58 protein-coding genes and 1 tRNA gene (2 of these 59 running past the window's edge) are annotated in these 54,922 nt (G+C 61.8%); 15 read left to right on the top strand and 44 right to left on the bottom strand.

Going from position 1 to position 54,922, the window contains the following annotated elements; translation table 11 throughout:
• The 7 genes from CR103_RS10305 to CR103_RS10335 all read right to left on the bottom strand — a co-directional run.
• A protein-coding gene (locus CR103_RS10305) for an MgtC/SapB family protein (protein ID WP_099915902.1) crosses the window boundary here: on the bottom strand, positions 1 to 104 show its start. Its footprint begins 643 nt before the window's first position; the window shows 104 of its 747 coding nt (coding positions 1-104); its start codon is at positions 102 to 104; its stop codon lies off the left edge, out of view.
• Positions 105 to 138: 34 nt separating this feature from the next.
• Positions 139 to 402 (bottom strand): hypothetical protein, encoded by a 264-nt coding sequence (locus CR103_RS10310; protein WP_099915903.1) that lies wholly within the window; start codon positions 400 to 402, stop codon positions 139 to 141.
• Positions 402 to 2,219, bottom strand: a complete 1,818-nt coding sequence (locus tag CR103_RS10315; protein WP_099915904.1) for an aminopeptidase P family protein — start codon at positions 2,217 to 2,219, stop codon at positions 402 to 404. The genes CR103_RS10310 and CR103_RS10315 overlap by 1 nt, the downstream gene beginning before the upstream one ends.
• Positions 2,220 to 2,779: 560 nt before the next feature.
• On the bottom strand, positions 2,780 to 3,733 hold the full coding sequence (locus CR103_RS10320; protein WP_099915905.1) for an NAD(P)H-dependent flavin oxidoreductase: 954 nt from the start codon (positions 3,731 to 3,733) through the stop codon (positions 2,780 to 2,782).
• Positions 3,734 to 3,857: 124 nt separating this feature from the next.
• Positions 3,858 to 4,784 (bottom strand): MBL fold metallo-hydrolase, encoded by a 927-nt coding sequence (locus CR103_RS10325; protein WP_229442991.1) that lies wholly within the window; start codon positions 4,782 to 4,784, stop codon positions 3,858 to 3,860.
• Positions 4,781 to 5,224, bottom strand: a complete 444-nt coding sequence (locus tag CR103_RS10330; protein ID WP_099915906.1) for a hypothetical protein — start codon at positions 5,222 to 5,224, stop codon at positions 4,781 to 4,783. Before CR103_RS10330 ends, CR103_RS10325 begins: the two co-directional genes overlap by 4 nt.
• Entirely contained in the window at positions 5,225 to 5,425 is a 201-nt protein-coding gene (locus CR103_RS10335; protein ID WP_099915907.1) for a DUF1289 domain-containing protein, read from the bottom strand.
• 111 nt (positions 5,426 to 5,536) lie between these two features.
• Here CR103_RS10335 and CR103_RS10340 point away from each other — a divergent pair, with 111 nt between their 5' ends.
• Both CR103_RS10340 and CR103_RS10345 read left to right on the top strand, forming a co-directional pair.
• The gene (locus tag CR103_RS10340; protein ID WP_099915908.1) at positions 5,537 to 5,950 is read left to right on the top strand and encodes a ribbon-helix-helix domain-containing protein; all 414 of its coding nucleotides are present in this window, start codon (positions 5,537 to 5,539) and stop codon (positions 5,948 to 5,950) included.
• Positions 5,951 to 5,978: 28 nt separating this feature from the next.
• Positions 5,979 to 7,193, top strand: coding sequence for an extracellular catalytic domain type 1 short-chain-length polyhydroxyalkanoate depolymerase (locus tag CR103_RS10345; protein ID WP_099915909.1), 1,215 nt, complete (start codon positions 5,979 to 5,981; stop codon positions 7,191 to 7,193).
• 9 nt (positions 7,194 to 7,202) lie between these two features.
• Here CR103_RS10345 and CR103_RS10350 read toward each other — a convergent pair whose 3' ends face one another.
• Positions 7,203 to 7,421, bottom strand: a complete 219-nt coding sequence (locus CR103_RS10350; RefSeq protein WP_099915910.1) for a cysteine-rich CWC family protein — start codon at positions 7,419 to 7,421, stop codon at positions 7,203 to 7,205.
• A gap of 187 nt (positions 7,422 to 7,608) precedes the next feature.
• Between CR103_RS10350 and argB the strand changes: the two genes are divergently transcribed.
• Together argB and CR103_RS10360 are read left to right on the top strand one after the other, a co-directional pair.
• Positions 7,609 to 8,535: an acetylglutamate kinase gene (gene argB / locus CR103_RS10355; RefSeq protein ID WP_099915911.1), complete on the top strand. Its 927-nt coding sequence runs from the start codon at positions 7,609 to 7,611 to the stop codon at positions 8,533 to 8,535.
• A 40-nt stretch (positions 8,536 to 8,575) separates the two neighbouring features.
• Positions 8,576 to 8,650: transfer RNA gene (locus CR103_RS10360), tRNA-Thr, on the top strand.
• Positions 8,651 to 8,875: 225 nt separating this feature from the next.
• Here the strand turns inward: CR103_RS10360 and CR103_RS10365 are convergent.
• Positions 8,876 to 9,754, bottom strand: a complete 879-nt coding sequence (locus CR103_RS10365) for a TraB/GumN family protein (protein WP_099915912.1) — start codon at positions 9,752 to 9,754, stop codon at positions 8,876 to 8,878.
• A gap of 61 nt (positions 9,755 to 9,815) precedes the next feature.
• On the opposite strand from CR103_RS10365, the gene CR103_RS10370 reads away from it, so the two are divergent.
• The 3 genes from CR103_RS10370 to CR103_RS10380 all read left to right on the top strand — a co-directional run bounded on the left by CR103_RS10370 (position 9,816) and on the right by CR103_RS10380 (position 13,095).
• Positions 9,816 to 10,559 carry a pyrimidine 5'-nucleotidase gene (locus CR103_RS10370; protein WP_229442997.1) on the top strand — a complete coding sequence of 248 codons (744 nt, stop codon included), beginning with the start codon at positions 9,816 to 9,818 and terminating at the stop codon, positions 10,557 to 10,559.
• 71 nt (positions 10,560 to 10,630) lie between these two features.
• Positions 10,631 to 11,209 (top strand): nucleoid occlusion factor SlmA, encoded by a 579-nt coding sequence (gene slmA, locus CR103_RS10375; RefSeq protein WP_099915913.1) that lies wholly within the window; start codon positions 10,631 to 10,633, stop codon positions 11,207 to 11,209.
• 23 nt (positions 11,210 to 11,232) lie between these two features.
• Positions 11,233 to 13,095, top strand: coding sequence for a chorismate-binding protein (locus CR103_RS10380; protein WP_099915914.1), 1,863 nt, complete (start codon positions 11,233 to 11,235; stop codon positions 13,093 to 13,095).
• Positions 13,096 to 13,119: 24 nt separating this feature from the next.
• Here CR103_RS10380 and CR103_RS10385 read toward each other — a convergent pair whose 3' ends face one another.
• Positions 13,120 to 13,725, bottom strand: a complete 606-nt coding sequence (locus CR103_RS10385) for a glutathione peroxidase (protein ID WP_099915968.1) — start codon at positions 13,723 to 13,725, stop codon at positions 13,120 to 13,122.
• Positions 13,726 to 13,793: 68 nt separating this feature from the next.
• Here CR103_RS10385 and CR103_RS22035 point away from each other — a divergent pair, with 68 nt between their 5' ends.
• A complete protein-coding gene (locus CR103_RS22035) occupies positions 13,794 to 14,063 on the top strand; it encodes a hypothetical protein (RefSeq protein WP_143752571.1) in 270 nt (89 codons plus the stop codon).
• Here CR103_RS22035 and CR103_RS10390 read toward each other — a convergent pair.
• The 14 genes from CR103_RS10390 to mnmG all read right to left on the bottom strand — a co-directional run bounded on the left by CR103_RS10390 (position 14,018) and on the right by mnmG (position 26,994).
• The gene (locus CR103_RS10390; protein ID WP_099915915.1) at positions 14,018 to 14,848 is read right to left on the bottom strand and encodes a PPK2 family polyphosphate kinase; all 831 of its coding nucleotides are present in this window, start codon (positions 14,846 to 14,848) and stop codon (positions 14,018 to 14,020) included. The genes CR103_RS22035 and CR103_RS10390 overlap by 46 nt on opposite strands.
• A gap of 408 nt (positions 14,849 to 15,256) precedes the next feature.
• Positions 15,257 to 15,679: a F0F1 ATP synthase subunit epsilon gene (locus CR103_RS10395; RefSeq protein WP_099915916.1), complete on the bottom strand. Its 423-nt coding sequence runs from the start codon at positions 15,677 to 15,679 to the stop codon at positions 15,257 to 15,259.
• Positions 15,680 to 15,709: 30 nt separating this feature from the next.
• A complete protein-coding gene (atpD, locus tag CR103_RS10400; protein ID WP_099915917.1) occupies positions 15,710 to 17,110 on the bottom strand; it encodes a F0F1 ATP synthase subunit beta in 1,401 nt (466 codons plus the stop codon).
• Positions 17,111 to 17,142: 32 nt separating this feature from the next.
• The gene (atpG, locus tag CR103_RS10405; RefSeq protein ID WP_099915918.1) at positions 17,143 to 18,018 is read right to left on the bottom strand and encodes a F0F1 ATP synthase subunit gamma; all 876 of its coding nucleotides are present in this window, start codon (positions 18,016 to 18,018) and stop codon (positions 17,143 to 17,145) included.
• A 69-nt stretch (positions 18,019 to 18,087) separates the two neighbouring features.
• Positions 18,088 to 19,629 (bottom strand): F0F1 ATP synthase subunit alpha, encoded by a 1,542-nt coding sequence (gene atpA / locus CR103_RS10410; RefSeq protein WP_099915919.1) that lies wholly within the window; start codon positions 19,627 to 19,629, stop codon positions 18,088 to 18,090.
• A 68-nt stretch (positions 19,630 to 19,697) separates the two neighbouring features.
• On the bottom strand, positions 19,698 to 20,231 hold the full coding sequence (locus tag CR103_RS10415; RefSeq protein ID WP_099915920.1) for a F0F1 ATP synthase subunit delta: 534 nt from the start codon (positions 20,229 to 20,231) through the stop codon (positions 19,698 to 19,700).
• A gap of 2 nt (positions 20,232 to 20,233) precedes the next feature.
• Positions 20,234 to 20,704 carry a F0F1 ATP synthase subunit B gene (locus tag CR103_RS10420; protein ID WP_099915921.1) on the bottom strand — a complete coding sequence of 157 codons (471 nt, stop codon included), beginning with the start codon at positions 20,702 to 20,704 and terminating at the stop codon, positions 20,234 to 20,236.
• Positions 20,705 to 20,776: 72 nt separating this feature from the next.
• Entirely contained in the window at positions 20,777 to 21,022 is a 246-nt protein-coding gene (gene atpE / locus CR103_RS10425; protein ID WP_038494309.1) for a F0F1 ATP synthase subunit C, read from the bottom strand.
• 100 nt (positions 21,023 to 21,122) lie between these two features.
• Positions 21,123 to 21,962: a F0F1 ATP synthase subunit A gene (gene atpB / locus CR103_RS10430; protein ID WP_099915922.1), complete on the bottom strand. Its 840-nt coding sequence runs from the start codon at positions 21,960 to 21,962 to the stop codon at positions 21,123 to 21,125.
• A 1-nt stretch (position 21,963) separates the two neighbouring features.
• Entirely contained in the window at positions 21,964 to 22,302 is a 339-nt protein-coding gene (locus CR103_RS10435) for an ATP synthase subunit I (protein ID WP_099915923.1), read from the bottom strand.
• 272 nt (positions 22,303 to 22,574) lie between these two features.
• A complete protein-coding gene (locus CR103_RS10440; protein ID WP_099915924.1) occupies positions 22,575 to 23,465 on the bottom strand; it encodes a ParB/RepB/Spo0J family partition protein in 891 nt (296 codons plus the stop codon).
• A gap of 41 nt (positions 23,466 to 23,506) precedes the next feature.
• Positions 23,507 to 24,277: a ParA family protein gene (locus CR103_RS10445; protein WP_099915925.1), complete on the bottom strand. Its 771-nt coding sequence runs from the start codon at positions 24,275 to 24,277 to the stop codon at positions 23,507 to 23,509.
• 132 nt (positions 24,278 to 24,409) lie between these two features.
• Positions 24,410 to 25,066 carry a 16S rRNA (guanine(527)-N(7))-methyltransferase RsmG gene (rsmG, locus tag CR103_RS10450; RefSeq protein WP_099915926.1) on the bottom strand — a complete coding sequence of 219 codons (657 nt, stop codon included), beginning with the start codon at positions 25,064 to 25,066 and terminating at the stop codon, positions 24,410 to 24,412.
• On the bottom strand, positions 25,063 to 26,994 hold the full coding sequence (gene mnmG, locus CR103_RS10455) for a tRNA uridine-5-carboxymethylaminomethyl(34) synthesis enzyme MnmG (RefSeq protein ID WP_099915927.1): 1,932 nt from the start codon (positions 26,992 to 26,994) through the stop codon (positions 25,063 to 25,065). The genes rsmG and mnmG overlap by 4 nt, the downstream gene beginning before the upstream one ends.
• A 378-nt stretch (positions 26,995 to 27,372) precedes the next feature.
• Here mnmG and CR103_RS10460 point away from each other — a divergent pair, with 378 nt between their 5' ends.
• Entirely contained in the window at positions 27,373 to 28,539 is a 1,167-nt protein-coding gene (locus tag CR103_RS10460) for an iron-containing alcohol dehydrogenase (RefSeq protein ID WP_099915928.1), read from the top strand.
• 65 nt (positions 28,540 to 28,604) lie between these two features.
• Here CR103_RS10460 and CR103_RS10465 read toward each other — a convergent pair whose 3' ends face one another.
• The 7 genes from CR103_RS10465 to CR103_RS10495 form a co-directional block, all read right to left on the bottom strand.
• A complete protein-coding gene (locus CR103_RS10465; RefSeq protein ID WP_099915929.1) occupies positions 28,605 to 29,588 on the bottom strand; it encodes a branched-chain amino acid ABC transporter permease in 984 nt (327 codons plus the stop codon).
• Positions 29,589 to 29,613: 25 nt separating this feature from the next.
• A complete protein-coding gene (locus tag CR103_RS10470) occupies positions 29,614 to 30,498 on the bottom strand; it encodes a branched-chain amino acid ABC transporter permease (RefSeq protein WP_099915930.1) in 885 nt (294 codons plus the stop codon).
• 159 nt (positions 30,499 to 30,657) lie between these two features.
• Positions 30,658 to 31,866 (bottom strand): ABC transporter substrate-binding protein, encoded by a 1,209-nt coding sequence (locus CR103_RS10475; protein WP_099915931.1) that lies wholly within the window; start codon positions 31,864 to 31,866, stop codon positions 30,658 to 30,660.
• A gap of 45 nt (positions 31,867 to 31,911) precedes the next feature.
• Entirely contained in the window at positions 31,912 to 32,619 is a 708-nt protein-coding gene (locus CR103_RS10480) for an ABC transporter ATP-binding protein (protein WP_099915932.1), read from the bottom strand.
• Positions 32,619 to 33,389 carry an ABC transporter ATP-binding protein gene (locus tag CR103_RS10485; RefSeq protein ID WP_099915933.1) on the bottom strand — a complete coding sequence of 257 codons (771 nt, stop codon included), beginning with the start codon at positions 33,387 to 33,389 and terminating at the stop codon, positions 32,619 to 32,621. The genes CR103_RS10480 and CR103_RS10485 overlap by 1 nt, the downstream gene beginning before the upstream one ends.
• A 121-nt stretch (positions 33,390 to 33,510) precedes the next feature.
• On the bottom strand, positions 33,511 to 35,136 hold the full coding sequence (locus tag CR103_RS10490) for a GMC family oxidoreductase (protein WP_099915934.1): 1,626 nt from the start codon (positions 35,134 to 35,136) through the stop codon (positions 33,511 to 33,513).
• Positions 35,137 to 35,147: 11 nt separating this feature from the next.
• Positions 35,148 to 36,185 (bottom strand): NAD(P)H-dependent flavin oxidoreductase, encoded by a 1,038-nt coding sequence (locus CR103_RS10495; RefSeq protein WP_099915935.1) that lies wholly within the window; start codon positions 36,183 to 36,185, stop codon positions 35,148 to 35,150.
• A gap of 302 nt (positions 36,186 to 36,487) precedes the next feature.
• On the opposite strand from CR103_RS10495, the gene CR103_RS10500 reads away from it, so the two are divergent.
• Complete coding sequence (locus CR103_RS10500; protein ID WP_099915936.1) at positions 36,488 to 36,676, top strand: hypothetical protein; 189 nt, start codon at positions 36,488 to 36,490, stop codon at positions 36,674 to 36,676.
• A 203-nt stretch (positions 36,677 to 36,879) separates the two neighbouring features.
• Here the strand turns inward: CR103_RS10500 and CR103_RS22040 are convergent, their stop codons facing one another.
• Positions 36,880 to 37,116 carry a hypothetical protein gene (locus CR103_RS22040; protein WP_143752572.1) on the bottom strand — a complete coding sequence of 79 codons (237 nt, stop codon included), beginning with the start codon at positions 37,114 to 37,116 and terminating at the stop codon, positions 36,880 to 36,882.
• Between the two features lie 304 nt (positions 37,117 to 37,420).
• Between CR103_RS22040 and CR103_RS10505 the strand changes: the two genes are divergently transcribed.
• Complete coding sequence (locus CR103_RS10505; protein WP_099915937.1) at positions 37,421 to 38,206, top strand: 5'-methylthioadenosine/adenosylhomocysteine nucleosidase; 786 nt, start codon at positions 37,421 to 37,423, stop codon at positions 38,204 to 38,206.
• Position 38,207: 1 nt separating this feature from the next.
• Here the strand turns inward: CR103_RS10505 and ald are convergent, their stop codons facing one another.
• Positions 38,208 to 39,323, bottom strand: coding sequence for an alanine dehydrogenase (gene ald, locus CR103_RS10510; protein ID WP_099915938.1), 1,116 nt, complete (start codon positions 39,321 to 39,323; stop codon positions 38,208 to 38,210).
• 44 nt (positions 39,324 to 39,367) lie between these two features.
• The gene (gene putA, locus CR103_RS10515) at positions 39,368 to 43,045 is read right to left on the bottom strand and encodes a trifunctional transcriptional regulator/proline dehydrogenase/L-glutamate gamma-semialdehyde dehydrogenase (protein ID WP_099915939.1); all 3,678 of its coding nucleotides are present in this window, start codon (positions 43,043 to 43,045) and stop codon (positions 39,368 to 39,370) included.
• A 195-nt stretch (positions 43,046 to 43,240) separates the two neighbouring features.
• Here putA and CR103_RS10520 point away from each other — a divergent pair, with 195 nt between their 5' ends.
• Positions 43,241 to 43,696, top strand: coding sequence for an Lrp/AsnC ligand binding domain-containing protein (locus CR103_RS10520; RefSeq protein WP_099915940.1), 456 nt, complete (start codon positions 43,241 to 43,243; stop codon positions 43,694 to 43,696).
• A gap of 154 nt (positions 43,697 to 43,850) precedes the next feature.
• On the opposite strand, the gene CR103_RS10525 is transcribed toward CR103_RS10520, so the two are convergent.
• Positions 43,851 to 44,795: a LysR family transcriptional regulator gene (locus CR103_RS10525; RefSeq protein WP_099915941.1), complete on the bottom strand. Its 945-nt coding sequence runs from the start codon at positions 44,793 to 44,795 to the stop codon at positions 43,851 to 43,853.
• A 144-nt stretch (positions 44,796 to 44,939) separates the two neighbouring features.
• On the opposite strand from CR103_RS10525, the gene CR103_RS10530 reads away from it, so the two are divergent.
• Positions 44,940 to 45,233 (top strand): hypothetical protein, encoded by a 294-nt coding sequence (locus CR103_RS10530; RefSeq protein WP_099915942.1) that lies wholly within the window; start codon positions 44,940 to 44,942, stop codon positions 45,231 to 45,233.
• A 97-nt stretch (positions 45,234 to 45,330) separates the two neighbouring features.
• On the opposite strand, the gene CR103_RS10535 is transcribed toward CR103_RS10530, so the two are convergent.
• The 6 genes from CR103_RS10535 to CR103_RS10560 all read right to left on the bottom strand — a co-directional run bounded on the left by CR103_RS10535 (position 45,331) and on the right by CR103_RS10560 (position 50,477).
• A complete protein-coding gene (locus CR103_RS10535; RefSeq protein ID WP_229442992.1) occupies positions 45,331 to 45,927 on the bottom strand; it encodes a chalcone isomerase family protein in 597 nt (198 codons plus the stop codon).
• 83 nt (positions 45,928 to 46,010) lie between these two features.
• Entirely contained in the window at positions 46,011 to 47,642 is a 1,632-nt protein-coding gene (locus tag CR103_RS23985) for a methyl-accepting chemotaxis protein (RefSeq protein ID WP_099915943.1), read from the bottom strand.
• A gap of 259 nt (positions 47,643 to 47,901) precedes the next feature.
• Complete coding sequence (locus tag CR103_RS10545; protein WP_099915944.1) at positions 47,902 to 48,156, bottom strand: YfhL family 4Fe-4S dicluster ferredoxin; 255 nt, start codon at positions 48,154 to 48,156, stop codon at positions 47,902 to 47,904.
• A 45-nt stretch (positions 48,157 to 48,201) separates the two neighbouring features.
• Positions 48,202 to 48,699: a pantetheine-phosphate adenylyltransferase gene (coaD, locus tag CR103_RS10550; protein WP_099915945.1), complete on the bottom strand. Its 498-nt coding sequence runs from the start codon at positions 48,697 to 48,699 to the stop codon at positions 48,202 to 48,204.
• Between the two features lie 111 nt (positions 48,700 to 48,810).
• Positions 48,811 to 49,482 carry a 16S rRNA (guanine(966)-N(2))-methyltransferase RsmD gene (rsmD, locus tag CR103_RS10555; RefSeq protein ID WP_099915946.1) on the bottom strand — a complete coding sequence of 224 codons (672 nt, stop codon included), beginning with the start codon at positions 49,480 to 49,482 and terminating at the stop codon, positions 48,811 to 48,813.
• Positions 49,483 to 49,577: 95 nt separating this feature from the next.
• A complete protein-coding gene (locus tag CR103_RS10560; RefSeq protein ID WP_099915947.1) occupies positions 49,578 to 50,477 on the bottom strand; it encodes a DUF6279 family lipoprotein in 900 nt (299 codons plus the stop codon).
• Positions 50,478 to 50,504: 27 nt separating this feature from the next.
• On the opposite strand from CR103_RS10560, the gene glmU reads away from it, so the two are divergent.
• Positions 50,505 to 51,881: a bifunctional UDP-N-acetylglucosamine diphosphorylase/glucosamine-1-phosphate N-acetyltransferase GlmU gene (gene glmU / locus CR103_RS10565; protein ID WP_099915948.1), complete on the top strand. Its 1,377-nt coding sequence runs from the start codon at positions 50,505 to 50,507 to the stop codon at positions 51,879 to 51,881.
• Positions 51,882 to 51,957: 76 nt separating this feature from the next.
• Here the strand turns inward: glmU and CR103_RS10570 are convergent, their stop codons facing one another.
• The 3 genes from CR103_RS10570 to CR103_RS10580 form a co-directional block, all read right to left on the bottom strand.
• A complete protein-coding gene (locus tag CR103_RS10570; RefSeq protein WP_143752573.1) occupies positions 51,958 to 53,163 on the bottom strand; it encodes an ABC transporter permease in 1,206 nt (401 codons plus the stop codon).
• On the bottom strand, positions 53,160 to 53,894 hold the full coding sequence (locus CR103_RS10575) for an ABC transporter ATP-binding protein (protein WP_180279351.1): 735 nt from the start codon (positions 53,892 to 53,894) through the stop codon (positions 53,160 to 53,162). Before CR103_RS10575 ends, CR103_RS10570 begins: the two co-directional genes overlap by 4 nt.
• Positions 53,895 to 54,092: 198 nt before the next feature.
• Positions 54,093 to 54,566 (bottom strand): Lrp/AsnC family transcriptional regulator, encoded by a 474-nt coding sequence (locus CR103_RS10580; RefSeq protein WP_099915951.1) that lies wholly within the window; start codon positions 54,564 to 54,566, stop codon positions 54,093 to 54,095.
• 165 nt (positions 54,567 to 54,731) lie between these two features.
• On the opposite strand from CR103_RS10580, the gene glmS reads away from it, so the two are divergent.
• Positions 54,732 to 54,922, top strand: the beginning of a protein-coding gene (glmS, locus tag CR103_RS10585; protein WP_099915952.1) for a glutamine--fructose-6-phosphate transaminase (isomerizing). The gene runs 1,639 nt beyond the window's last position; the window shows 191 of its 1,830 coding nt (coding positions 1-191); the start codon lies at positions 54,732 to 54,734; the stop codon falls past the right edge of the window.

The raw sequence follows: 54,922 nt of genomic DNA on the forward strand, positions 1-54,922 counted from the left end.
AGCAGTCCGAGCAGCAGCGCACCCAGCAGGTTCAGCAGGATCAGGCCGTTGACGGCTATCTCCGGTTGGCTCCAGTAGGCAGCCAGCATGTCGAAGGTCGGCATAGGTGTCTTTCAGGACGGGTGCCGCGTTTGGCGGTTACGAAGGCTTTTTCTTGACCAGCTGTTTTTCGAACGCGACATCGAGCTTGCTGACGCGCCGCGCCACTTGCGGACCCTGGCCGTTCACAAAAGCGACAAAGGCGTCCAGTTCGAGCGGCGCGCACAAAGGCGGCGCGCCAGCTTTTTCGCTCAGGAAGAACAGGCCGTCGCCGGTGCGCGCCATCGAATAGCCGGCGTTGCCGCTTCGCAGCTTGAGGCGGTCGACGGCGGCGCTGGCGCGGGTTGACCGTGGGCTTGCCATCAGAGCTCCCGGGTGCGTTCGTCGAGCCACGCCCTGGCCGCGCCGTCGACGTGCGGTGCCAGGCGCGCGCGCACCAGCGCATGGTAATCGTTGAGCCACTTTATCTCGTCCGGCCGCAACAGCGACACGTCCAGGCAGCGGCTGTCGATCGGGCACAAGGTGAGCGTCTCGAAGCGCAAAAATTCGCCGAACTCCGTCGTCTCCGCACTGCGGTTGAGCACCAGGTTCTCGATCCGGATGCCCCAGCGGCCGGGCCGGTAGATGCCCGGCTCGATCGAGGTGATCATGCCCGGCTCCATCGCCGTGTGCGGCTCCGGCATGGTGGTGGCCGAGATCGACTGCGGGCCTTCGTGCACGTTGAGAAAATAGCCGACGCCGTGGCCGGTGCCGTGGCCATAGTCGATTGCGCCGGCCCAGATCGGCGCGCGCGCCAGGGCGTCGAGCATGGGCGACTTTGTCCCGCGCGGGAACTGCGCCGACGACAGCGCGATGACGCCCTTCAGCACCAAAGTAACGTCGCGCTTCTGGGCGCTGGACGGTGTCCCGACCGGCACCACGCGCGTGATGTCGGTGGTGCCGCCCACATACTGGCCGCCGGAGTCGATCAGCAGCAGGCCATCGCCTTCGATGACGGCATGCGACGTCTCGGTGGCGCGGTAGTGCATGATGGCGCCGTTGGCATTGAAGCCGGCGATGGTGCCGAAGCTGGGGCTGACAAAACCCGGCCGGCGCGCGCGCGCGGCGCAGACATGGGTGTCGATATCGAGTTCGGTCAGCGGCCCCCCGCGCTTGTCGGCCAGGCGCACTTCGAGCCAGGCAAAAAATTCGCATAGCGCGGCGCCATCGTGCTCCATTGTCGCGCGCACGTGAGCCGCTTCTGCGTCCGATTTTTTTGATTTGGCGAAGCTGCTCGGGTTGATCGCTTCGATGACGGTGACGCCCGCCGGCACCAAGGCGCGCATGCCGGCGGTAATGCGGCGCGGGTCGACAAGCAGCACATTTTCAGCACCCAACTGCGCCAGCGCCGCTTCGGCCGAGTCGTACGGCGCCAGGTCGACGCCGTCAAGGCGCAGACGTTCGGCGACGTCGGCCGGCACCTTGGCGTCGCCGACGAACAGCGTCGCCCGGTCCGGCGCAATCAGCGCGTGCGCCAAAAACACCGGGTTATAGCTGACGTCGGCGCCGCGCAGGTTGAACAGCCAGGCGATGTCGTCGAGGGTGGAAATGACATGGCGGTCGGCCCCCAGTTTGCTCATCGCCGCGCGCACCCCGGCCAGCTTGTCGGCGCGCGCAGTCACCGCGTACGGGGCGGCATGCTCGAACACCGGTGCGGTCGGCAGCGCAGGCCGCCCGCTCCATACCTCGTCGAGCAGGTCGACGTCGGTGCGCAGTTCAATCTTGCGCACCGCCAGCGCCTCGGCCAGCAGGCGCGCGGTGGCCAGGCCCAGCACGCGGGCGTCGACCGCCACCGTCTGGCCGGCCTGCAGGTTGGCAGATAACCAGTCGATGTACAGCAGGCTGGCGCCGGACGGAATTTTCTTCAAGCAGACGGCACTGCCGGCCAGTTCCGTCTCGGCCTGGTCCCAGTAACGCGCGTCGGTCCAGACGCCGGCGCAACCGGCAGTGGCGATAAAGGTGCCGACCGAGCCGGTAAACCCGGTCAGCCATTCGCGGCCCTTCCAGCGGCCCGGCAGGTATTCGGACAGGTGCGGGTCGGCCGACGGGATCACCACCGCATCGATATGCTCGCGTTGCATGACGGCGCGCAGCCGTGCCAGGACCTCGGCGCGCTGGAAAATAGTGGATGGATTTTGCATACCTATATGATACCTCCAACCGAGGGACCAGGCCCCGGTGTCGTTGCGGCGTGCCGCGGTACAAGTGCGCATTGAACATCGCCGCCAGGCAGCGCGCCACCACGTCGTACTTGCGGGTTTGGTTCTTGGGCAGCGAGCCTTCGCCGAACCAGCCGTTGGCCGAGGAAAAATTATTGATCTTGACGAGGCCCTCGATGATGCCGATCCAGGTCTACAGCGCCTCGCCCTTCAGCACGACTAGGTAGCCGGCACCTAATCGCGAACTTCGGCCTGATCAATGTGGCTGGAACGTCGTTCCTGCCACTGGCAGAAACGCCTCCTCACGCACGCGGGGACCCTATTTGCCAGATGAGTTGATCATTTTTTTAACGGACGAAGCCAGGCATTGTCGATATGCGCGAGAAATTGGGTCCCCGCATTCGCGAGGACGACGTGCTTGAGGTAGCGATGACTACAGCGCCAACCGCCTGCGCGCCGCCTCGTATTCCGCCTTCAAACGCGCCACCATGTCGAATTGGGTCGCCGCATTCGCGAGGACGACGTGCTTGAGGTAGCGATGACTACAGCGCCAACCGCCTGCGCGCCGCCTCGTATTCCGCCTTTAAACGCGCCACCATGTCGGCCACCGTCGGCACATCGTCCATCAGCCCCACGCCCTGCCCGGCACCCCAGATATCGCGCCACGCCTTGGCGCTGCCGGACCCGAAACTCATCTTGCTCTTGTCCGACTCGGGCAGCGCTTCCGGGTCCAGGCCGGCGTTGACGATCGATTTTTTCAGGTAATTGCCGTGCACACCGGTGAACAGGTTAGTGTAGACCACGTCCGCCGCCGCCGATTCGATGATGGCGTTGCGGTAAGCGTCGGACACGTTCGATTCTTTGGTGGCCAGCCAGCGCGAGCCGATGTAGGCGAAGTTGGCGCCCATCGCCTGCGCCGCCAGGATCGCATCGCCGCTGGCGATGGCGCCCGACAGCGCCAGCGGGCCGCTGAAGAACTTGCGCACTTCGCCCACCAGCGCGAACGGCGACAGCGCGCCGGCGTGGCCGCCGGCCCCCGCCGCCACTAGGATCAGGCCATCGACCCCGGCTTCGAGCGCCTTTTTGGCGTGGCGGATCGAGATCGCGTCGTGCAGCACGATACCGCCGTAGCCGTGGATCGCATCGAGCATCTCCTTGGGCGGCGCGCGCAGCGACGAAATGATGATCGGTACCCGGTGCCGCACGCACACTTCGACGTCGTGCTCGAGCCGGTCGTTCGACTGGTGGACGATCTGGTTGACCGCGATCGGCCCGACTCTGGCTGCCGGATTGGCGGCGCCCCAGGCAGCCAGTTCGCTTTCCAGGTCAGTGAGCCAGGTGTCGAGCAGCGCCGCCGGGCGGGCGTTGAGCGCCGGGAAGGCGCCGACGATGCCGGCCTTGCACTGGGCCGCTACCAGCGCCGGACCGCTGGCGATGAACATCGGCGAACCGATGACGGGAAGGGACAGGTTTTGCAGGACTAGCGGCAGCGCCATGGCGGACTTTCAAACGAAAAATTGATCGGAACGGCAGCGGCCATTATGAACCAAAAAAGAACGACCGTGCTAGAACTACAGCACTAAGGATCAAGCCTAAAAATCAAGCCACCAACGGCTGCCGTCAGCCGGCGTTCACCAGCGTGGCGCCGTCGATGCGGGCGGCGCCCGCGCGCACCAGCGCGGCAATCGCCCATTCAGCCAATTCGCCCGGCTCGCGCTGCAGGAAGCGGCGGCGCGCGCCGGCCAGCAGCGGAATCGAGACGAACATGGGCGCCACATCGGCCAGGTCGATGCGCTGGCGCTCGAGCAGCAGGAATTTCAGCATCACCTTGACCGCGTTTTCGGCGTTGCGCTTCGGCTCGGCCTGCAGGAAATCCAACCGTGTCCGCGCCCGCGCCAGCGCGGCGGCGGCGTCCGTAAACGGGGCGCCGTGACCGGGGATCACCAGCCGCACGTCGAGGGCGGCAATCAGCGCCAGCGTGTCGCGCGCTTCGGCGAAGCCCGATTCGCCATCGAGTTCAGGGAAGATCACGCCGAAGCCGTTTTCCCACAGCGCGTCGGCCGAGATCAGGATGGCTTCCTGGGCGCAGTAAAAAATCAAAGAGCGCGGATCGTGGCCCGGCGCGGCCAGCGCCTGCCAGCTCAGGTCTCCCAGCAACAGGATATCGCCCGGGGCGATGGTGGCGTCGAAGCCGAAACGCTCGCACTGCTGGCCGGTAGCCTTGTAACTGAGCGCATCCTGGTCCCAGGCGCGCACGGCAATTGCTTCGGCGGCGGGAATCGCGGTCCGGCAACCGTAGTGCGCCTGCAGCGCGGCGTTGCCGCCGCAGTGGTCCGAATGCAGGTGGGTGTTGACCAGCAGGTCGAGCCCCCGTCCGCCAAGTGCGTGGCGCACCAGCGCCAGCGTTTGCGGCGCGTGGGTCAGGTAGCCGCTGTCGATCAATGCGCTCTGGTCGCGGCCGATGAACAGGATATTGTTGGCCGACAGCCAGCCGCGCTCGAACACCCGCATCGAGGGTGGCAGCGAAAAAGCGCAGGCCGCGCTCATCGCTTCATCTGGAAGACCAGCGAGATTTTCGCGAACTCCACCAGCACCTCGCGCGAGCCGCCGTTAAAGGTCGTGAACGCGTTCCCGGTCCTCACCACCATTCGCGGCGGGAACAGCCAGCCGGCGTACGGGATGCCGATCATCTTGGCGCCGCGCACGTCGCGCCAGTCGACCCGCTTGTCGATCACCCAGCTCTGGCGGATGCCGTCGGCGTCGATCGTCGTGCGCGAGCGCAGGAACCAGTAGTAACTTACCAGCAGCATGGCGGCGGCACCGAGCAGCAGCGCCTTGACGCCGAAACCCAGCGACAGCAGCGGATAACGCAGCGCGATGCTGACGCCGTAGCCCAGCAGCACTACGGTAAGCAGAGTGGCGACGAGCTTGAAGCCGCCGCCGTAGGCCGGCCCGGTGACGGTGCCAATCGGTCGATAGAACTGCATCTAGCGAAACGCCAGCGTGGCTTCACGGCGGCGGATTTCAGCCCATACCGCGGTTTTGTAGTCGTCGCCGGCACTGCCCCACTGGACGATTTCGTCGAGAGTGCGCAGGCAACCGCGGCACAGGCCGGTATCTGGCGCCATCTCGCACAGGCTGATGCAGGGCGACGGCACCGGGGTGGGCAGTTGTGGTTGTGGATTCATGGCCGCTAGATTAGCGCATTCAATCGAATCGCGCTTGACCTGAGGGCATGAAGATGTAGAATACCATCCATATAGATGGTGTATGGATGCCACAAGGATGATTTGGGGACTATGGACACACGCGAAGTACGGCCGAAGAATTACGATTCGGAAAAAATTACCATTAACCTTGGCTTGATCGATCTGGGACAAATTGACCTGCTGGTCAATGAAGGCTTTTATTCGAACCGCACGGACCTGATCCGCACCGCGATTCGCAATCAGCTCGGTACCCATGCCGACGTGGTGAAGCAGACCGTTGCACGCAGGAGCCTGGTGCTCGGTTTGCATTACTACTCGAAAGCGAACCTGGAAGCGGCGTTGCAGGCAGGTGAGCGCCTCCAAATCCAGGTGCTCGGCATGGCCAGCATCGCCCCCGACGTCACGGCCGAACTGGCCCTGGCGACGATTGAATCGATCTTCGTGCTTGGCACACTGCATGCCAGCAGTGCAGTGAAGACGGCACTGGCCAGCCGCATCCTGTGATGCGCTAAAGACAAGATAAGGAACGCCAATGAAACTGAACGACAACCTGTTTGCGCGCTTGCGCGCCGCCACCAGCACCCTGCTCGAGCAAGGCCCGGTCGCAGCTACTGCGGCGATCCAGAAGGTATTGCAGGAACAAGGACAAGGACAAGGCGTCGGCACCCCGCCACGCCAGCCAGCCACGCAGGCGCAGCCGATGCGCGACATCAATCCGCCGCCGCCGACGGCCAGGCCGGCAGCAACGCCGCAGCAGCAGCCGTCCGCCGCGCCCGCAGCGACCGATATCCTGAACCAGCTGATGCCGGACCTGATGGCCACCCTCGAGCGCGCCGGCGGCGCCGTACATAAGGACTTCAAGATGCCCAATTTCGACCTGGGCGCGATGGGTGGCACGGCCGAACCGCTGCCCGGCAAATTCATCGATGGCAGCCATACGAATCCTGCCGGCACCCGCAGCTACAAGTTGTACGTGCCAAGCACTTATACCGGCACCGAGGCGGTGCCGCTGGTGGTCATGCTGCACGGCTGCACCCAGAACCCGGTCGACTTTGCCAGCGGCACCCAGATGAACCAGCTGGCCGAAGAAATGCAATGCCTGGTGGTGTACCCGGCGCAGTCGCAGCAAGCCAACGCCCAGCGCTGCTGGAACTGGTTCAGCGCAACCGACCAGACGCGCGACCAGGGCGAGCCGTCGATCATCGCCGGCATCACGCGCGACGTGATGGCCGGTCATAAGGTCGACGACGCCCAGGTGTACGTCGCCGGCCTGTCTGCCGGTGGCGCGATGGCGACCATCATGGGCACGCTGTATCCGGACCTGTACGCGGCCGTCGGCGTGCACTCCGGGCTGCCGTTCGCCTCGGCGCACGACCTGCCGTCGGCGCTGGCGGCAATGAAAGGCAAGTTCAGCCGTCCGCAAGAGGCCGGAAAATCGATTCCGATCATCGTCTTCCACGGCGACCGCGACACCACGGTGCATCCGGCCGCGGGCGACGAACTGATCGCCCGCGGCAAGCACCATGCGGCCAGGGAAACCGTCATCGAGCCGGGCCGGGTACCGAATGGCCACGCCTACACGCGCACCGTGCACAAGCATCCTGACGGCACGCCGCAGGCTGAGCAGTGGCTGATCCACGGCGCCGGCCACGCATGGTCGGGCGGCAGCGCGCACGGCAGCTATACCGACGGCAAGGGGCCCGATGCGAGCCGCGAGATGATGCGGTTTTTTCGGACCAAGCGGTAAACCGCTGGCTCAACAGCCGCCATTTTTGCCACTGACGGCAAGGGCGCGCTGCGGATTAACCGCTCCGAGCTCGTCAATATGCTGCTTCAGGCAGGCCGGACACCAGCAAGCCGTCGGCTGTCCGGGGACCGGCACGGCGGCCGGCAATTCGGTGCACCAACAGGGCTGAGCGCCGCCGTCGGCCATCGCGCAGCCGAACGGCGCGCCGCAGCGGCCGCAGGTGCTCATGGCGCCGGCGCTTGTCGCGCTTCATTATAAAATTGCAACAAAACGTGGCGGTGGCTGGAAGATGTGGCAGTCATGTCCCGGCTACCTTAGCGGATCGGGAATTAAAATTCAACAAGATCGCCATATAATCGACACAGCCTTGGCCCACAAGGCTGTAAAATCTCGTGAAAATTCATTTGGACCTGACATGACCACTGCCATTCCCAAGATTAACGCCGAACATCACGACGACCTGACTGCGGTATCGCCGCAGATCAAGGCGGCGATCCTGGCCGAGGCCCTGCCGTACATCCGCAACTTCCACGGCAAGACCATCGTCATCAAATACGGCGGCAACGCCATGACCGACGAGCGCCTCAAGCACGGCTTCGCGCGCGACGTCATCCTGCTCAAGCTGGTCGGCATGAACCCGGTGGTGGTGCACGGCGGCGGGCCGCAGATCGACAATGCGCTGAAAAAAATCGGCAAGCAAGGCAGCTTCGTGCAAGGCATGCGCATCACGGACGAAGAAACCATGGAAGTGGTCGAGTGGGTGCTGGGCGGCGAAGTGCAGCAGGACATCGTCATGCTGATCAATCACTACGGCGGCCAGGCCGTCGGCCTGACCGGCAAGGACGGCGGCCTGATCCGCGCGCGCAAGATGGCGATGCCGGACAAGGAAAAGCCGGGCGAATTCCTCGACATCGGTTTCGTTGGCGAGATCGATGCGATCAACCCGGCGGTGGTAAAGGCCTTGCAGGACGACGCTTTTATTCCGATCATTTCGCCGATCGGTTTCGGCCAGGACGGCCAGGCCTACAACATCAACGCCGACGTGGTGGCGGGCAAGATCGCGGAAATCCTGAAAGCCGAAAAGCTCATCATGATGACCAACATCGCCGGCGTGCAGGACAAGCAAGGCAAGCTGGTGACAGACCTGTCGGCCCGTGAGATCGAGGAAATGTTCGCCGACGGCACCATCTCGGGCGGCATGCTGCCTAAAATTTCATCGGCGCTGGACGCCGCCAAGTCGGGCGTGAACACGGTACACATCATCGACGGGCGCATCGAGCACTCTTTACTGCTCGAAGTCTTGACCGAGCAAGCTTTTGGCACTATGATCCGGTCGCATTAAACATTTTCCGGCGGGGTTCCCCGCTGGTATGTGTGTAGCAGCCCTTTTAGCTCAGTGGTAGAGCACTCCCTTGGTAAGGGAGAGGCCACGTGTTCAATCCACGTAAAGGGCACCATCTGCGCGCAGCTTGCCGCGCGTCGCGCGTCCCCGATTCAATCAAAACCGCGCATTCGCGCCCGCGTCAGCACAATTTTCGCTACCTCAAAGACCGTCATCCTCGCGAACGCGGGAACGACGGATCAGGCACTCGTCGTACTAAAGGCGATAGCGCTACGTGCCGCGGTACACCGGCGACGCATCCGGCGTTGGTCGTACTGATCGCGATTGCGCTGTCCATGCTTCAATACACCCGTTCCACCGTCACGCCTTTTAAACGCATCAGCGCCGGCACGCTATGCTTGCCAACCAGGTGCAGCACGCCGATCGCCGCCACCGCCTTGTCTTGCTTCGCCAGCAATTCGAGCAGCTTGTCGGCCAGCGGGCCGTTGCGCCCCTCCAGCAGCACTTTCTGGACGAAACGGCCGGCCCAGGTGGTGTCGGATTCGATCCGCACGGCGAGCGCTTCCAGGGCCGCCTGGTCGGCACCGCGCCACGCATCGACCACCTGGCGTACTTCGGCGCGCTGGCGGCCCGATTCGATCAGGGCCAGCGTGTCGTCGAGGTAGCGCAACTGCTCGGCGTCGGTCAATCTGGAAAACAGCGACATCTGCGCATCGATCGATTCGAGTTCGATCACTGTTACCTTGGCGCCGCGCGCCAGCGCGGCCAGGTGGGAATCGACGGCCAGGTCGGCGCGGTAGCCGAGCGCGGCGTATTGGTTCAGGCCCAGCACCATCGCCACCACCCACGGCTTGAGCGGCGCCAGCGTAGCTGCATCGATGCCGGCCTTCGCCAGCACCGGCACCAGGCGCGCCGCCAGCGCCGACGGCAGCGCCGCACCGGGACTGGCCACGCCGTAGTCGCGCATCGCCTTCGCCACCACCGCCGGCGGCAGCTGAGGATCTACCTCCAGCGCCAGCGTGGATGCGTTGGCGACAGCCTGGGCAATGCGCGGCTCGAGCGGATAGAATTCGGGCAGGCCGACGTGCATGGTGCCGAACAGGACCATCGAATGGCCGAAACCGGTCACGTTGAACAGCGCGCCGCGCTCCAGCGCCGAGGCCGGAAACGCCGCGGCGAAGAACAAGCTGAAGAAGACCACTATAATCTGACGTCGCATTCTTTTCCCCTGATGGTTGTTGCCAAACTATTGCCAAATTACCGCCCAATCACCGCCAAAACTGCCTGTGTCAAATATTAACCCGATTACTCCGTCCCCGATCCTGTGGCTGTTCGATCTCGACAATACGCTGCACGACGCGTCGCATGCGATCTTCCCGTTGATCAGCGCAAACATGAACGCGTATATTGCCCGCGTGCTCGGCGACGGCGTCACCGAAGCCAGCGCGGAGCAGGTCAATGCGGCGCGCCTGGGCTACTGGAAGCGCTACGGCGCCACCCTGCTCGGCATGATGCGCCACCACCAGGTCGGCGCCGCCGATTTTTTGCGCGAAACCCACGACCTGGCCGATTTGCAGCAGCTGATCCGCGCCGAATGCGGGCTGGCGCGCATGCTGCGCAGCCTCCCGGGCCGCAAGATCCTGCTGACCAATGCGCCAAGCCGCTACTCGCGCGACGTCATGCGCCACCTCGGACTGCAGCGTCATTTTTCGCACCACGTCGCCATCGAAAACATGCAGGTGCACGGCCAGTTGCGGCCCAAGCCGTCGAAGCTGATGCTGCGCCGGCTGCTGCGCCGGCATGGCGTTAGCGCCCACCGCTGCATCCTGGTCGAGGACACGCTGGCCAACCTGCGCAGCGCCAGTCAGCTCGGCGTGCGCACGGTATGGGTGACCCAATACCTGCGCTGTAGCGACCCGATCGGCCAGGCGTCACTGCCGCGCATGCTAAAACGCCCCGCTTACGTCGATGTCAAAGTAAAATCTGTCCGACAGTTGCCTGCCCGCCTGCACCGGCTACGTTGAATTTGTTTTACCCGTCGACCGCCGTTTCGTTTCCATCCGTCTCGCATCTACCTTTACTTTATCGGGATCACATGGCAAGCACCAAGCCGGGCCAGCGCAAACTGCAAATTCTTCAGGCCCTGGCAGCCATGCTCGAACAGCCGAAAGGCGAAAAGATCACCACGGCGGCGCTGGCCAAGCGGCTCGACGTGTCGGAAGCGGCGCTGTATCGCCACTTCGCCAGCAAGGCCCAGATGTTCGAGGGCCTGATCGAATTCATCGAGTCGAGCGTGTTCGGCCTGATCAACCAGATCGCCGAACGCGAGGAAGGCGGCGTCGACCAGGCCCACGCGATCTTGCAGATGCTGCTCTCGTTCGCCGCCAACAACCCGGGCATGACGCGATTGCTGATCGGCGACGCGCTGGTGGGTGAAGACGAGCGCCTACAGCTGCGCATGAACCAGTTCTACGACAAGGTCGAACTGGCCTGCAAGCAGTCGCTGCGCCTGGCTGCGACGCAAGGCCACGGCGTTGAAGGCGACGTCGGCGCCCGCGCCAGCCTGCTGGTAAGCTATGTGGTGGGCCGCTGGCACCGCTTCGCCAAGAGCGGCTTCAAGCAGATTCCGACCGAAGGCACGGGCCTGCAAATCGCACTGCTACTGGCCGCGTAAGGCAGGCACAGCGCCAATCTGCCATGAACGCCATCGACTTTGACTGCTTTGCCTTGCTCGACGACTCCGGCGCCACTGATCCGGCGCTTGCGTGCTCGCGCCTCTACACCGGCCACGCCGGCACCCTCGCCTGTTACGACGCCGCTCTTTGGCCGCAGCTGCTGGCCGACATGCAGGCGGCGCTCGGGCGCGGCCTGTACGCGGTGCCGCTGCTGACGTACGAACTGGGCGGCCACCTGCTCGGCATCGACGCCCACGCGGTCGCCGGCGCGCTGGCGCAGGTGCTGCTGTTTAAACGGTGCGACCGGCTGGCGCCGCCGCAGGTGGCGGCGTGGCTGGCGCAGCGCGCATCTGACAACGACGGTAACGCTCCGGCCGGCATCGGCGCGGTGCGACCGGACATCGGCGAAGCCGAATTTTCCGCCGCGCTTGCGCGCATCCACGACCTGATCGCCGCCGGCGACACCTATCAGGTCAACTACACCTACCGTTTGCGCTTCGACGCCTTCGGCTCGATCTACGCGCTGTACCAGCGCCTGCGGGCGCGCCAGCCGGTGCCGTACGGCGCCCTCGTCGCACTGCCCGACGGCAGCGCGCTGCTGTCCCTGTCGCCCGAGCTGTTCATCCGCCACGCTGGCGGCGCACTGCTGGCGCGGCCGATGAAGGGCACGGCGCCGGCGGCGCCCGCAAACATCGACAACGCCGACGCTGATAACGCGCGCCGATCAATTGCGCTGGCGGCCGACCTTAAAAACCGCGCCGAAAACCTGATGATCGTCGACCTGCTGCGCAACGACCTCGGGCGGGTGGCGCAAACCGGCAGCGTCGAGGTGACGGCGCTGTTCGACGTGCAGCGCTACAGCAGCGTGCTGCAGATGACGTCGACGGTGCGCGCGCAGCTGCGGCCAGACGCTACGCTGCCTGACATCTTCGCCGCGCTGTACCCGTGCGGTTCGATCACCGGCGCGCCGAAGCGGCGCACGATGGAGATCATCCGCGAACTCGAACCTTCGCCGCGCAACGTCTACACCGGGGCGATCGGCTGGTTCGATCCGGCGGCCGAAGCCACGCCGATCGGCGACTTCTGCCTGTCGGTGCCGATCCGTACCCTCGTTTTGCAGCCGCCGGCAGGCGGCGTGCGCGTTGCTGAACTCGGGGTCGGTGCCGGCATCGTCTACGACAGCGTCGCCGCCGACGAATATGCCGAATGCCAGCTGAAGGCGCGCTTTTTGACCGGGCTGGAGAATCAATTCGAACTGTTTGAAACGATCCGCGCCAGCGTTGACGAAGGGTGTTGCCATCGCGCGCTGCACCTGGCGCGGATGGCGCAATCGGCGCGCTACTTCGGCATGCCGTTCGAGCCAGCGCGGGCGGACGCGGCGCTCGACCAAGCTTGCGCCGGGTTCGCCGCGGGCGCGCTCTACCGGCTGCGGCTGGCGCTCGGCCAAAACGGGCTGTTCACCGTGCAAACTGCGCCGCTGGCCCCCATCGATGAGCCGGTCGGCTTGTTGGTGTCGGTCGATCCCAACGAGGCGACCGAAGCGGATGCGCTGTTCCTGCGCCACAAGACCAGCATCCGCACGCGCTACGACGCAGCCTGGCGCGCGGCCGAGCAGCAAGGCGGGTTCGATACCTTGTTTTTCAACCAGCGCGGAGAATTGACGGAAGGCGGCCGTTCGAACGTGTTTGTGCGCGTCGACGGGCGCTGGCTCACGCCGCCTTTGCGCTGCGGCGTGCTGCCGGGGATCATGCGCGCCGTGCTGCTGGGCGCACCGGCCTGGAATGCCGGCGAGGCCGTCATCACGCGCGCCATGCTGGCGGACGCCGACGGCATCATGGTCTGCAACGCCCTGCGCGGGCCACTGCGCGCCTACATTATTAAGTAAGCGCTTACTACAGTCGCCAGCGGCTCAGGAAGCCAGTGCTTTTTCGATCTGGCTGACAAACTGCTTGTCGTTCGGCATCACCTTGCTTGGAAAATACTCGATCACCTTGCCCTGGCGGTCGATTAGGTACTTGGTGAAATTCCACTTCGGTTCCTTGCCAGTCAGCTTGATCAGGGTCGCGTGCAGCGGATTGACGTTGGCCCCGGTGACCGACGACTTGGCGAACATCGGGAACTTTACGCCGTAAGTATTAAAGCAAAAGTCGGCGATTTCCTTCGCGCTGCCCGGCTCCTGCTTGCCGAAGTCATTTGACGGAAAGCCGAGCACGACCAAGCCCTGCTTGCTGTATTTGGCGTATAGCGCTTCGAGTCCCTGGTACTGGGTGGTGAAGCCACAAAAGCTGGCAGTGTTTACCACCAGCACCACCTTGCCGCTGTACTGGCACAAGTCCTGCGGCGCCTCGTCCTGCAGGCGGTTGAAGGTCTGCTTCAAGATGGCCGGGCAGCTGGCGGCGGCTGACGCGGCTGGCGCCGCCGGACCCTGGGCGTAGGCGGCAGGCGCCGCCCACAGGACGGCAGCGCACACGGAGAGGGGCGCGGCGAGCATGACGCGCGCAGAGGTCTTGAACATTATCTTTTCCATACGGTGGAGGTGGCGGGAATTCATTTTATGCCAAATCGACGGCAACAGTCGACGCGTTGTTCATTCAAGCTCAGTACTGCCGTCAACCAGTACTTTCTCAACCGGTTGATCCGGCTGGCCGGCTGGCCGGCGCCGGGCGGATCACCACGACCCGCGACATCGTCGGCGTGCATGGCATCACCCAAGATCACGGCGAGACCGTATCGGGCCGCAAGCTCAGGAAGGCCACCGAATCGTTGCTGCGGGTCGACAAGGCAGTCGGCACCGATGTTAAAGAAATTTACTCGACCTTCAGCTTGGACAGCCCCGGATCGGGATCCGGATAACTGAGCGCCAGGTCCTCCATGATTTCCAGCAGCAAGGTCGACACCAGCAAGTTGCGGTGGGTTTTAGAATTGGCCGGAATCACGTACCACGGCGCGTGGTCGGTGTCGGTGGCCACGATGGCGCGCTGGTAGGCTTGTTGGTAGTCATTCCATTTTTTGCGCTGGACCAGGTCGTTCGCATCGAATTTCCATTGCTTTTCCGGGTCATCGAGCCGCGCCTGCAGCCGCTCGCGCTGCTCCTCCTTCGAGATATGCAGGAACACCTTGACGATGATGGTGCCGGTCTCGACCAACATGCGCTCGAAGTCGAGGATGTGCTGATAACGCCGCTTGCATTCCTTGTCGTCGATTAAGCCCTGCACAACGGTGATGAGCACGTCTTCGTAATGGCTGCGGTTGAAGATGACGATCTCGCCGCCCACCGGCACGTGATAGTGGATGCGCCACAGGAAGTCGTGCGCCAGTTCGGCCGGGCTGGGCACCTTGAAGCCGACCGCCCGCAACCCCATCGGATTGATGCGATTGAACAGCGCCGTGATGGTGCCGTCCTTGCCGGACGTATCCATCCCCTGCAGCACCAGCAGCACCTTGCGCTGGCGCCGCGCGTACAGCATTTCCTGCAACACGGCGATCCTGTCGGTCAGCTGCAAGGTCAGCTCGCGCTCTTCCTGCTTGATGGCGCTTTTCGACTCGCCGTTGTCGCCGTTGCGCAGCGGCCTGTCGTCGGCAGACTCGTCGCGCAGCTTGAAGTTTTTCCCGGCGCGAAACTGTTCGCGCGCCTTCATGACGGTTCCCCGGCGCCGGACATGGAAAGGCCATCTTCGAGGATCAGGACATTAGGTTTCATGGCTGGATAAGAAGGCGTGGTGGCAATCAAAGGGTAACAGCTTGCCGTCGCGGATGGCGCATCGCTGGCAGCTTGCGCGCCGCGCGCGATGCGTAGACGAAAAAAAACCGGCCCGCGAGGGCCGGTCTTCTTCGCTGCGTGCGGTCAGAACCGGTAGCCCAGTCCAATGCCCAGCAGTACCGGGTCGACGTTGACGCTGCTGGCACGGGCGCCGCCGATCATCACGTCGGAGCGGATGCGCACTTAACGGACGAAGCCGGGCATTGTCGATATTGCCGAAAACATGGACAAACGTAAAAAAAGGCAGCCGAAGCTGCCTTTTTGCGTATTGCTTACTGCGCCGTACTTAACGCACCTTGCGCAGGCGGGCGATTGCTGCCAGCTGGGCGATGGCGGTGGCCAGTTCGGACTGCGCTTTCGCGTAGTCGATCTTCGAGTCCTTGTTGACCATCAGCTCTTCGGCCATTTTCTTCGCTTGCAACGCCTTTGCTTCGTCCAGGTCGTGACCGCGGATTGCGGTGTCGGCCAAAACCGTCACCGCGTGCGGCTGCACTTCGAGGATGCCGCCCGCGACGAAGACGAGTTCTTCCTCATCGCGGCCGACGACCTTGATCCGTACAGCACCGGGACGGATGCGCGTGATCAGCGGGGTGTGCCGGGGATAAATCCCCAGCTCGCCTGCTTCACCCGGCAACGAGACGAACTCGGCTTCGCCCGAAAAAATCAGGGACTCGGCCGATACGACGTCGACGTGAATAGTGTTTGCCATGTGTGTCCTATCGGTGTGAAGGAGCCGCTATTAGCCGAGCTTCTTGGCTTTTTCGATGGCTTCTTCGATCGTGCCAACCATGTAGAACGCTTGCTCAGGCAGGTGGTCGAGTTCGCCCGACGCGATCATTTTAAAACCTTTGATCGTGTCTTTCAGCGAAACGTACTTGCCTGGCGAACCGGTAAACACTTCAGCGACGTGGAACGGCTGCGACAGGAAACGCTGCATCTTGCGCGCACGCGCAACCAGCAGTTTGTCTTCCGGCGCCAATTCGTCCATACCCAGAATGGCGATAATGTCGCGCAATTCCTTGTAGCGCTGCAGGGTACCTTGCACCGCGCGGGCGGTGTCGTAGTGTTCCTGGCCAACCACCAGCGGCGACAGCTGGCGCGAGGTCGAGTCGAGTGGATCGACGGCCGGGTAGATACCCAGCGAAGCGATGTCACGCGACAGCACGACGGTCGAATCGAGGTGGCCGAAGGTGGTCGCAGGCGACGGGTCGGTCAAGTCATCGGCGGGGACGTAGACGGCCTGGATCGAGGTGATCGAGCCGACTTTGGTCGACGTGATGCGCTCTTGCAGGCGGCCCATCTCTTCGGCCAGGGTCGGCTGGTAACCCACTGCCGACGGCATACGGCCGAGCAGTGCGGATACTTCGGTACCGGCCAGGGTGAAGCGGTAGATGTTGTCGACGAAGAACAGAACGTCTTTACCTTCGTCACGGAACGATTCGGCGATCGTCAGGCCCGTCAGCGCCACGCGCAGACGGTTACCTGGCGGCTCGTTCATCTGGCCGTAGACCATCGCCACTTTCGAGTTTTCCGGGTTTTCCAGGTCGACCACTTTGGCGTCGGCCATCTCGTGGTAGAAGTCGTTACCCTCGCGGGTACGCTCGCCCACGCCGGCGAATACGGACAAGCCGCTGTGCGCTTTGGCGATGTTGTTGATCAGTTCCATCATGTTGACGGTCTTGCCGACGCCGGCGCCGCCGAACAGGCCGACTTTACCGCCTTTGGCAAACGGGCACACCAGGTCGATCACCTTGATGCCGGTTTCCAGCAGGTCTTGCGACGGCGACAGTTCGTCGTACGCAGGAGCGACACGGTGGATCGATGCGGTTTGCTCGTGCGAGACAGGACCGCATTCGTCGATCGGGTTACCGAGCACGTCCATGATGCGGCCGAGGGTAGCCTTGCCGACCGGTACCATGATCGGGCCGCCGGTGTTCTGGATTATCATGCCGCGACGCAGGCCATCGGACGTGCCCAGCGCAATGGTACGGACAATGCCGTCGCCGAGCTGCTGTTGAACTTCCAGGGTCAGTTCGGAGCCTGCCATTTTCAGTGCGTCGAAAACCTTAGGCATTGCGTTGCGCGGAAACTCAACGTCAACAACAGCGCCAATACACTGAACGATTTTGCCATCAGCCATGTTCGTTCCTTCTATTTGATTTAAATTCGGGTTTAGACCGCTGCCGCGCCGGCGACGATCTCGGAGAGTTCTTTGGTAATCGCAGCCTGGCGGGTCTTGTTATAGACCAGCTTCAGTTCGCCGATGACGCTACCGGCGTTGTCGCTTGCCGATTTCATCGCCACCATCCGCGCCGATTGCTCGGACGCGATGTTTTCAGCGACTGCCTGGTACACCAGCGCCTCGACATAACGCACCAGCAGTTCGTCGATCACGGTTTGGGCTTCCGGCTCGTAGATATAGTCCCAAGAGTTGTTACCCTTGTCGCCTACCAGCTTGTCGGCCGACAGCGGCAGCAACTGCTCTACCATCGGTTCTTGCTTCATCGTGTTGAGGAACTTGGTGTAGCAGATGTAGACTGCGTCGAGCTTGCCTTCCTCGTATTCATCGAGCATGACCTTGATCGGCCCGATCAACTTGTCCAGGTGCGGGGTGTCGCCAATCTGGATCACGTGTGAAACGACCTTGACACCCACCCGATTCAAAAACCCCAAACCCTTGTTGCCAATGGCAACTGCTTGAATCTTGTTGCCAGCTGCTTCCAGCTCGCGCGTTTTTTGCGTCACCATACGCAGCACGTTGGTGTTCATGCCACCGCACAGACCCTTGTCGGTCGTGACGATGATGAAGCCAATGGCCTTCGCCTGCACGTTCTTGGCTTGCGCCATGAACGCGTGGGTGTATTCCGGATTCGCCGTTGCCAGATTGGAGGTGATATTCCGAATCTTGTCACTGTAGGGACGGGCGGCGCGCATGCGATCCTGCGCTTTGCGCATTTTCGATGCGGCGACCATTTCCATCGCCTTGGTGATCTTCTTCGTATTTTCTACGCTCTTGATCTTGCCACGTATCTCTTTGCCTGATGCCATGAGTCCTAACTCCTTATGCGGGCTGGAAGGCTTACGCAGTAAGCCGCCCAGCGCCTGCCTGCTTCGCTATTAATATGCGCCGGATTTCTTGAAGTCAGCAATAGCGGCAGCCATGGCGGTTTCGCCATCTTTGTCCAGTTGCTTGGTATCTTCGATCTTGGACAGCAGGGCAGCTTGTTTGGTCTTCATATAATCATGCAGGCCGGCTTCGAACGGCAGCACCTGCTTGATATCGAGGTCATCGAAGTAGCCTTTGTTGACGGCAAACAGCGACACGGCCATCAGCGAGATCGACAGCGGCGAGTACTGCGACTGCTTGAGCAGTTCAGTGACGCGCGCACCACGGTCGAGCTGCTTGCGGGTCGATTCGTCCAGATCCGAGGCAAACTGCGCGAACGCAGCCAATTCGCGGTACTGGGCGAGGTCGGTACGGATACCGCCAGACAGGTTTTTGATGACCTTGGTCTGGGCGGCGCCACCGACGCGCGACACCGAGATACCGGCGTTAATGGCTGGACGCACGCCCGAGTTGAACAGCGCCGTGTCGAGGAAAATCTGGCCGTCGGTGATCGAAATCACGTTGGTCGGCACGAAAGCGGAAACGTCGCCGGCTTGCGTTTCGATGATCGGCAGTGCGGTCAACGAACCGGTCTTGCCGGTCACAGCACCGTTGGTGAACTTCGTAACGTAGTCTTCGTTGACGCGTGCTGCGCGCTCGAGCAGGCGGCTGTGCAGGTAGAACACGTCGCCAGGGTAAGCTTCGCGGCCTGGCGGACGGCGCAGCAGCAGCGAGATCTGGCGATAGGCAACCGCTTGCTTGGACAGGTCGTCGTAGACGATCAGCGCATCTTCGCCGCGGTCACGGAAGTATTCGCCCATGGCGCAACCGGAGTACGGCGAGATGTACTGCATGGCGGCCGATTCGGACGCCGAAGCGGCGACAACGATGGTGTATTCCATCGCGCCGTGCGCTTCCAGCGAGCGTACGATGTTCTTGATGGTCGACGCCTTCTGACCGATCGCGACATAGATACACTTCATGTCCTGGCCTTTTTGATTGATGATTGCATCAATCGCTACGGCCGACTTGCCGGTCTGGCGGTCACCAATGATCAGCTCGCGCTGGCCACGGCCGATCGGCACCATCGAGTCGATCGACTTCAGGCCCGTCTGCATTGGCTGCGACACCGATTTACGGGCGATCACGCCCGGTGCGATCTTTTCGATCGCAGTGGTCAGCTTGGCGTTGACCGGACCCTTGCCGTCGATCGGCTGGCCCAGTGCATTGACCACGCGGCCGAGCAGCTCGGGACCGATCGGCACTTCCAGGATGCGCCCGGTCGTCTTGACCGTGTCGCCTTCGGAAATGTGCTCGTAGGCGCCGAGAATGACGGAGCCGACCGAGTCGCGCTCGAGGTTCATCGCCAGGCCAAACGTGTTGCCAGGGAATTCGAGCATCTCGCCCTGCATCACGTCCGACAGACCGTGGATGCGGCAGATACCGTCGGCAACCGAGATAACCGTGCCCTGATTGCGAACTTCAGCGCTCGATTCAATGCCTTGGATCCGGCTCTTGATCAGTTCGCTGATTTCAGATGAATTAAGTTGCATGCTAACTCCTAATAGTTTCTTGATGCGTAGAGCAAGGGCGAGGCGCCGGCGTGAATGCGGTAGTGTCGTTACGAGGCAAGCGCAACATGCATCTGTTGCAGCTTGGCGCGCACCGAGGTATCGAGCACTTCATCACCGACCACCACGCGCACACCACCGATCAGCGAAGAATCCACTGTCACCGTTGGGTTGAGCTTGCGGCCAAATTTCTTTTCCAGCGTGACAACCAGTTCAGCGACCTGTGCGTTCGAGAGCACGAATGCGCTGACGATGCTGGCGTCCGCGGCACCTTCCTGTGCATTTTTCAGCATATGGAATTGCGCGCCGATTTCAGGCAGCAAGGAAACGCGGCCGTTCTCGATCAGCATGGCGATAAAGTTTGTGGCTTCAGCGGTCATTGGTGCCTGGACCAGCGCTGCAAACGCGTCGGCGACCTGCGCCTCCGTCACGTTCGGGTTGCGGGCGAAATCCTGCACATCCGGATTGGTGCCGATGTTGGCCAGCTCGGCCACCAGTGTGGACCAGGCGGCCATGTCGCCGGTTTGGGCGACACGGAACAACGCTTCGGCGTAAGGACGGGCGACGGTTGCGAGTTCAGCCATGATTACAGCTCGGTCGCCAGTTGCGACAGCAGGTCGGCGTGGGCCGTTGCGTTCACTTCGCGCTTGAGAATCTGTTCGGCGCCTTTGATGGCCAGTGCGGCGACGTCGGCACGCAACGCATCGCGCGCACGCGCAACTTGCTGCTCGGCGTCGGCCTTGGCTGCTGCCAGGATACGCGTCGCTTCTTCCGCTGCGGTGCTCTTGGCAGCGTCGATGATCGCCAGGGCGCGCTTGTCGGCATCGGCGATGCGGCTTTGCACTTCGGTGCGCGCGGCCATCAATTCAGCCTGCACACGCTTTTCGGCGGCGGCCATGTCGGCTTTGCCACGGTCAGCCGCGGCGAGGCCGCTCGCGATCCTCTTAACGCGCTCGTCGAGCGCTTTCATCATTGGCGGCCAGACGAATTTCATCGTGAAGCCGCACAAGATGAAGAAGACCACGAACTGGGCAAACAGGGTTGCGTTTAAGTTCACGGTATTTTCCTTCTCAGAAAAAAGTACGCCGAACTTCGCAGTTCGGCTGTTGAGAGTTGGCGAAGCGCCGAATTACTTAGGGACGAACGGGTTTGCGAAGGCGAACAGCATGGCGATACCGACGCCGATCAGGAACGCAGCATCGATCAGACCGGCCAGCAGGAACATCTTGGTCTGCAGCGTGTTCATCAGTTCAGGCTGGCGAGCCGATGCTTCCAGGTATTTGCCGCCCATGATTGCGATACCGATGCAGGCACCGATAGCACCGAGGCCGATAATCAAACCGCAAGCCAGAGCAACAAAAGAGAGGTCAGTCATGAAAATTCCTTTAGGAGGTTAAGTTAAAACTAAAAAATAAATAAATAAATACAAACTTTTTTACTACGACAATCTGTTCGAATGCGGGTCCCGCGGTCGATTAGTGTCCTTCGTGCGCCTGACCTATATACACCAAAGTAAGCATCATGAAGATAAATGCCTGCAGGACGACGATCAAGATGTGGAAGATGGCCCAGACGGAACCGGCGACCACGTGGCCGAGAAAACCGAACGTGGTTGCCATCGCGCCGAGCAAGGCAATCAACAGGAACAGCAATTCGCCCGCATACATATTGCCCCACAATCGCATGCCCAGCGAAACGGTGCGCGCCACGTACTCGATGATGTTGAGCAGCAGGTTGAATGGCGCCAGCCAGATGCCGAACGGCGCGGCAAACAGTTCGTGCAGCCAGCCGCCAAGGCCTTTGATTTTGACGTTGTAGTACAGGACTACGGCGAGCACGGCAAGCGCCATGCCCATCGGACCGTTCAGGTCGGCGGTCGGTACACCGCGATGATGCGAAATCACGTCGTCCATGCCGAGCGCGGCAAATAAGGAAGAAAACATATCGACCGGCAGGAAGTCCAGCGCGTTCATCAGCAACACCCAGACGAACACCGTCAGGGCCACCGGAGCGATGAAGCGGCGGTCGCCGTGGACAATGGCTTTCGACTGGTCTTCGACCATTTCGACCAGGATCTCGATGGCAGCCTGGAACCGGCCAGGCACGCCGGAAGTGGCGCGGCGCGCGGCCAGCCACATCAGCAGCGAACCGATCACGCCCATTGTGATCGACCAGAAAATCGTGTCGATGTTATAGACTGAAAAATCAACCGTCGAGGCCTGCGTTTTGTTCGACAGGTGACCCAGGTGGTGGACAATATATTCTGAAGCACTCGGAGCGTGCGCTGCTGCTCCTTCAACCGTTGGATTCGCCATTTTATTGCCTAAATAGTAAGATTATGTAACTTTTGAGCGCCACGATGAACCCGACGATAAACGCGAGCCAGTTCACTTCGTGATAAAACCAAGCGGTTGCGCCAAACAGCGCAAACGTCAGTGCAATCTTTACAAACTCCCAGATGAAAAAAGTCATCGGGTTTGCCCCGCCTGGACGCTGGGTGCCGGCGAACAAGCGCAGCGCGAACAGGGCATTCGGTATTACACAACACAAGCCACCAAGCACCGCCGACGTCATCGCGGCCATGCCTCCCAGCAGTGCGGCGATAACGCCGGCGACTACTGTCGCAATCATTTGCATCGAAATTATGCGCAGCATTTTTGTTCTTCGCGCAAGTCGTTGGAATCGGGCGTGTATGTTGTTGGTGTTTTAGTGAATCAGCGGAATTATAAGGGTTTGTGCGTATAGGCGTCAAACGGCGCGGCAATGCTTATGAGCGCAATTCGCTCCAAAAGCGACACCTGCGTGCTCGGGTTGCGCACTTGTACACTTATTTTCCCCAATTTTTGTCAAAACATGGCCTTGATCGTCAGTGCAGAACGGCGTTGATGGCCGCGTTGCGTGGCCCGCTCCACCAGCGAAGCGGCCGGTCACGCCCGCAGCCTGGCCAGCACGCCGTCGAGGATGTCGAGGTCGGCAAAATCGATGATCATCTGGCCGCGCCCCTTGGCGCCCATTTTGAACAATACCGGGGTGGCCAGCTTGTCGGACAGCTCTTCCTCGAGGCGCATGATGTCGCCCGATTTGTCCTTCTGGCGCGCGGCCGGCGGATTGGCCGCCTCGTCCATCGTGCGGGTCACCAGCTTTTCCGTTTCGCGTACCGACAGGCGCCGTGCGACAACCTGGCTGGCCAGGCTGATCTGGGTGGCGGCGTCGACGGCGAGCAGGGCTCTAGCGTGGCCCATGTCGATGTCGCCGGCCATCAGCATGGTTTGCACCGGCGCCGCCAAATTCATCAGGCGCAACAGGTTCGACACCGCGCTGCGCGAGCGGCCGACCGCGTTGGCTGCCTGCTCGTGGGTAAAGTGGAAGTCGTCGATCAGGCGGTGGATGCCTTGCGCTTCCTCGAGCGGGTTGAGGTCTTCGCGCTGGATGTTCTCGATCAGGGCCATCGCCGCGGCGGCCTGATCGTCGACGTCGCGCACCAGGACGGGAATCGATTCGAGGCCGGCCAGCATGGCCGCGCGAAAGCGCCGCTCGCCGGCGATGATCTCGTAGCGGATCGCGCCGCCAGGCACATCGCCCGCCGCCGCGTCTACCGGGCGCACCAGCACCGGCTGCATCACGCCCTGTGTCTTGATCGACGCCGCCAGTTCGTTAAGGGCGCCTTCGTCCATGCGCGTGCGCGGCTGGTATTTACCGGGCTGCAGTTGCGCCACCGGCAGGCTTGAGGGCGCGCCGGCGGCCGCGGTGAGATCGCCATCGCCGCCAAGCAGCGCGTCGAGGCCGCGGCCGAGGCCCTTGAGTTTTTTGGTCGCCATGGTTGCTGAGTGCTTTCGTCGGTTCTGGTTACATTCTTCGGTTACATCGTCTTGATGCGTTCGATCATCTCGGCGCCGAAGGCAATATATGCCTGCGCGCCTTTCGAGGATGGGTCGAACACCACGCCGGGCACGCCGTACGAAGGCGCCTCGGCCAGGCGCACGTTGCGCGGGATGATGGTTTTGAAGACCTTGTCGCCGAAATGCTGCTCGAGCTGGGCCGACACCTGCTGCGACAGCGTCATGCGCGGGTCGAACATCACGCGCAGCAAGCCGATGATCTTGAGGTCGTGGTTCAGGTTGGCGTGCACCTTCTTGATCGTGTTGACCAGGTCGGACAGGCCCTCCAGGGCGTAGTACTCGCACTGCATCGGGATGATCACGCCGTTGGCGGCGCACAGGCCGTTAAGGGTCAGCATCGACAGCGCCGGCGGACAGTCGACCAGGATGAAGTCGTAGTCGGCGTCGACCGCGGCCAGCGCGTCTTTCAGGCGCCGTTCGCGGTGGTCCAGTTCGACCATCTCGACTTCGGCGCCGGCCAGCTCGCGGTTCGACGGCAGCACGTCGAAGCGGCCCGACTCGGAGCGCTGGCGCGCCGTGGCGACGTCGGCTTCGCCGAGCAGCACTTCGTAGGTCGACGCTGTCAAGCCGGCCTTGTTGATGCCCGCTCCCATGGTCGCATTGCCCTGCGGGTCGAGGTCGACCAGCAGTACCCGTTGATCGAGCTTGGCCAGTCCCGCGGCGAGATTGACGCTGGTGGTGGTTTTGCCCACCCCGCCCTTCTGGTTTGCTACACAAAAAATTTTGGCCATGTACGCTCTTGTAGTGGACGCAACAATATTAATTTATATGGTTTACACGGTTTATACTATATAAACGGTATAAACAGTTTATTCTGTATATACGATTTAAAGTGTTTATTCCGTATAAACCGTTTATATGGTTTACTCTGTTTTATCCGATTTTGCGATGAACACCAGGTGGCGCTCGGCATCGAGCCCCGGCACCTTCAAAGCCTGCAATCTGCTCACGCTCCAGCGGGCCGGCAGGCGTTCCTGCTCACTCGGCGGCGCCACGCCCTTCAATGCGATGAATTGGCCGCCGTCGGCCAGCAAATGGCCCGACCAGTCGACGAAATCGGACAGGTCGGCAAACGCGCGCGAGGTGATCACGTCGAACGGCAGCGCAACCCGCAGTTGCTGGACCTGGTCGGTGTATACCGTCACGTTGGTCAATCCCAGCTCGGCCTTTACCTGCTTAAGGAACGCGGTTTTCTTGTGCACCGTGTCGATCAGCGCCACCTGCATGCCTGGGCGGGCGATCGCCAGCACGATGCCCGGCAAGCCGCCCCCTGCGCCGACATCGAGCACATTGGCGGCGCTGGCGAAGCTGGGCACGGCGGCGAGCGAATCGAGCAGATGGTGGGTGACCATCTGCAGCGGGTCGCGCACCGAGGTCAGGTTGTAGACCGAATTCCATTTGAATAGCAGCGCCAGGTAGTCCAGCAGCTGCGTGTGCTGCTGCTCGTCCAGGTCAAGGGCCAACGCCTTGATGCCGTCGGCCAGGATGGGCGCCACCGCGGCGCGGTCGAAAAACTTCATCCTGCCAGCTCCTCGTTCAAGGTCGCAAAGCCGCGTGCGCCGCGTTTTTTCAGGTGCACCAACAGCAGCGAGATCGCCGCCGGCGTGACGCCGGAAATTCGCGACGCCTGGCCGAGCGTTTCAGGGCGCTGCTTGTCGAGCTTTTGGCGCACCTCGATCGACAGCGCCGGAATGTCGAGGTAATCAAAACTTTCCGGCAGCTTGAGGTTTTCGTAGTGGTCAAGGCGCTCGACTTCCTTGGCCTGGCGGTCGATGTAGCCGGCATATTTGAGCTGGATGTCGACCTGCTCGCGCACGGCCGCATCCATCACGCCGGGGCCGGCCAGCGCCTGGCCGTCGACGCCGGACATGCTCATCAGCTTGTCGTACTCGACGCCCGGTCGGCGCAGCAGGTCGGCCAGCGAGTATTCGCGCTCGATCGCCTGGCCGATGACACGCTCCGATTCGCTTGCCGCCAGCACACGCGGGTTGACCCAGGTCGAGCGCAAACGCTCCAGTTCGCGCGCCACCGCTTCGCGCTTGGTGTCGAACGCCGCCCACTGTGCGTCGCCGACGCAGCCGAGCTGGCGGCCGATGTCGGTCAGCCGCATGTCGGCATTGTCTTCGCGCAGCGAAAGACGGAACTCGGCGCGGCTGGTAAACATCCGGTACGGCTCGGCTACGCCCTGGGTTGTCAGGTCGTCGACCAGCACGCCGAGATATGCCTGCGAGCGGCCCGGCACCCAGGCGCCCTTCCCCTGGGTCAGCAAGGCTGCGTTCAGGCCAGCCAGCATGCCTTGCGCCGCCGCTTCTTCGTAACCGGTGGTGCCGTTGATCTGGCCGGCGAAAAACAGTCCGGCGATGGCTTTCGTTTCGAGCGAGGTTTTCAGGCCGCGCGGGTCAAAATAGTCGTATTCGATGGCATAGCCGGGGCGCAGGATAAACGCGTTCTCCATCCCTTTCATCGAGCGCACCAGGTCGATCTGGACGTCGAATGGCAAACTGGTCGAGATACCGTTCGGATAGTACTCGTTGGTGGTCAAGCCTTCCGGCTCGAGAAAAATCTGGTGCGAATCCTTGCCGGCGAAGCGGTGAATCTTGTCTTCGATCGACGGGCAATAGCGCGGCCCGACGCCCTCGATGACACCGGTAAACATCGGGCTACGGTCGAGGCCGGCGCGGATGATGTCGTGGGTGCGGGCGTTGGTATAAGTCATCCAGCACGGCACCTGGCGCGGATGCATCGCCGCGTTGCCCATGACGGAAAACACCGGCACCGGATCGACGTCGCCGGGTTGCTCGTTCATCGCCGAAAAATCGATACTGCGCCCGTCGATGCGCGGCGGCGTGCCGGTCTTCAAACGCCCCTGCCCCAGCTTCAGTTCTTTCAGGCGCGCCGACAGCGAAATCGCCGGCGGGTCGCCGGCCCGTCCGGCCGAATGCGATTGCAGGCCAACGTGAATTTTTCCGTCGAGGAAAGTGCCAGCTGTCAGCACCACGGCGCGGGCGCGAAACTGCAGCCCGATCTGGGTGACGGCGCCAACCACCCGCTCGCCTTCGAGCATCAGGTCGTCCACCGCCTGCTGGAACAGCCACAGGTTCGGCTGGTTTTCCAGGCGCGAACGAATCGCCGCCTTGTACAGGATGCGGTCGGCCTGGGCGCGGGTGGCGCGCACGGCCGGCCCCTTGGACGAGTTCAGGATGCGAAACTGGATGCCGGCTTCGTCGGTGGCAATCGCCATCGCGCCACCCATCGCATCGACTTCCTTGACTAGGTGGCCCTTGCCGATGCCGCCGATGGACGGGTTGCATGACATCTGCCCGAGCGTCTCAATGTTATGCGTAAGCAACAAAGTCTTCTGGCCCATACGGGCAGAAGCGAGTGCCGCCTCTGTGCCGGCATGGCCGCCGCCGACAACGATCACGTCGAATTCAGTTGGAAATAGCATGATGGAAAATGAAAAGCAGGAAGTTGAGGCCCGATTATAGAGTCTTTTTGTGACGTGGGCTCTGCTGCGGGAAGATTTTACCGGTGAAGTAGCAACGATGTTCCACGTGGAACAAAGCAAAAACCCGTCTGCCCGGTTGTTTCACGTGAAACAAAGGTCCAAAATCGGCAGCGACATTGTTCCACGTGGAACACAATCAGCACGACCGGCAGCAAGGACCGGCTAACGTAGCCGTAAATCCGGGTGGCAATGAATGCACCACGAAAGACGAAGCGAACGCGCTTATTGTAGCGAAGGAACATCACCCCCACCGGCCTTCCCCACTGTCGCCTGCTTCGTGTAAGCTTGACGCATTCCCCATCGAGGATCAGCCCGGCCATGACCATACTCGCCCCTTTTATCTTCAGTACCGTGCCCCATCTCGTGTCGATGCCTGGCGCCGCCGCGCAGCTCGGACAGCACGTCAGCGCGCACTTTCCACAAGCGCGGCGAGCGCTGATCGTTACCGATCCCGGCTTCCTGCGCACCGGCCTGGTCGAGGCGCCCAAGCGCGACCTGGAACACCATGCGCTCACGGTGCTGGTCTATTCGAAGGTCGTGGCCGATCCACCCGAACAAGTCGTGCTCGACGCTGTCGCGTTCGCGCGCAATAACGCCGTCGACATCGTCATCGGCATCGGCGGCGGCAGTTCGATGGATGTCGCCAAGCTGATCGCGGTGTTGGCCGGCAGCGAGCAAATCATAGGCCAGATCTATGGCATCGGCAACGTGACGGGCAAGCGCCTGCCGCTGGTGCAAGTGCCGACCACCGCCGGCACCGGCTCCGAGGTCACCAACATCGCCATCGTCACCACTGGCGAGACCACCAAGATGGGTGTGGTCGCGCCGCAACTATATGCCGACCTTGCCGTGCTGGACGCCGAACTGACCTTGGGCTTGCCGCCGGTCGTCACCGCCGCCACCGGTATCGACGCCATGGTCCATGCGATCGAAGCGTTTACCAGCAAGCACAAGAAAAATCCGTTGTCGGACATGCTGGCGCGCCAAGCCCTGTCCTTGCTGTCTAACAACCTGCTCACCGCCTGCGAAAACGGTGCCAACATGCAGGCGCGCCAGGCGATGCTGCTTGGCGCCTTTCTCGCCGGCCAGGCGTTCTCGAACTCTCCGGTAGCTGCCGTGCACGCACTGGCGTATCCGATCGGCGGCATTTTTCATGTGCCGCACGGACTGTCCAATTCACTGGTGTTGCCGCATGTGTTGCGCTTCAATATGCCGCAAGCGCTCGACCATTACGCCGAGATCGCCGGCATCATCGCGCCCGACGTTAAAGGCAGCCAGGAAGCGCGCGCCGAGGCGTTGATTGTTGCAATGCAGCAGACCGCCCACCTGACCGGCATCGAGACGACGCTGCGGCAAGTGGGCATCACTGAAGCCGACCTCGACCGGCTGGCCGACGATGCCATGAAGCAGACTCGTCTGCTCGGCAACAATCCGCGCGAACTGGACTGGAGTGATGCGCGCGCGATTTACGCCGCCGCGCTGTAGCGTCCGGCGCCGCCAAACCCAGTCGCCAAAGGCGCGGTTTTTTGGGGCTAGTACAAGCGCCAGCCTCAGGCGACTTTCTTCTTGCGCGTGGCGGCCGCGATGGCAGCGCCGATCTCGCCGACAATGCCGCGCCGGAACGCCAGCACGCAGACGATGAAGATCAGGCCAATCACCATGCCGACCGACTCGCCAAGGGTCGAAAACCACTCGATCCCAGTAGTGCGCACCAAAAAGGCGCCAACGTCGCCCAGCTTGTTTTCCAGCGTGATGACGATGAACGCGCCGAGGATCGGGCCGACCAGCGTGCCCATGCCCCCTACCAGCGTCATCAGGATCACCAGGCCCGACATGGTCCAGTGGACGTCGGTCAGCGTCTCGAAGCCGAGCACCAGCGTCTTGGTGGCACCGGCCAGCCCCGCCAGCGCGGCCGACAGCACGAACGCCATCAGCTTGTACTTGTCGACGTCGTAACCGAGCGAAATGGCGCGCGGCTCGTTTTCCTTGATAGCTTTCAATACCTGACCGAACGGCGAATGGACGGTGCGCACGATCAGCGCGAAACCGGCAATAGCAATCACCAGCACCACGAAATACAGCGTGGTGTCGTCGGACAGGTCGATCACGCCCAGCAGCTTACCGCGCGGCACCCCTTGCAGGCCATCCTCGCCATGGGTAAACGGCGCCTTGAGCATGACGAAATACACCATCTGGGCCAGTGCCAGCGTAATCATCGAGAAGTAGATGCCCTGGCGGCGGATCGCCAGCAAGCCCATGACCAGGCCGATCAGTGCCGCGGCGCCGACACCCAGCAGGATGCCGAACTCGACCGGCAAGCCCATGGCGGCCAGCGCATGGCCGGTGACGTAGCCGGCCGAGCCAAAGAAGGCAGCATGGCCAAACGACAGCAGCCCGGTATAGCCGATCAACAAGTTGAAGGCGCAGGCAAACAGGCCGAAGCACAACAGCTTCATCAGGAACACGGGGTAGCCGATGAAGGGGGCAGCGACCGCGATGGCAAACGCGAGAAAATAGCCGATGTTTTTGTACATTGAATGCTCCGTTTTAGTATGCGCGTTACTTCTCTTTGCCGAACAAGCCGGCAGGACGGATCATCAGGACGATCACCATCACGACGAACACCACGACTTCGGATCCCGCCGGGTAAAACACCCGGGTGAAACCTTCGATGATGCCCAGGCCCAGGCCCGTCAGGATCGAGCCCATGATCGAGCCCATGCCGCCGATCACCACCACGGCGAACACGACGATGATCAGATGCGAGCCCATCAGTGGGGTGACGTTGATGATCGGCGCCGCCAGCACGCCGGCAAAGCCGGCCAGCGCGACGCCGAAGCCGTAGGTCAACGTGACCATCAGCGGCACGTTAATGCCGAACGCTTCGACCAGTTTCGGGTTCTCGGTACCGGCCCGCAGGTACGAGCCGAGCTTGGTTTTTTCGATGACGAACCAGGTCGCCAGGCACACGCTGAGCGAAGCGACGACGACCCAGGCACGGTAGTTCGGCAGAATCATGAAGCCGAGGTCGGTGGCGCCGGTAAGCATTTCCGGCACGTCGATCGACTGGCCCGATACGCCGAAAAAGGAACGGAACACGCCTTCGAGCAGCAAGGTGACGCCGAAAGTGAACAGCAAGCCGTACAAGTGGTCCAGCTTGTAGAGCCAGCGCAGCATGGTTTTTTCGACGATGATGCCGAACACGCCTACCAGCAACGGTGCGATGATCAGCATCGACCAGTAACTGAGTCCGAACGTCGTCACACCGATGAAGGCGAAGAACGCGCCCATCATGTACAGGGCGCCGTGCGAGAAGTTGATCACGTTGAGCAGGCCGAAGATGACGGCAAGGCCGAGCGAGAGCATGGCGTAGAACGAGCCGTTGACGAGGCCGAGCAGCAGCTGGCTCATCATGGCCTGGAGAGGAACGCCGAAGATTTCCATGGCATCACAGTACAAAAAAACCGGCATTGAACCGGTGGGGAACAAAAGAAAAACGCGAGGCCGCCGAACCGGGTCCGCGCCAACCGCGTGCGGAGTGATTACAAAAGAAGCGGGTGCGCGACCCGCTTCTTTTTTTAAACAACTACCAGACTGTCGTGCTTACTTCCAGAGCGCGCACTTGGTCTCGGCCTTGGTGGCGAACGCCTGGGCGCCAGGGATGGTCGCGACGACCTTGTAGTAGTCCCATGGATACTTCGACTCGGCCGGGGTCTTCACCTGCATCAGGTACATGTCGTGGACCATACGACCGTCGGCACGGATCTCGCCGCCCTTGGTGAACATGTCGTTGATCTTGGTTTTCTTCAGTTGCGCCATGACCTTGTCCGAATCGTCCGTGCCGAGCGCCTTGACGACATTCAGGTACGTCGTCGCGGCCGAGTAATCGGCCGCCTGCAGCATCGAAGGCTCTTTCTTCATTTTGGCAAAATAGCGCTTGGCCCAGGCGCGGCTGTCGGCGTTCTGGTCCCAGTACCAGCCGTCGGTCAGGTACATGCCCTGGGTCGTCTTCAGGCCCAGCGAGTGGACGTCGTTGATGAACATCAGCAGGCCGGCCAGCTTCATCGTCTTGGTGATGCCGAACTCGTTGGCCGCCTTGATGGTGTTGATGGTGTCGCCGCCGGCATTGGCCAAGCCCAGGATCTGCGCTTTCGAGCCTTGCGCCTGCAACAGGAAGGCCGAGAAGTCCGACGCCGCCAGCGGGTGCTTGGCGCTGCCGAGCACGGTACCGCCGTTGGCCTTGACCACTTCCGACGTGTCTTTTTCGAGCGACTGGCCGAACGCATAGTCGGCCGTCATGAAGTACCACGACTTGCCGCCCTGCTTGACGATGGTCGCGCCGGTGCCGCGCGCCAGCGCAATGGTGTCGTAGGCGTAGTGCACGGTGTACGGCGTGCATTCTTCGTTCGTCAGGCGGGCCGAGCCGGCGCCGATCGAGATGAACACCTTCTTCTTTTCAGCAGCAATCTTGGCCATTGCCAGGTTAGCGCCGGAGTTGGTGCCGCCGATCAGCATGTCGACGCCCTGCTGGTCGAACCATTCGCGCGCCTTGCTGGCGGCGATGTCGGCCTTGTTCTGGTGGTCGGCGGAAACGAATTCGATCTTCTTGCCATTGATTGCGCCGCCCATGTCGGCAATCGCCATCTTGATGGCTTCGGCGCCACCGTTGCCGTCGATGTCCGAATAAGTGCCCGACAGGTCGGTGATGAAGCCGATCTTGATGGTGTCGCCCGACACTTGCGCCTGCGCCGAGAAGGTCATTCCGAGTGCACATGCTGCGCTCACTGCGATGACGATAGCTTTACGTTTCATTTTGTCTCCGTTTGAAGGATAGTTGTTAGTTATTGAACGACTTTTTTACACACCAAGCAGCTCGGTCAAAACCGGCATCTTGGCGTTCAATTCAGACGAAGCGAAGGTCTCGACGATCTGACCGTGCTCCACCACGTAAAACCGGTCCGCCAGCGGTGCGGCGAAGCGGAAATTTTGTTCCACCATGACGATGGTGTAGCCCTTGCCCTTGAGCGTGGTGATCATGCGGGCCAGCCCCTGCACGATGACCGGCGCCAGGCCTTCCGATATCTCGTCGAGCAGCAGCAATCGCGCGCCGGTGCGCAGGATGCGCGCCACTGCCAGCATCTGCTGCTCGCCGCCGGACAGGCGCGTGCCCTGGCTGTTGCGACGTTCGTACAGGTTGGGAAACATCTGGTAGATTTCCTGCACCGACATGCCCTTTTCAACGCCTCCCAGCGCCGGCGGCAGCATCAGGTTTTCCTCGGTCGACAGCGACGAAAATATGCCGCGCTCTTCCGGGCAGTAGCCGATGCCGAGATGGGCGATTTTGTGGGTCGGCAAGCCGATCGCCTCGACGCCATTCACCTTGATCGACCCGGTGCGCTTGCCGGTCAGGCCCATGATGGCGCGCAAGGTGGTGGTGCGGCCGGCGCCGTTGCGACCCAGCAACGTCACCACTTCGCCCTGGTTGACGGTCAGGTTGACGTTATGCAAGATGTGCGATTCGCCATACCATGCCTGCAGGTTGTTGATCTCGAGAGCGGCGGCCATCAGTGCGCCCCTTCCAGTTCGGCGCTGGTGGTGCCCATGTAGGCTTCCATCACCTGCGGGTTGCGCGATACTTCAGCGTAACTGCCCTCGGCCAGCATGGCGCCGCGCTGCAGCACTGAAATTTTGTCGCAGATACCGGAAACGACGCCCATATTGTGTTCCACCATCAAGATGGTGCGCCCGGCCGACACCTTTTTGATCAGCTCGGTGACCCGGTGCACGTCTTCGTGGCCCATGCCCTGGGTCGGCTCGTCGAGCAGCATCAATTCGGGCTCCATCGCCAGTGTCGTGGCGATCTCGAGCGCGCGCTTGCGGCCATACGGCATGTCGACGGTGATGGTGTCGGCAAACTCGGTCAGGTCGACCTCGGCAAGCAACTGCATGGCGCGGTCGTCCAGGCGCGACAGTGAGCGCTCGCTCTGCCAGAAGTGAAAGGACGTACCGAGCTCGCGCTGCAGGCCGATGCGCACGTTCTGCAGCACCGTCAGGTGCGGGAACACGGCCGAAATCTGGAACGAACGAATGATGCCCATGCGGGCGATCTGGGCCGGCCGGGCCGCGGTGATGTCCGTGCCGTTGAACAGGATCTGGCCCGAGGTCGGCACCAGGAACTTGGTCAACAAATTGAAACAGGTGGTCTTGCCGGCGCCGTTGGGGCCGATAAGCGCATGGATGTGTCCGCGCTCGACACTGAGATTCACGTCACTGACTGCGGTGAAACCCCTGAACTCTTTGGTCAGGTTCCTGGTTTCCAAGATGACGTCCGTCATACTGTCTCCAAAGTGTTTTTATCATACCGATATGTAATTATTTGACGATCATACACAGAATAAAATTTCGTCACAATACGGTATAACTACCATTTGGAGACGTGCCAAACACGACACCGATTCAATGCGCTACCGCCAGGATCAGCTGGGCCGCCTTCTCGGCGATCATCAAGGTCGGCGAATTGGTGTTACCCGAAATGATGTTCGGCATCACCGACGCATCTACAACGCGCAAGCCAGCTACGCCGATGACACGCAATTGGCTGTCGACGACCGCTGTCGGGTCGCTTGAGCGGCCCATCTTGCAGGTGCCCACCGGATGGAAAATGGTGGTGCCGATATGGCCGGCAGCTTCCGCCAGTTCGTCTTCGGTGCGGTAATGAATGCCCGGCTTGTATTCTTGCGGCGCGTATTTGGCCAGCGCCGGCGCCGCCACGATCTGGCGCGTCAACGTCAGGGCGGCGGCCGCGATTTTCCGGTCCTCCGCCGTGCTGAGATAATTAGGCGTAATTTTCGGCGCTGTGTAACTGTCCTTGCTGGCAAGCCGGACATGTCCGCGCGAGGTCGGGCGCAGGTTGCACACGCTGGCGGTGAACGCCGGGAACGGATGCAGCGGATCGCCGAACTTCTCCAGCGACAGCGGCTGCACATGGTATTGCAGGTTGGCGCTGGCCTGACCCGGATCGGATTTGGCAAACGCGCCCAGCTGCGAAGGCGCCATCGACATCGGCCCGCTCTGCAGCATCGCATACTCGAGGCCGATCTTCATCTTGCCAAACCAGCTGGCGGCGCTGGTATTGAGCGTCTTGGCGTTGCTCACCTTGTAGACCATCCGCAACTGCAAATGGTCCTGCAGGTTTTCACCCACCCCCGGTGCGTCGACCAGCGGCACGATACCATGCTGGTGCAGCGCGCCAGCTGGCCCGACGCCGGACAACTGGAGAATCTGGGGCGAACCGATGGCGCCGGCCGCCAGCAAGGTTTCAAGCTTCGCATCGGCGCGGAAAGCCCGCCCGCCGCCGGTGAATTCGACGCCGCGGCAAACTGGGCCCTGCGCGGTTTGCTCGATGATCAGGCGTTCGACGTGGCAGCCCGTCATGATGGTGAGATTTTCGCGTGCGGCGATCGGCTTGAGGAAGGCTTTCGCCGTGTTCCAGCGGATTCCGCGTTTCTGGTTAACCTCAAAATAGGCGCAGCCGGCGTTGTCGCCGCCGTTAAAATCGTCCACCTTACGGATGCCGACCTGGTCGGCCGCGTCACGGAAAGCGTCGAGGATTTGCCACGACAGGCGCTGTTTTTCGACCCGCCATTCGCCGCCGCTGCCGTGCGCCGGGCCCGCGCCGCCGTGGTGGTTCTCGGTTTTCATAAACAGCGGCAACACCTGGTCCCAGGCCCACGAAGCGTCGCCCGTCGCTTCGGCCCAGCGGTCGTAGTCGCCCGACTGGCCACGCATGTAGATCATGCCGTTGATCGACGAACTGCCTCCCATAACTTTTCCGCGCGGATAAATCAGTGCGCGGCCGTGCAAGCCGGCGTTCGCTTCCGTCTGGTACAGCCAGTCGGTGCGCGGATTGCCGATGCAATGCAGGTAGCCGACCGGGATGTGAATCCACAAATAATCATCCTTGCCGCCCGCTTCGATCAGCAGCACGGTGGTGCCCTTCTTGCGGGTGAGGCGGTTGGCCAGCAGGCAGCCGGCTGTGCCCGCTCCCACGATAATGTAGTCGTATTGTCCTGCCGATTCCAATCGTCACTCCTTCAAGTCGGGCGCATTTCCGCCACCAGGGTTTGCATCAGTTGCGCCACCGACAGCGCGCGGGCACGGCCAACTTGCGCGCCAGCCCACATCGACATCAAGCCCGGATCTCCGCTGGCGGCGGCCGCCGACCGTATGCTTGCGGTCAATGCGTTTTGGACAGGATACGCCGGAACTTGCAACTCCACACTCTTCATTTGCTCCATGAAACGATTTTCGACACCGCGGGCGTAGCGGCCAGAAAAACTGCGCGTCAGCCGGGTTGTCAAATGGGCACCCGACAACAGCATTTTTTTATATACCGGATGAATGCCGGATTCATCGGTTACCAGGAAGGCCGTGCCCATTTGCACGGCGCGTGCACCAAGCGCCAGCGCCTCGCCGATATCGACCCCGGTCATGATGCCGCCGGCAGCGATCACGGGGATCTTGACGGCATCGGCCACTTGCGGCCACAGCGCACGCGCAGACAGCGTGGCCTCTTCCTGCGCGCCAATAAACGTGCCGCGGTGGCCACCCGCCTCGATGCCGGACGCCACCACGGCGTCGGCGCCCACGGTTTCCCAGGCCAGCGCCTCGTCGAGCGTGGTGACGGTGCCGATCACGGCGATGCCGGCCGAATGCAGGCGTTCGACCTGCGATTCGGTCAGGAGACCGAAGGTAAAACTGGCGGCGGCGGGTTCAATTGCCAGCAAGGCTTCGAACTGGGCGTCGAAATCCTGGCACCATTGCTGCGGGATCGGCAGTTCGGACCAGCCCAGGCCTTCCCACACGGGGCGCAACAGTTCAACCCCGGCCTGGATTTCCGCCTGGCTCGGCTTTGGAGTTTCCTGCACGAAAAAATTGAGCAGGAAGGCCCGATCGGTCAGCGCCCGGATCTGGCCGACCTGCTCAATGATCGCCGCCGGCGACAGCAGCGAACCCGCAAGACTGCCCAGTCCGCCCGCGTTCGACACCGCCGCCACCAGCGCCGGCGTACACGCCCCGCCCGCCATCGGCCCTTGCACGATCGGAAACGCCATCAACGACATCACATTCATACTTCCTCCCTGTGGATAAGCCTATGCATATCCACAGGACCCGTTTGTGGACAAGTCCCATTTTATCCACAGCCAGATTTTTGTCCAGATACGATGCCTGCGGCATACAAAGTCGTTAACCGCTTTATACCGGACGCAAGTGCCTGATTTGGTTCGAATTTACAGGCTTATCCACAGAAAACAGGCTGCGTTAACTACTACTACTAAGCTTGTATACCAACTTGTTCTAGTAAACAAATAACAGCCAGGAAGACTGGCAAGCCGACGCCGCAAGCTCTCCGCCGTCAATTTCACCGTCAACAATGGCCGATCGTCCGATCGTCATGTCGAACGCTGCTGGCATGTTCGGCGATATGCAAGTGCGCCGGGTGGACGACTACGCAACTGAACAGCACCGCTGCGCTGTCTGCCTGCCTGCCTGTCTGCCGACGCGGATGATGATCGAGCTGAAGATCAAACAACCGCGATTGGGCACGACCGGGCGAAGCTGAAGACAGGACCTGTGGATAAGTCTATGAATATCCACAGGTACCGTTTGTGGATAAATACGGTTTTGTCCACATGCCAAATTTTGTCCAGATTCGATGCCTTGCCCATACAAAGTCGTTAACCGGGTTATACCGGCTGCAAGTGCCTGATTTATCTCACTATTAAGAGCTTATCCACAGAAAAAGGGCTGCGTTAACTACTACTACTAAACTTGTATACATACTTTTTGGGTAAACAAGAAAACGCGAAAAAGGCAGGCAAAAGCCCGACCGTCCCGGTCCGCAGCAGCCATCGCATCAACAACGCCGGCAAAGTTGATGACTCTTTTTTGTGCAAGCAAGCCGCTGCTCGGAAAATCTGAAAAACGGGTAATTATGCAAAGCGAGCGGTTTTTCAAGCCAGCATGGGCAAGCTGGTTCGACCACGCGTCGAGTGCTGTCACGACACTTCCGGCAGTGCGCTGTGGATAAGCGCTTGGATATCCACAGTGTCATTTGTGCAGAACCCGGCTATTTACCGATAGCCTAATTCTTATCCCACAACCATCCAGTGCAGATACAATGTTTCCCAGGCCACTTGTAAACGCCGTAAGCCGTTGATCCTGTTGAAAAAAACCGGCTTATCCACAAAAAATAGCGCGTTTACTATTACTACTAATTTTGTATACCTACTTTATATAAAACAGTAAACGCGGCGAACCGGTGGACAAGCCTTGAAAACCGCTTTGCAGAACAGGCGTAGAAAGCATGAACCAACATAAAATCAAGCGATTAGGCATCATCAGCGCGCTCCATGAGGAACAGCAAGGGCTCATACAAGCCATGGATGGGGCCGCCACGGTCATGCACGGCATGCGTGACTACACAGCCGGCCGGTTGTGGGGCATCGACGCTGTGTGCGTGCTGTCGCGGATTGGCAAGGTCGCGGCGTCGATGACGGCGACGATGCTTGTGGAAAAGTTCGGAGTTACCCACATCCTGTTCACCGGCGTGGCCGGTTCAGGCGACGCCGGCGTCCAGGTTGGCGACATCGTGATCGCCGAATCGCTGGTCCAGCACGACATGGATGCCAGCCCCCTGTTCCCGCGCTACGAAGTGCCTTTGACCGGCCTTTCGCGCTTCCAATCGGACGCCGCCCTGTCGCGCCAGCTTGGCTGGGCAGCCGACAGCTTTGTCGATGTCGATTTTTTAACCGCGATCGGTGGTCAAGAGCGGCGTGATTTCCGCCTCGGCCAGCCGAAGGTGCACCGCGGGCTGATCGCCAGCGGCGACCAGTTCATCAGCAGCCGGGCCCATATCGACAGTTTGAATGTTTCCCACCCAGGCTTGCTGGCGGTCGAAATGGAGGGGGCGGCGGTGGCGCAGGTGTGTTTCGAACTCGGCATTCCGTTCGCCGTCATCCGGACCATATCGGATAACGCCAACGAAGACGCGGCGATCGATTTTCTGCGTTTCGTAAAATCGGTCGCCGCGCGCTACGCCTTTCATATCGTCAGGCGGTTTTGCCAGCAGGTTCCTGGCAAGTTGACTTGACTTAACCGAGCATCGACTCGGCTGGCACGTACGCGTAATCGAGCGCCTCGGCCACCGCCTGGTAAGTAAGCTTGCCCTGACAAACGTTCAGGCCGTTTCTCAGGTGCGGGTCGTCGCGCATGGCTTGCTGCCAGCCTTTTTCCGCCAGTGCCACGGCGTGGCCGATGGTGGCATTATTGAGCGCGAAGGTCGAGGTGCGGGCCACTGCGCCAGGCATGTTGGCCACGCAATAGTGGACCACGCCGTCGAGAATAAAGGTCGGGTCGGCGTGGGTGGTGGCACGCGAGGTTTCGAAACAGCCGCCCTGGTCGATGGCGACGTCGACCACCACCGCGCCCTGCTTCATGCGGGCAATCATGGCGCGTGTCACCAGTTTCGGTGCCGCCGCGCCCGGCAGCAGCACGCCGCCGATCACCAGGTCGGCCGACAACACCGCTTCCTCGATCGCATGGGCATTCGAATATTGGGTCGAAATCCGGTTGCCAAAAATCAGGTCGAGATGGCGCAGGCGGTCCATGTTCTTGTCGAGCACGGTGACGCGGGCGCCCGTACCCACCGCCATTTGCAGCGCATTGGTGCCAACTACGCCGGCGCCGATGATGACGATGTGGCCGGCCGCCACGCCCGGCACGCCGCCTAGCAGCAAACCCATGCCGCCTTTCGATTTTTCGAGGTGGGCGGCGCCGGCCTGGATCGCCATGCGCCCCGCCACTTCGCTCATCGGCGCCAGCAAGGGCAAGCCGCCGCCAGCGCCGGTGATGGTTTCGTAGGCGATGCAGACGGCGCCAGAGCGTACCAGCGCCGCCGTCTGTTCCGGGTCTGGCGCCAGGTGCAGGTAGGTGTACAGGATCTGGCCCTGGTTCAGCATCGCGCATTCGCCCGGCTGCGGTTCCTTGACCTTGACGATCATGTCGGCCTTGCCGAAAATTTCCTGCGCCGTGTCGACGATGGTGGCGCCGGCGGCCACGTACTGTTCATCAGGCAAGCCGATGTCGAGGCCGGCGTTTTTCTGCACCAGCACGCGGTGACGGCGCGACGTCAGTTCGCGTACGCTGGGCGGCGTCAGCCCAACCCGGTATTCGTTGTTTTTAATTTCTTTTGGAACGCCTACTATCATGTCTTCCTCCGGGTTATAAATGGATTTTTGTTTTTACTTTTGCATCATTGCAGACCCAAGGTCATCAGGCTTGCATTACCGCCAGCGGCAGTTGTGTTGACACACAGCGCGCGCTCCGCTACCAGGCGCCACAACGGGATCGCACCTTCTTCCGAGATATCGATCATGCTGACGATGGCGCCATCCCGGTCTGCCAGCAGCGGCCGCAGGGCGTGGCCAGTGGACGCATCGATCAACGCCAGCTGGAACGGATAGCTGCATTGATCGATGCTGGCGATGACGTCGATGTGCTCGCGCACCTGCGCCGGTAATCCTTCCGGCACCAGGTGACCGGAACCTGTCAGCACCACCGCGCGGTTGCCGGTGGCCAGCACCGCCGCCAGCGCGTTGAGCAGCACACCGATGTGGGAGGCGGCGCACAGCACCATCCCGCGCGGGGCGAAGGTGAGCGTGTTGTGCTCGCCCGTGGGACCGGGGAGTTCGAGTGTGGTGCCGAGCAAGGTAGTGCGCATGTACTGCTCGGCCAGGGTGACGACGCGCTGGTGGCCATGGGTGCGCGCCCACACCAGCAGCGCATCGAGTCCTGGCGTGAACTGGCGTTGGTGGTGTTCATGGTGCTCATGGCGGGCATGCTGCAAATACGGCGGCGCCGCGCGCTGCAGCCGTTTTAAGTACAGCGGGCCGCCGGCTTTCGGGCCGGTGCCCGATTTGCCTTCGCCGCCGAACGGCTGCACCCCGACCACCGCGCCGACGATGTTGCGGTTGACGTAGATGTTGCCGACGTGCGCGCGCGAAGCGATGAAGTCGATCGTCTCGTCGATGCGCGAATGCACGCCCAGGGTCAGTCCGAAACCGCTGGCGTTGATCGACTCGACCAGTTGCGCCAGGTTGGCGCGCTGGTAGCGGATGATGTGCAGCACCGGGCCGAATACTTCTTCCGTCAGTTCATCCAATGCGCCGATTTCGAGCAAGGTCGGGGCGACGAAGCTGCCGGTCTCTGCCAGGCCGCTTGGAAGCGCCAGTGAGAAGCTCGATTTGGCGGTTTGTTTGGTGCGCGCGATATGGGCCAGCAGCTTGTCGCGCGCGTGCGCGTCGATCACCGGGCCGATGTCGGTCGCCAGCCGGTCCGGATTGCCGACCCGCAGTTCTTTCATGGCGCCTTCCAGCATGCGGATGGTCTTGTCGGCAATCTCCTCCTGCAGGAACAGCACGCGCAGCGCCGAGCAGCGCTGGCCGGCGCTGTCGAACGCCGAGCTGAGCGCATCGATCACCACCTGTTCCGGCAGCGCCGACGAATCGACGATGAGCGCGTTCTGCCCGCCGGTTTCGGCGATCAGGGGAATGTCGCAGGATTCGGCCACCGCGCGCCGTGCCAGCGTCTTGTTGATCAGCTGCGCCACTGCGGTCGAGCCGGTGAAGATCACCCCGCGCACGCGCGCATCGACCGTCAGCGCGGTGCCGACGACATCGCCGCGGCCGGGTAAAAGCTGCAAGGCTCCCCTGGGAATGCCGGCCTGATAAAACAGTTCGACGGCGCGGTGGGCGGTCAACGGCGTCTGTTCGGCCGGCTTGGCCAGCACCACGTTGCCGGCGGCCAGCGCGGCGGCGACTTGGCCGGTAAAAATGGCCAATGGAAAATTCCACGGACTGATGCAGGCGACGGGCCCCAGCGCCAGCACGTTGGGGCTGCCGTGCACTTGCGCCGCGTAATAGCGCAGGAAGTCGACCGCCTCGCGCACTTCGGCGATCGCGTTCGGCAGCGACTTGCCGGCTTCGCGCACAGTCAGCGCCATCAATTCATGGCAATTATGTTCGAACAGATCGGCCACGCGGGCGAGCGCTTGCGCGCGCAGCGACGGCGCCGTGGTCTGCCAATCTATGGCGTAGGCGGCGGCGGCGGCCAGCGCCGTGTCGACGTTTTCGAGCGACGCTGGGTGGACATGGCCGACGACGTCGTCGTGAAATGCAGGATTGACGATGTCGTTCCATTCCGATGGAATAAATTCGCCATCGATCAACGGCGCCGCGTCGTACACCCGCGGCTGCGACAACGCCGCCGCCAGGCCAGTGAGCACGTCTTCGTTCGTCAGGTCGATGCCGGACGAATTGCTGCGCTCAACGCCGAACAGTTCGCTCGGTAAAACGATACCCGGATGCGCCGCGCCGCCCTGCTTACCGGCCGCCTCGAACGGATCGGCGACCAGCGTATCGATCGACACCTTGGCGTCGACGATCTGGTTGACGAACGATGAATTGGCGCCGTTTTCGAGCAGCCGGCGCACCAGGTAGGCCAGCAGCGTCTGGTGCGAGCCGACTGGCGCGTAGATGCGGCACGCCTTGTCGAGGTTGTCCGTGCCAACCACTTGGTCGTACAGCGTCTCGCCCATGCCGTGCAGGCACTGGAATTCGTAATTGACGATGCCGTCCTGTTTGGCCCAGGTGTAGATCACCGCCAGCGAATGGGCGTTGTGGGTAGCGAACTGCGGATACAGCCGGTCGCTGGCGGCGAGCAGTTTTTTGGCGCAGGTGAGATACGACACGTCGGTGTAGACCTTGCGCGTGTAGACCGGATAGCCGGGCATGCCGTCCACTTGCGCGCGCTTGATCTCGGCGTCCCAATAGGCGCCTTTCACCAGCCGCACCATGAACTTGCGACCGCTGCGCCTGGCCAGGTCGGCCAGGTAATCGATCACGAACGGGCAGCGCTTTTGGTACGCCTGGACGACGAAACCGATGCCGTTGAAGCCGGCCAGTTCCGGGTCGAACGCCATCGCTTCCATCAGGTCGAGCGAGATCTCGAGACGGTCCGCTTCCTCGGCGTCGATATTGAGGCCGATGTTGTAATGCTTGGCCAGCAGTACCAAGCGGCGCAGGCGCGGCAGCAGTTCGGCCATCACGCGCGCATGCTGGGCCCGCACGTAGCGCGGGTGCAGCGCCGACAATTTTACAGAGATGCCGGGGCCGTCCTTGATGCCGCGGCCGTTCGAGGCCTTGCCGATGGCGTGGATCGCCGTTTCGTAGGCGGCGTAATAGTGGTGGGCGTCGACTTCGGTCAGCGCCGCTTCGCCCAGCATGTCGTACGAGTAGCGGTAGCCGCGCGCTTCGTTGTCGCGGCTGTTTTTGAGTGCCTCGTCCATGCTCTGGCCGGTGACGAACTGGTTGCCCAGCATGCGCATGGCCAAGTCGACGCCTTTGCGGATCAACGGTTCGCCGCCCTTGCCGATCATTTTTGTCAGCGCCGAGCCGAGCCCGGTTTCGCTACTGGTGCCAACCAGTTTGCCGGTGATCAACAGGCCCCAGGTGGCGGCGTTGACGAACAGCGAAGGCGATTCGCCGAGGTGCTTGCGCCAGTCGCCCTTGCTGATCTTGTCGGCAATCAGGCGGTCGGCGGTCGCACTGTCGGGAATCCGCAATAGTGCTTCTGCCAGGCACATCAGCGCCACGCCTTCTTCCGACGACAGCGAGAATTCATGCATCAGCGCATCCACGCCGGACGAGCGGGTGCGTTTTTCGCGCACCTGCGACACCAGTCTGTGGGCCAGCGCCTGCGCCTCGCCATTGGCGCGCGCGCCCTGCGCCAGCAAGAACGTTACCGCCGCCGCTTCATCGCGCCGGTAAGCGCCGGTGATGGCGGCGCGCAGGGGCGATTGCGCAGGTTTGATCTCGGAGCGCAGCGCGGCGAAGTGAACGGGAAGGAGCGCTTGAGCAGCGGCAGTGTGCATAAATGATTCTTTAATGAAAAAATGGAAACCGAACTCGGCAGCGTAGAGTGAAACGACGGCTACGCCATGCGAAAAATTGATTCGATTGTAGTGCGATTTCTTCTGGATTAATTCTGGTAATACGGAAGACTAGCAATAGATAGTTTTTGGTGAGACAATTTCACCAAATAAAATTAATCTGAGGGGGGGGGGGACATGCTGGACAAGATAAGCAAGAAAATTCTATCGGAGTTGCAAAATGACGGGCGCATCAGCAATGTCGAGCTTGCCGGCCGGGTCAACCTGTCGCCGGCGGCCTGCCTGGAACGGGTGCGCAAGCTCCACGAATCGGGCTACATCATGGGCTACACCGCCCAGCTCAATCCGCAGTTGCTCGACGTGTCGCTGCTGGTGTTTATCGAGGTCGTGCTCGACCGCACCACGCCCGAAGTGTTCGACGCCTTCAAGAACAGCGTGCAATTGATTCCCGAAGTGCTGGAATGCCACATGGTGGCGGGCGGCTTCGACTACCTGGTCAAGGCACGCGTCAAAGACATGGCGGCTTACCGCGAATTTCTCGGCAAGACGCTGCTGCAGAAAGGCGTGCGCGAGACCCACACCTACGCGGTGATGGAAGAAGTCAAGAACACCACCAAGCTGCCGATCAGGTAGCTTGCGACGGCCTCACGTGCACAACTATTTCTGTTGCAAACCTACAAGCGCGACACCGACGAAGTGACGCACGACCTGTCGGCGCCCAACTATGTCGACGGCCAGCACGGGAGCGGCGTCCGGGTCGGTTACCGCTCCAGTGCCGCGTGAGTGCTCAGGCCGCTGCCGCCTGCGCCCCCGGCGTGTCCATCGATTCGAGGTGGCGGCGCAGCCACACGTGGGCCGGACTGCGGGCGTCGCGCTCGTGCCACAGCATGTCGAGGTGAACCGCCGGCAAGGTGAACGGCAGTTCCCGCCACACCAGCGCGTCGGCCATGCCGGTCGAGGCGATCAGGTGCTTCGGCAGCACCGTGATCAGGTCGGAGTTGGCTACCACCTTGCCGGCCGTAAAAAACTGGTTTACCGTCAGCAGGATGCGCCGTTCGCGCCCCAGTTGCGACAGCGCTTCGTCGGTCAAGCCATGGGCCCGGCCCGAAAAACTCACCAGCAGGTGATTCGACGCGCAGTACCTGTCGAGCGTGAGTTCGGTTTGGGCCAGCGGATGGTTCTTGCGCATCACGCACACATAGCGGCCGGAATACAGGCGCTCGTGGCGGATCGGCGAACCGGTGTCGGACGACAGCTGCACCGCCACGCCGGGAAAAAATCCCACCGCCAGGTCGATGTCGCCGCGCAGCAGCATCGGCCGCGGTTCGCGCGTGGTCAATGGCACCATCCGTACGTTGACGCCAGGCGCCTCGCTTTCGATCGAGCGCATCAGCGAAGGCAGCCAGAACGCGGCCATGGCGTCGGCCATCGCCATGCGAAACGTTGCGTTCGCTTTCGACACATCGAATGTACCCGGCGTGACCGCCGCTTCGAGTCCGGCCAGCGCTTGGCGCACGGCAGGCCACAGCGATTCGGCGCGCGGCGTCGGCTTGACGCCGTAGGCGGTGCGGATCAGCAAATCGTCGCCGAGGCTTTCGCGCAGGCGCTTGATGGCATTCGACACAGCCGGCTGGGTCATCGCCAGGTGGCCGGCAGCACGGGTGAGGTTTTGCTCGGTCATCACCGCGTCGAATACCCGCAGCAGGTTCAGGTCCAGCGTCAGAAAGCTCATGGCAGGAAAATAAAATAGTAGTGACCTTGAATATACATCATTCCATTCATGATTTATATAATCGGTATAAGAAATTGGAATTAGATTTATATGTTGCGTTGCACTATAATTTTTCTTAAGAACTGTTTTTACATAGGAATCAACGTGTCTTTCACCACCAGTTTTCTTCAAACGGCCGTCGTGACCGATTTTCCGGTGTTGCCGTACATCGGTGGCGCCCTGGGCTTGACGACGTTTGCCGCACTGGTGATGTTGTTCCGCCCGCTGCTGACGGGAATCGTCCGCGCTCTGGTGCTGGTGGTGCGCCCGCACCTGAGCCGCGATGAAAAGGCCGCCCGCCGCCACATGCGCGACGCCCAATTGTTCCAGCGTATGATCAACGCGTCGCAAGGCCCCAACGACGTCGCCGAACTGCGGGCGATGGCGGCGCGCGGCTAACAGTCGCGGTTCAGTGAAATAAATAAATAAAACGCGGCGCCGGGGTTTCCCCGGCGCCGCGTTTTTGTTTTTTTGCTTGTTGATTAAACGCCGTCGCTTATCGCGCTTGGCCCATCAGTGCCGGCTTGAGCGCGCTGTCGGCCGGCTTGTCGCCCAGCCAGATCTTCAACACCGCATTGTAGTAATTCACATCCGGCAGTGTCTCACCGATCTTCTTGCCGTTCAGCTCGCATTGGGTGCCGGCGCCCGGTATCCAGTCGATGTGCAACACGTCGCCCTTCTTCAAGCCGTCGATGGTGCCGAACATCTCGCCGAACTTGCTGATCTGCGTGACGTAGCGCGATTTCTCGGCCTTGTCGATATTGTTGTTCAGCCCGGTCATGAAGGACTGGCCGAAATCGTCCGAGCTGATTTCGCGCATCATCACCAGCGTCAGGCGGCGCGGGCCCTCGATTTTCATGATGTCGGCGACGGTGTTCTTTTTCTCCGGCAGGTACAGCCCGGCAGCGTAGACCTTGACGATGAACTTGGTCCGCATGCCGACACCGTTCAGCTTCAATTCCTTGCCGGCCAGCTTGACCGTTTCGTCGAATTTGACGCCGCTTATCTCGGCCGCCGTCGCCGTTTGCAGGAATGCGCACGCCACTACGGCGCCGGCCAGCAAGGCGTTAAAACCGCTTGTCATCTTTGCCATCTTGTTGTCTCCAGATTGTATTAAAAAAACTTACGAATTGAAACTGCTGCCAGTGCGTGAGCAACTTTTTTACTTTTTACTTTTTACACCGCGCCGATCGCGTGGGGCTTGTTGCCTTCCCTTAACGCACGGACATGCTGGGAGGTGGACAAGGACGGGCTCGCCGCTTGCAGGTTGAGCTTGAAAACGCTGACCACGCGCGCCAGCTTGGCGGCCTGGCCCTGCATCGTGGCGGCGGCGGCGGCCGCCTCTTCGACCAGCGCCGCGTTCTGCTGGGTTGTTTCGTCCATCTCGAGGATGGTGTGGTTGACGCTGGCGATATCCATGCTCTGCTCCTGGCTGGCGGAAGTGATTTCGCCCACGATATCGGCAACCCGGCGCACGCTGGCCACCACTTCTTCCATCGTCACGCCGGCCTGCTCGACCAGGGTGCTGCCTTCGCGTACCTTGTCGACCGAGTTGCCGATCAGGGTCTTGATTTCCTTGGCGGCGGTGGCCGAGCGCTGCGCCAGGTTGCGCACCTCACTGGCGACGACGGCGAAACCGCGGCCCTGCTCGCCGGCACGCGCCGCTTCGACAGCCGCGTTCAGCGCCAGGATATTGGTCTGGAAGGCGATGCCGTCGATGACGCCGATGATGTCGACGATCTTCTTCGACGACGCGGTGATCGAACCCATCGTGTCGATCACGTGCGACACCACCGAGCCGCCGCGCAGCGCCACTTCCGACGCTCGCGCCGCCAGTTGGTTGGCCTGGCGCGCGTTGTCGGCGTTCTGCTGGACCGTGCCGGTCAGCTGGCGCATGGCGCCCGCGGTCTCGCCGAGCAAAGCAGCTTGCTGTTCGGTACGGCTCGACAGATCGAGGTTGCCGTTGGCGATCTGGCTTGATACAACCTCAATCGATTCGGTGCCGGCGCGCACTTCGGCAACGATGTTCGTCAAGCTGCTGTTCATGTGCTTGAGCGCTTGCATCATCTGGCCCGTCTCGTCGCTGCTGCCGACGTCGATGACGCTGGTCAGGTCGCCGTCCGCCACGCGCCTGGCGATGTCGACCGCCTCGTTCAGCGGGCCGATGATGCTGCGGGTGGCAAACAACGCCACCGCCACCGAGATCAGGCTGGCGCCGACCGCCAGCAGCAAAATCAGCAACTGGGTGCGCTTCGACACGGCGGCGGCAGCTTCACCCGCCTCGACCATGATGGCATTCTGGTAGCTGGTGAACCGATCGAGCTGCTCGAAGTATTTGGTCTGCTGCGGCCGCATCGAGAACATGAACTTGACCATGGCGTTTTCCTTCTTGTCCTCGTTGACGAGGGCGATGAAGGCGGCCTGGCCGGGAATGAACTTGGCGCGGATCGCGGCGATCGCCTTGAGGATCTCCTGGCCGCGCGGGTCGGTCGTGTTCCTGGTGAGCTCGTTGAGCGCGGCAGTCGCGCTGGCATTCTTCTTTTGCATGTTGGCCAGTTCCACCTTGATCTGGTCCGGATCGCTCATGATCAACACGTTGAGCATGCTGCGCGTGACTTCGTTGACGTCGGCCTTGATGCTGTTCGCCGCCACCGTCTTCGGATAATGCTCCTTCACAATCGACGTCACTTCCTGGTTCAAGCCGCCAATGCGCAGGTACGACAAAACGGCCAGCATCACCAACAGCGCAATCACCACGCCGAACCCGATGGCAAGCCGCTGGCCAATTCCCGTGTTTCGAATATTCATCTGCAACCGTCTCTGTCTCTTGAAATGATTAAATTGATATGGGCGTGTTACTTCCCTTCAATAAATATATCATTGTTCGGCCATAAAAAGTTGCCATAAAGAGACTAATATTTACCTGGAGTGTCGGCGACGACTATGCCGGCGCGGCGCCGATGGGCGCGAAGAAACCGCCCGCAAGATTGTGTGAAGCGTGGTCAAAAAGAAGTACAGGAAGGATGAAGCGAGCGGCAAGTGGCAGCAGGCGTAGCCAGCGGCGGACTTAGTCCTTGGCGGCGGTCAGGCGTTCGTACTTGATGCGCAACTGTTCCGGCGTTTCGCGCCAGGCCGGGTTGAACGGGATGCATTCGACCGGGCACACCTGCTGGCATTGCGGCTCATCGAAATGGCCGACGCATTCGGTGCATTTGTTCGGGTCGATTTCATAAATCGACGCACCCATCGTGATCGCGTCGTTCGGGCATTCGGGCTCGCATACGTCGCAATTGATGCATTCGTCGGTGATCAATAAAGCCATGCTGGTGCTCGAATCCGTTTGCGTAATATATGGCGTATTTAGTATCTATTCCGTCGGCGGCGCCATCGAGGCGATTTTTTTCTGCAACCAGCGGTCGACCGACGGGAACACAAACTTGGAAACATCGCCGCCCAAGATGGCGATTTCGCGCACGATGGTGCCCGAGATGAACTGGTACTGGTCCGATGGCGTCAGGAACAAGGTTTCGACATCCGGCAGCAGGTAGCGGTTCATGCCGGCCATCTGGAATTCGTATTCGAAGTCAGACACCGCGCGCAGGCCGCGCACGATGACGCGCGCATCGTGCTTGCGGACGAAGTCCTTGAGCAGGCCGGAAAAACTTTCGACCTTCACGTTCGGATAATGGCCCAGCACCTCGTTGGCGATCTCGAGGCGATCCTCGAGCGAAAAGAACGGCCGCTTGTTCTTGCTGTCGGCCACGCCCACGATCAGTTTGTCGAACAGTCCGGACGCGCGGCGCACCAGATCTTCGTGGCCTCGCGTGAGCGGATCAAAGGTTCCTGGATAAACGGCTACAACCATTGCGGCTCCTTCGAGATGCACCAATATAGACGCGCATTATGCCTCAAAATCCGCTGCTTGCCCCTGCGAAAGGCAGGCACCGGCCGCTTTGCCTAGTAGTCTTACAACAAGTTACGCTTGAATAGCGGCGCGCAGCTTGAGCAGATGGTAGAACACGATGCCGGCTTTGTCGGTACGAATCGCTTCCCACGGCGCCAGCCAGTCCGGGGTTGACGGGCCATCCGGCTGGTTGCTGTCGCTTTCGCTGTCAGCGCCGAACGGCAGCGCCGCGCCTGACTCGACATACACCAGGGCGTCTTGATTAAGCAAACCGGTGCACAGCGGCAGCACCTTTTCGAGTAACTCCTGCTGGTACGGCGGGTCGAGGAAGACCAGGTCGAAACGCTGGCCGCGTAGCGCCATCGACTGGGCGGCGGCAAGCGCGTCGGCGCGCACCAGGGTGACAGCGTCGGCGTGCAGCTTGTCCTTGATGGCGTCCAACTGGCGCACCACCGGCGTGTGGGTGTCGACCATTACCACCGAGCGGGCGCCGCGGCTGGCCGCTTCGAAACCGAGGGCGCCGCTGCCGGCGAACAGGTCAAGCACGGCAGCGGCGCTCCAGTCGTTGCCCCACTGGTGGCTGATCCAGTTGAACACGGTTTCGCGTACACGGTCGGGCGTCGGACGCAGGCCGAGGGCGTCGAGCACCGGTAGCTGGGTGCGTTTCCAGGCGCCGCCGATGATGCGTACATATTGCGGCGGCGGCGGCCGGTGGACCGGGGTTTTGGCGGGCTTTTTTAGCATGGGCGGCACTATAGCATTTTCAGCGTCTGACCCGGTATCGGGGTCAGACCCCGGTTTCCGTAGCGCTGCCAAGCCGGCTCTCGCAGCCCCCTTCGCTACCGTTGCGGCTCGGTCGCCAGGGTATTGAAGTCCTCGATCCATCCCTGCATCCGCTTTTGCGCATGGGCTTTTTGGGCCGGGGTGGCAACTTTCACCGCGGCGAGAATCATCTGGATGGTCTGGTCGGTATAGGTATCGAAGAAAGCCTTGCGCTCGGGCACCTCCATACGGTCGAACAACTCCTTGATCAGGTTGTGCAGCGCGGCGATCGTCGCATCCTTGTTCAGTTTTTCCTGCTGCACCTTGCGCAGCACGGTGACGATGCGCTTCTGGCGCCGCACCCGCTCTTCGAGCCAGATGTTGTTGTCGAGTACGCGCGCGTCGGACGCCTTGCGCAGCACCGCTTCCTGCTCGGAACTGAAGCGACCGAACCACAGGTCGAACTGCTCCATCGATTTTTTGAAGCGCGCCTTCTGCTGCTCCTCCAGGTCGCCGTGCATGAATTTCTTGCGGAAATCATCGTTATTCTTGGCAAATTTCTTTTCCATCTGCACGATCTGTTCCGGGCGCACGGTGCGCGCCAGTTCGGCCAGTTCAGGCAGTGCCTTGTAAGCGAGCAGCTCGGTGCGCGCCTTGATGTCGCGGTAATTGGCGGTCAGGTCGGCCTGGGTCAGGTTGCCTGCCAGCTGGCGCTGGCCGTTCGCCAGCAGTTGCGTATAGTCCTTCAACTGGGTCTTGCGGTGCCACTGGAACAGGTTGTCGATGTCTTTTTTGACGAAACCGGACTGGTCGGAATCGAGGTCGAGATAGTTGTTCACCCACCAATACAGCAGGGTGTCGCCGTGGTTGTAGGTAAAACGGATGCTGCTGCAGCCGGCAACCGCCACCATCATTGCAATAAGCAACAAGGTGCGAAGACGGAGGGTCAGCCTGTCGGCCGTGGTAAAATTTTTCATCTATTCAACTCTTTCAAACGACCGCTCATGAATGTTGTGATTCTCGCCGCCGGCATGGGGAAGCGGATGCAATCCGCGCTGCCAAAGGTATTGCATCCGTTAGCGGGCAAGCCATTGTTGCAACACGTCATTGATACCGCACGCGAACTTGCGCCGAGCAAATTATGCGTTATTTATGGCCATGGGGGCGCAGCGGTGCCCGAGATGGTCAAATTGCATAATGCAAGCGGACAGGCGCCGATCGACACCGCGCTGCAGGAGCCGCAGCTCGGCACCGGCCACGCGGTAATGCAAGCCGCGCCCCAGCTCGACGACAACACGCCGACATTGATCCTGTACGGCGACGTGCCTTTGACCAGCGCGGCGACGCTGCGCCGCCTGGTCGAGGCCGCCGGCAGCGACCAGCTGGCGATCCTCACGGTCGAGCAGGCCAAGCCGTTTGGGCTGGGCCGCATCGTGCGCGAGAACGGCGCCATCGTGCGCATCGTCGAAGAGAAGGATGCGACCGAGGCCGAGCGCGCGATTTGCGAAATCAATAGCGGCATCATCGTCGCCCCGACCAGGCAGATGAAGCAATGGCTGGCCTCGCTGTCGAACAACAATGCGCAAGGCGAATATTACCTCACCGACATCGTCGCCAAGGCGGTAGCCGACGGCGTGGCGGTGGTGTCGGCGCAGCCGTCGGCCGAGTGGGAAGTGGCTGGCGTCAACAGCAAGGTCCAGCTTGCCGAGCTCGAGCGCCGTCATCAACTCAACGTCGCCCACGCGCTGCTCGAGCAGGGCGTGACCTTGATGGACCCGGCCCGCCTCGACATCCGCGGCGAACTCATTTGCGGGCGCGATGTGACGATCGACGTCGGCTGCGTGTTCGAAGGCCGGGTCGAACTGGCCGACGGCGTCTCGGTTGGCGCCCACAACGTGATCGTCAACGCGCGCATCGCCGCCGGCGCGCAAATTAAGCCGTTCTGCCACATCGAAGGCGCCGTGGTCGGGCCGAAGTCGATGATCGGCCCGTATGCGCGGCTGCGGCCGGGCGCGGAGCTGGCCGAAGATGTTCATATCGGTAACTTTGTCGAGGTCAAAAACAGTACCATCGCCGCCCACAGCAAGGCCAACCACTTGAGCTACGTCGGCGATTCGACGGTCGGTTCGCGTGTCAATATCGGCGCCGGCACCATCACCTGCAACTACGACGGCGTCAACAAGTACCGCACCGTGATCGAGGACGACGCTTTCATCGGCAGCGACAGCCAACTGGTGGCGCCGGTCACCGTCGGCAAAGGCGCGACGCTCGGCGCCGGCACCACCCTGACGAAGGACGCGCCGGCTGGCAAGCTGACGGTCTCGCGTGCCAGGCAGGTGACGATCGACAGCTGGCAGCGTCCGGTGAAGGTCAAGAAATAAGTTTCGTTATCATAAAACGTCATCCCCGCATGCGCGAAGGTGACGGTTTGAAGAGTAACGAAATTGCTCGAAGGCTTCAAGCCGCCAGCCCTTCGCCCACATCCGCGCGCGCCGCCTTGAACGCCGGCATCAGCGAAGCGAGCAGCGCCACCGCCATGACGGCCACCACCGCCATCCCCATCCAGTAAAAGTCGAGCTCGACGAGCATCGGGGCGCGCTCGAGGGCTTGCTGGGTGGTATACGACAGCGCCGCCCGGTTGACCACCCACGCGATCAGCCCGCTCCCGGCCACGCTGATGACGGCCGCGAAAGCGGCCATCCACAACGCTTCCGCCGCGTACATCGCGAACACGCCGCTGCCGGGCATGCCGAGGGCGCGCAGGGTCGCCACCTCGCGCCGGCGCTCGAGCGCGTTCATCGAGATGGTGGCGGCAATCGCGGCAGCGATCACGGCGAACACCATGCCGGCCACGCTGTGTAAGTAAAGGTCGGAGTCGTTGCGCGCTTTTACATAGCTGGGCGACAATTCCTGCCAGGTGTGGACGTCGACCACCAGCCCGGCCGCGCGCAACGCCGAATGCAGCGCAAGGCGCATGGCGTCGAGTTGCCGCGGCTCGGCCAGGTAGACCACCAGCCGCTCGGTGCGTTCGGTGTCGACCAGGGTGCGGGCCAGTTCGAACGGCATCAGCAGCGAGTGGCTGCCGTTGAGATCGGTCGTGCTGTACACATCGACCACTTCGGCCTTGAGCGGGGCGAGCGGTTTGTCGACGCTGACGCCGGTCAGGGTAAGGTTGCTGCCGGGCTTGAGGCCGAGCGAACGGGCTTGCCCGCTGCTGAGCGCGATGCCGTTTCGCTGGTCCGGCTTGAGCTTGCCATACGTCGGCGGCGCCGCTTCCAGGGCGGCGCTGCTGATGCCTTTGCCGTGAAACAGCGTCGAGCGCTTGCCGGTCGAGGCGATTCCCTCCACGCTCATCTGCGGCACCACCAGCGCCACCCCGGCCATCGCTTCGACCAGCCGCTTGAGCTGGGCCGTCTCGGCCGGCTTGAAGGCTGCGCTGTCCCGCGCATCAGCCGCCGCGTCCGCCGCATCGGCGCGCGTGATCGTCAGGTGGCCCAGCCGCTCGATCGTCACGGCCTGGTATTCGAGCCGCGCGCATACGCTGGCGCTGTTGCCGACAAACAGGTCGAGCAGGCACAGGCAGGCGGCGATCAGCAGCACCGTCAGCACGCTACGCGGGCGGCCCAGCATCAGGGTGCGCAGCGCCAGCTGTTGCGGACTCATCCTTGGGCCCGCAGCGTGCGGCGCGCTGTGTCGGCCGCCGCGCCGCACAGCCGCCCCTCGTTCAGTTGCAAGGTGCGGTTCGCCCGGCTCACCTGGCGCTGATCGCGCGTCGAGATGACGAAGGTGGTGCCGTGCTCGCGTTGTTGGGCGGCAAACAAGTCCATAACCAGACGGATGCTGCCATTGTCGAGGCGGGAAGTGGCCTCGTCGGCCACCACCAACTGGGGCGCGGCGACCAGCGCGCGGGCGATGGTCACGCGCTGGCGCTGGCTGGCGTCGAGCCGGTCAGGGAAGTGGTGGGTCTGGGTCTTGAGGCCGACCCGCGCCAGCAGTTCGCCGGCCAACGCGCGGGCCTCGGCCAGCGCGGTGCCTTTGATGCGCCCGCGCAGCGTCAAAGGCAATAGCACGTTGTCGAGCGCGGAGAGCGCCGGCACCAGGCTGAACGCCTGGAACACATGGCCGATCAGTTCGCCGCGCAGGTCGGCGCGCGCCTGCCCGGACAATGTCGAGGTCAGCAAACTGTCGATGACGACGCTGCCTTCGGAGACCGTCTCGATCAGGCTGATCAGGTTCAGCAGGCAGGTCTTGCCGTGGCCGGACGGGCCGCAGATGGCCACCAACTCGCCGCGTCCCACGTGCATGTTGATGTCGTTGAGCGCATGCACGCCGGCCAGCCCGCGGCCGTAGACCTTGTGCACGCCGGACAATCGCACCAGTTCACCGAGTGGCATGATCTGGCCCGGCCTTTCGTGGCCCGGCCTCTCGTGGCCCGGCCTTTCCTTTCCTGGCGTCGTGCCGCTTCCCCCTATTGCATCCATCGCAGCACCTCGCATTTACCTTTGGCGGCGCCCCCGATGGGCGTCACGCTGGGTGTTGCAAGTAGACGCTATTTCCCCTTGGAATCCGTTGATGATACTCAACGGCAAAGGTCAGACGGCAATGTGGGTTTCGAATTTGCTGCGGAAGGTGGAAAAGTAGGTCTTTACGTTGCGCACGTTGGCGTGCGCCGCGAACAAGCGGTGCGCCAGCGCATGGTAGGCCGGCATGTCGGCCAATTGAACGATCAACACGAAATCGGGCCCCGGCGCCACCCGGTAGCATTGCAGCACGGCCGCTTCAAGCGCCGCCAGTGCTTCGAACTCGGCCATCCGCTCGGCGGCCTGGACGTCGAGCGAGATCTCGACGATTGCTGTCAGCCGCGCGCCGACTTTCTCGGGCGAAACGATGGCGACCTGGCGCGCGAGGATGCCGGCCTCGGTCAGCTGCTTGACGCGGCGCAGACAGGTGGGCGCCGATACGTGGACAAGTTCCGCCAGCTCCGCATTGGTGTGCGAGGAGTCACGCTGAAGCGCATTGAGGATGCGACGATCGACGTCGTCCATCGAAGTTGTCAGGTCGTTCATGGCATATTTTAATGAATCAGAAAATAGATCGTCAATAAATGAAATTATATTTCATGGTTTTTAACGCGTGAAATAATATAACGAAAACCAGCGTATTTAGAAAGCCAATTTCATCTTGGTTCCTCTAGGATTCGTCTATTGCAAATCTTTCAAATGAGGCTTCTCATGTGCGGAATCGTCGGAGCAGTAGCGCAGCGTAACATTACTCCTATCCTGATCGAAGGCCTCAAGCGCCTCGAATACCGCGGCTATGACTCTTGTGGCGTTGCCCTGCACGTCGACGGCAGGCTGCAGCGTTCGCGCAGCACCGCCCGCGTGGCCGAGCTGGAAACCCAAATGGCCAGCGCCAAGCTGGA

Origin of the sequence: Massilia psychrophila (genome assembly GCF_002760665.1) — a bacterium.
In the GTDB taxonomy this organism is placed as follows: Bacteria; Pseudomonadota; Gammaproteobacteria; order Burkholderiales; family Burkholderiaceae_D; genus JAFCUW01.

What these genes read in the sequence shown, in the direction of transcription:
- CR103_RS10310 (WP_099915903.1), bottom strand. Translation starts at nt 402, where the DNA reads ATGGCAAGCCCACGGTCAACCCGCGCCAGCGCCGCCGTCGACCGCCTC.
- CR103_RS10315 (WP_099915904.1), bottom strand. Translation starts at nt 2,219, where the DNA reads ATGCAAAATCCATCCACTATTTTCCAGCGCGCCGAGGTCCTGGCACGG.
- CR103_RS10320 (WP_099915905.1), bottom strand. Translation starts at nt 3,733, where the DNA reads ATGGCGCTGCCGCTAGTCCTGCAAAACCTGTCCCTTCCCGTCATCGGT.
- CR103_RS10325 (WP_229442991.1), bottom strand. Translation starts at nt 4,784, where the DNA reads ATGAGCGCGGCCTGCGCTTTTTCGCTGCCACCCTCGATGCGGGTGTTC.
- CR103_RS10330 (WP_099915906.1), bottom strand. Translation starts at nt 5,224, where the DNA reads ATGCAGTTCTATCGACCGATTGGCACCGTCACCGGGCCGGCCTACGGC.
- CR103_RS10335 (WP_099915907.1), bottom strand. Translation starts at nt 5,425, where the DNA reads ATGAATCCACAACCACAACTGCCCACCCCGGTGCCGTCGCCCTGCATC.
- CR103_RS10340 (WP_099915908.1), top strand. Translation starts at nt 5,537, where the DNA reads ATGGACACACGCGAAGTACGGCCGAAGAATTACGATTCGGAAAAAATT.
- CR103_RS10345 (WP_099915909.1), top strand. Translation starts at nt 5,979, where the DNA reads ATGAAACTGAACGACAACCTGTTTGCGCGCTTGCGCGCCGCCACCAGC.
- CR103_RS10350 (WP_099915910.1), bottom strand. Translation starts at nt 7,421, where the DNA reads ATGAGCACCTGCGGCCGCTGCGGCGCGCCGTTCGGCTGCGCGATGGCC.
- argB (WP_099915911.1), top strand. Translation starts at nt 7,609, where the DNA reads ATGACCACTGCCATTCCCAAGATTAACGCCGAACATCACGACGACCTG.
- CR103_RS10365 (WP_099915912.1), bottom strand. Translation starts at nt 9,754, where the DNA reads ATGCGACGTCAGATTATAGTGGTCTTCTTCAGCTTGTTCTTCGCCGCG.
- slmA (WP_099915913.1), top strand. Translation starts at nt 10,631, where the DNA reads ATGGCAAGCACCAAGCCGGGCCAGCGCAAACTGCAAATTCTTCAGGCC.
- CR103_RS10380 (WP_099915914.1), top strand. Translation starts at nt 11,233, where the DNA reads ATGAACGCCATCGACTTTGACTGCTTTGCCTTGCTCGACGACTCCGGC.
- CR103_RS10385 (WP_099915968.1), bottom strand. Translation starts at nt 13,725, where the DNA reads ATGTTCAAGACCTCTGCGCGCGTCATGCTCGCCGCGCCCCTCTCCGTG.
- CR103_RS10390 (WP_099915915.1), bottom strand. Translation starts at nt 14,848, where the DNA reads ATGAAGGCGCGCGAACAGTTTCGCGCCGGGAAAAACTTCAAGCTGCGC.
- CR103_RS10395 (WP_099915916.1), bottom strand. Translation starts at nt 15,679, where the DNA reads ATGGCAAACACTATTCACGTCGACGTCGTATCGGCCGAGTCCCTGATT.
- atpD (WP_099915917.1), bottom strand. Translation starts at nt 17,110, where the DNA reads ATGGCTGATGGCAAAATCGTTCAGTGTATTGGCGCTGTTGTTGACGTT.
- atpG (WP_099915918.1), bottom strand. Translation starts at nt 18,018, where the DNA reads ATGGCATCAGGCAAAGAGATACGTGGCAAGATCAAGAGCGTAGAAAAT.
- atpA (WP_099915919.1), bottom strand. Translation starts at nt 19,629, where the DNA reads ATGCAACTTAATTCATCTGAAATCAGCGAACTGATCAAGAGCCGGATC.
- CR103_RS10415 (WP_099915920.1), bottom strand. Translation starts at nt 20,231, where the DNA reads ATGGCTGAACTCGCAACCGTCGCCCGTCCTTACGCCGAAGCGTTGTTC.
- atpE (WP_038494309.1), bottom strand. Translation starts at nt 21,022, where the DNA reads ATGACTGACCTCTCTTTTGTTGCTCTGGCTTGCGGTTTGATTATCGGC.
- atpB (WP_099915922.1), bottom strand. Translation starts at nt 21,962, where the DNA reads ATGGCGAATCCAACGGTTGAAGGAGCAGCAGCGCACGCTCCGAGTGCT.
- CR103_RS10435 (WP_099915923.1), bottom strand. Translation starts at nt 22,302, where the DNA reads ATGCTGCGCATAATTTCGATGCAAATGATTGCGACAGTAGTCGCCGGC.
- CR103_RS10440 (WP_099915924.1), bottom strand. Translation starts at nt 23,465, where the DNA reads ATGGCGACCAAAAAACTCAAGGGCCTCGGCCGCGGCCTCGACGCGCTG.
- CR103_RS10445 (WP_099915925.1), bottom strand. Translation starts at nt 24,277, where the DNA reads ATGGCCAAAATTTTTTGTGTAGCAAACCAGAAGGGCGGGGTGGGCAAA.
- rsmG (WP_099915926.1), bottom strand. Translation starts at nt 25,066, where the DNA reads ATGAAGTTTTTCGACCGCGCCGCGGTGGCGCCCATCCTGGCCGACGGC.
- mnmG (WP_099915927.1), bottom strand. Translation starts at nt 26,994, where the DNA reads ATGCTATTTCCAACTGAATTCGACGTGATCGTTGTCGGCGGCGGCCAT.
- CR103_RS10460 (WP_099915928.1), top strand. Translation starts at nt 27,373, where the DNA reads ATGACCATACTCGCCCCTTTTATCTTCAGTACCGTGCCCCATCTCGTG.
- CR103_RS10465 (WP_099915929.1), bottom strand. Translation starts at nt 29,588, where the DNA reads ATGTACAAAAACATCGGCTATTTTCTCGCGTTTGCCATCGCGGTCGCT.
- CR103_RS10470 (WP_099915930.1), bottom strand. Translation starts at nt 30,498, where the DNA reads ATGGAAATCTTCGGCGTTCCTCTCCAGGCCATGATGAGCCAGCTGCTG.
- CR103_RS10475 (WP_099915931.1), bottom strand. Translation starts at nt 31,866, where the DNA reads ATGAAACGTAAAGCTATCGTCATCGCAGTGAGCGCAGCATGTGCACTC.
- CR103_RS10480 (WP_099915932.1), bottom strand. Translation starts at nt 32,619, where the DNA reads ATGGCCGCCGCTCTCGAGATCAACAACCTGCAGGCATGGTATGGCGAA.
- CR103_RS10485 (WP_099915933.1), bottom strand. Translation starts at nt 33,389, where the DNA reads ATGACGGACGTCATCTTGGAAACCAGGAACCTGACCAAAGAGTTCAGG.
- CR103_RS10495 (WP_099915935.1), bottom strand. Translation starts at nt 36,185, where the DNA reads ATGAATGTGATGTCGTTGATGGCGTTTCCGATCGTGCAAGGGCCGATG.
- CR103_RS10500 (WP_099915936.1), top strand. Translation starts at nt 36,488, where the DNA reads ATGGCCGATCGTCCGATCGTCATGTCGAACGCTGCTGGCATGTTCGGC.
- CR103_RS10505 (WP_099915937.1), top strand. Translation starts at nt 37,421, where the DNA reads ATGAACCAACATAAAATCAAGCGATTAGGCATCATCAGCGCGCTCCAT.
- ald (WP_099915938.1), bottom strand. Translation starts at nt 39,323, where the DNA reads ATGATAGTAGGCGTTCCAAAAGAAATTAAAAACAACGAATACCGGGTT.
- putA (WP_099915939.1), bottom strand. Translation starts at nt 43,045, where the DNA reads ATGCACACTGCCGCTGCTCAAGCGCTCCTTCCCGTTCACTTCGCCGCG.
- CR103_RS10520 (WP_099915940.1), top strand. Translation starts at nt 43,241, where the DNA reads ATGCTGGACAAGATAAGCAAGAAAATTCTATCGGAGTTGCAAAATGAC.
- CR103_RS10525 (WP_099915941.1), bottom strand. Translation starts at nt 44,795, where the DNA reads ATGAGCTTTCTGACGCTGGACCTGAACCTGCTGCGGGTATTCGACGCG.
- CR103_RS10535 (WP_229442992.1), bottom strand. Translation starts at nt 45,927, where the DNA reads ATGGCAAAGATGACAAGCGGTTTTAACGCCTTGCTGGCCGGCGCCGTA.
- CR103_RS23985 (WP_099915943.1), bottom strand. Translation starts at nt 47,642, where the DNA reads ATGAATATTCGAAACACGGGAATTGGCCAGCGGCTTGCCATCGGGTTC.
- CR103_RS10545 (WP_099915944.1), bottom strand. Translation starts at nt 48,156, where the DNA reads ATGGCTTTATTGATCACCGACGAATGCATCAATTGCGACGTATGCGAG.
- coaD (WP_099915945.1), bottom strand. Translation starts at nt 48,699, where the DNA reads ATGGTTGTAGCCGTTTATCCAGGAACCTTTGATCCGCTCACGCGAGGC.
- rsmD (WP_099915946.1), bottom strand. Translation starts at nt 49,482, where the DNA reads ATGCTAAAAAAGCCCGCCAAAACCCCGGTCCACCGGCCGCCGCCGCCG.
- CR103_RS10560 (WP_099915947.1), bottom strand. Translation starts at nt 50,477, where the DNA reads ATGAAAAATTTTACCACGGCCGACAGGCTGACCCTCCGTCTTCGCACC.
- glmU (WP_099915948.1), top strand. Translation starts at nt 50,505, where the DNA reads ATGAATGTTGTGATTCTCGCCGCCGGCATGGGGAAGCGGATGCAATCC.
- CR103_RS10570 (WP_143752573.1), bottom strand. Translation starts at nt 53,163, where the DNA reads ATGAGTCCGCAACAGCTGGCGCTGCGCACCCTGATGCTGGGCCGCCCG.
- CR103_RS10575 (WP_180279351.1), bottom strand. Translation starts at nt 53,894, where the DNA reads ATGCCACTCGGTGAACTGGTGCGATTGTCCGGCGTGCACAAGGTCTAC.
- CR103_RS10580 (WP_099915951.1), bottom strand. Translation starts at nt 54,566, where the DNA reads ATGAACGACCTGACAACTTCGATGGACGACGTCGATCGTCGCATCCTC.